The 56,860-nt window shown below is 62.1% G+C and carries 53 protein-coding genes (2 of these 53 only partly in view); 16 read left to right on the top strand and 37 right to left on the bottom strand.

Annotated features, from left to right (window positions below; translation table 11 throughout):
- Both JNB71_RS23820 and JNB71_RS23825 read right to left on the bottom strand, forming a co-directional pair.
- Window positions 1–1,180, bottom strand: partial view of an aldehyde dehydrogenase gene (locus tag JNB71_RS23820; RefSeq protein ID WP_220374249.1) — the 5' portion only. Its footprint begins 320 nt before the window's first position; 1,180 of the gene's 1,500 nt are visible here — the first part of the coding sequence; it begins with the start codon at window positions 1,178–1,180; its stop codon lies off the left edge, out of view.
- 2 nt (window positions 1,181–1,182) lie between these two features.
- On the bottom strand, window positions 1,183–2,325 hold the full coding sequence (locus JNB71_RS23825) for an iron-containing alcohol dehydrogenase (RefSeq protein WP_220374250.1): 1,143 nt from the start codon (window positions 2,323–2,325) through the stop codon (window positions 1,183–1,185).
- 114 nt (window positions 2,326–2,439) lie between these two features.
- On the opposite strand from JNB71_RS23825, the gene JNB71_RS23830 reads away from it, so the two are divergent.
- From JNB71_RS23830 to JNB71_RS23845, 4 genes are all read left to right on the top strand, one after another.
- Window positions 2,440–3,342: a LysR substrate-binding domain-containing protein gene (locus JNB71_RS23830; RefSeq protein WP_220374251.1), complete on the top strand. Its 903-nt coding sequence runs from the start codon at window positions 2,440–2,442 to the stop codon at window positions 3,340–3,342.
- A 282-nt stretch (window positions 3,343–3,624) separates the two neighbouring features.
- Window positions 3,625–3,771 (top strand): hypothetical protein, encoded by a 147-nt coding sequence (locus JNB71_RS23835; RefSeq protein WP_220374252.1) that lies wholly within the window; start codon window positions 3,625–3,627, stop codon window positions 3,769–3,771.
- 66 nt (window positions 3,772–3,837) lie between these two features.
- A complete protein-coding gene (locus tag JNB71_RS23840; RefSeq protein WP_223215970.1) occupies window positions 3,838–4,680 on the top strand; it encodes a DUF6030 family protein in 843 nt (280 codons plus the stop codon).
- A 430-nt stretch (window positions 4,681–5,110) separates the two neighbouring features.
- Entirely contained in the window at window positions 5,111–5,860 is a 750-nt protein-coding gene (locus tag JNB71_RS23845; RefSeq protein ID WP_431029724.1) for a sugar transferase, read from the top strand.
- A gap of 383 nt (window positions 5,861–6,243) precedes the next feature.
- Here JNB71_RS23845 and JNB71_RS23850 read toward each other — a convergent pair whose 3' ends face one another.
- The 8 genes from JNB71_RS23850 to JNB71_RS23885 all read right to left on the bottom strand — a co-directional run bounded on the left by JNB71_RS23850 (window position 6,244) and on the right by JNB71_RS23885 (window position 14,678).
- A complete protein-coding gene (locus JNB71_RS23850) occupies window positions 6,244–7,968 on the bottom strand; it encodes an extracellular solute-binding protein (protein WP_220374254.1) in 1,725 nt (574 codons plus the stop codon).
- A 74-nt stretch (window positions 7,969–8,042) separates the two neighbouring features.
- On the bottom strand, window positions 8,043–8,324 hold the full coding sequence (locus JNB71_RS23855; RefSeq protein WP_220374255.1) for a DUF2160 domain-containing protein: 282 nt from the start codon (window positions 8,322–8,324) through the stop codon (window positions 8,043–8,045).
- Window positions 8,325–8,337: 13 nt separating this feature from the next.
- On the bottom strand, window positions 8,338–9,162 hold the full coding sequence (locus JNB71_RS23860; protein ID WP_220374256.1) for a carbohydrate ABC transporter permease: 825 nt from the start codon (window positions 9,160–9,162) through the stop codon (window positions 8,338–8,340).
- 22 nt (window positions 9,163–9,184) lie between these two features.
- Complete coding sequence (locus JNB71_RS23865; RefSeq protein WP_220374257.1) at window positions 9,185–10,051, bottom strand: carbohydrate ABC transporter permease; 867 nt, start codon at window positions 10,049–10,051, stop codon at window positions 9,185–9,187.
- Between the two features lie 4 nt (window positions 10,052–10,055).
- Window positions 10,056–11,126, bottom strand: coding sequence for an ABC transporter ATP-binding protein (locus JNB71_RS23870; RefSeq protein WP_220374258.1), 1,071 nt, complete (start codon window positions 11,124–11,126; stop codon window positions 10,056–10,058).
- A gap of 10 nt (window positions 11,127–11,136) precedes the next feature.
- Complete coding sequence (locus JNB71_RS23875; RefSeq protein ID WP_220374259.1) at window positions 11,137–12,231, bottom strand: ABC transporter ATP-binding protein; 1,095 nt, start codon at window positions 12,229–12,231, stop codon at window positions 11,137–11,139.
- 46 nt (window positions 12,232–12,277) lie between these two features.
- Window positions 12,278–13,837, bottom strand: coding sequence for a glycerol-3-phosphate dehydrogenase (gene glpD / locus JNB71_RS23880; RefSeq protein ID WP_222857405.1), 1,560 nt, complete (start codon window positions 13,835–13,837; stop codon window positions 12,278–12,280).
- Window positions 13,838–13,913: 76 nt separating this feature from the next.
- Window positions 13,914–14,678, bottom strand: coding sequence for a DeoR/GlpR family DNA-binding transcription regulator (locus tag JNB71_RS23885; RefSeq protein ID WP_018328671.1), 765 nt, complete (start codon window positions 14,676–14,678; stop codon window positions 13,914–13,916).
- A 166-nt stretch (window positions 14,679–14,844) separates the two neighbouring features.
- Here JNB71_RS23885 and JNB71_RS23890 point away from each other — a divergent pair, with 166 nt between their 5' ends.
- The 7 genes from JNB71_RS23890 (at window position 14,845) to JNB71_RS23920 (ending at window position 22,998) form a co-directional block, all read left to right on the top strand.
- Entirely contained in the window at window positions 14,845–15,603 is a 759-nt protein-coding gene (locus tag JNB71_RS23890; protein ID WP_220374261.1) for an SDR family NAD(P)-dependent oxidoreductase, read from the top strand.
- A 40-nt stretch (window positions 15,604–15,643) separates the two neighbouring features.
- The gene (locus tag JNB71_RS23895) at window positions 15,644–16,540 is read left to right on the top strand and encodes a LysR family transcriptional regulator (protein ID WP_220374262.1); all 897 of its coding nucleotides are present in this window, start codon (window positions 15,644–15,646) and stop codon (window positions 16,538–16,540) included.
- Window positions 16,541–16,733: 193 nt separating this feature from the next.
- Window positions 16,734–17,213, top strand: coding sequence for a formate dehydrogenase subunit gamma (locus JNB71_RS23900; RefSeq protein WP_220374263.1), 480 nt, complete (start codon window positions 16,734–16,736; stop codon window positions 17,211–17,213).
- Window positions 17,210–18,766 (top strand): formate dehydrogenase beta subunit, encoded by a 1,557-nt coding sequence (locus JNB71_RS23905; protein WP_220374264.1) that lies wholly within the window; start codon window positions 17,210–17,212, stop codon window positions 18,764–18,766. The genes JNB71_RS23900 and JNB71_RS23905 overlap by 4 nt, the downstream gene beginning before the upstream one ends.
- Before the next feature lie 5 nt (window positions 18,767–18,771).
- Window positions 18,772–21,651: a formate dehydrogenase subunit alpha gene (gene fdhF / locus JNB71_RS23910; RefSeq protein ID WP_220374265.1), complete on the top strand. Its 2,880-nt coding sequence runs from the start codon at window positions 18,772–18,774 to the stop codon at window positions 21,649–21,651.
- Between the two features lie 233 nt (window positions 21,652–21,884).
- Window positions 21,885–22,712, top strand: a complete 828-nt coding sequence (gene fdhD, locus JNB71_RS23915) for a formate dehydrogenase accessory sulfurtransferase FdhD (RefSeq protein ID WP_220374266.1) — start codon at window positions 21,885–21,887, stop codon at window positions 22,710–22,712.
- Window positions 22,702–22,998, top strand: coding sequence for a formate dehydrogenase subunit delta (locus JNB71_RS23920; RefSeq protein WP_220374267.1), 297 nt, complete (start codon window positions 22,702–22,704; stop codon window positions 22,996–22,998). The genes fdhD and JNB71_RS23920 overlap by 11 nt, the downstream gene beginning before the upstream one ends.
- Here JNB71_RS23920 and JNB71_RS23925 read toward each other — a convergent pair.
- Window positions 22,988–23,419 carry an Lrp/AsnC family transcriptional regulator gene (locus tag JNB71_RS23925; RefSeq protein WP_112858791.1) on the bottom strand — a complete coding sequence of 144 codons (432 nt, stop codon included), beginning with the start codon at window positions 23,417–23,419 and terminating at the stop codon, window positions 22,988–22,990. The two genes, JNB71_RS23920 and JNB71_RS23925, sit on opposite strands and share 11 nt — an antisense overlap.
- A gap of 121 nt (window positions 23,420–23,540) precedes the next feature.
- On the opposite strand from JNB71_RS23925, the gene JNB71_RS23930 reads away from it, so the two are divergent.
- Complete coding sequence (locus JNB71_RS23930; protein WP_220374268.1) at window positions 23,541–24,644, top strand: saccharopine dehydrogenase family protein; 1,104 nt, start codon at window positions 23,541–23,543, stop codon at window positions 24,642–24,644.
- Window positions 24,645–24,785: 141 nt separating this feature from the next.
- Here JNB71_RS23930 and JNB71_RS23935 read toward each other — a convergent pair whose 3' ends face one another.
- The 8 genes from JNB71_RS23935 to JNB71_RS23970 all read right to left on the bottom strand — a co-directional run bounded on the left by JNB71_RS23935 (window position 24,786) and on the right by JNB71_RS23970 (window position 34,579).
- On the bottom strand, window positions 24,786–26,213 hold the full coding sequence (locus tag JNB71_RS23935; RefSeq protein WP_220374269.1) for a mannose-1-phosphate guanylyltransferase/mannose-6-phosphate isomerase: 1,428 nt from the start codon (window positions 26,211–26,213) through the stop codon (window positions 24,786–24,788).
- A gap of 231 nt (window positions 26,214–26,444) precedes the next feature.
- Complete coding sequence (locus JNB71_RS23940) at window positions 26,445–26,852, bottom strand: F0F1 ATP synthase subunit epsilon (protein WP_220374270.1); 408 nt, start codon at window positions 26,850–26,852, stop codon at window positions 26,445–26,447.
- A gap of 130 nt (window positions 26,853–26,982) precedes the next feature.
- The gene (atpD, locus tag JNB71_RS23945; RefSeq protein WP_220374271.1) at window positions 26,983–28,512 is read right to left on the bottom strand and encodes a F0F1 ATP synthase subunit beta; all 1,530 of its coding nucleotides are present in this window, start codon (window positions 28,510–28,512) and stop codon (window positions 26,983–26,985) included.
- Between the two features lie 24 nt (window positions 28,513–28,536).
- Window positions 28,537–29,412, bottom strand: coding sequence for a F0F1 ATP synthase subunit gamma (locus tag JNB71_RS23950; RefSeq protein WP_220374272.1), 876 nt, complete (start codon window positions 29,410–29,412; stop codon window positions 28,537–28,539).
- A gap of 28 nt (window positions 29,413–29,440) precedes the next feature.
- Complete coding sequence (gene atpA / locus JNB71_RS23955; protein WP_220374273.1) at window positions 29,441–30,970, bottom strand: F0F1 ATP synthase subunit alpha; 1,530 nt, start codon at window positions 30,968–30,970, stop codon at window positions 29,441–29,443.
- Window positions 30,970–31,536, bottom strand: coding sequence for a F0F1 ATP synthase subunit delta (locus JNB71_RS23960; RefSeq protein WP_220374274.1), 567 nt, complete (start codon window positions 31,534–31,536; stop codon window positions 30,970–30,972). The genes atpA and JNB71_RS23960 overlap by 1 nt, the downstream gene beginning before the upstream one ends.
- Before the next feature lie 261 nt (window positions 31,537–31,797).
- Window positions 31,798–32,184 (bottom strand): DUF4345 domain-containing protein, encoded by a 387-nt coding sequence (locus JNB71_RS23965; protein ID WP_220374275.1) that lies wholly within the window; start codon window positions 32,182–32,184, stop codon window positions 31,798–31,800.
- A 190-nt stretch (window positions 32,185–32,374) separates the two neighbouring features.
- Window positions 32,375–34,579 carry a primosomal protein N' gene (locus tag JNB71_RS23970; RefSeq protein WP_220374276.1) on the bottom strand — a complete coding sequence of 735 codons (2,205 nt, stop codon included), beginning with the start codon at window positions 34,577–34,579 and terminating at the stop codon, window positions 32,375–32,377.
- A gap of 82 nt (window positions 34,580–34,661) precedes the next feature.
- Between JNB71_RS23970 and fsa the strand changes: the two genes are divergently transcribed.
- Window positions 34,662–35,315, top strand: a complete 654-nt coding sequence (gene fsa / locus JNB71_RS23975; protein WP_220374277.1) for a fructose-6-phosphate aldolase — start codon at window positions 34,662–34,664, stop codon at window positions 35,313–35,315.
- Window positions 35,316–35,423: 108 nt separating this feature from the next.
- On the opposite strand, the gene JNB71_RS23980 is transcribed toward fsa, so the two are convergent.
- Entirely contained in the window at window positions 35,424–36,356 is a 933-nt protein-coding gene (locus JNB71_RS23980; protein ID WP_220374278.1) for a GNAT family N-acetyltransferase, read from the bottom strand.
- A 135-nt stretch (window positions 36,357–36,491) separates the two neighbouring features.
- Between JNB71_RS23980 and JNB71_RS23985 the strand changes: the two genes are divergently transcribed.
- Together JNB71_RS23985 and JNB71_RS23990 are read left to right on the top strand one after the other, a co-directional pair.
- The gene (locus JNB71_RS23985; RefSeq protein WP_220374279.1) at window positions 36,492–37,427 is read left to right on the top strand and encodes a tyrosine recombinase XerC; all 936 of its coding nucleotides are present in this window, start codon (window positions 36,492–36,494) and stop codon (window positions 37,425–37,427) included.
- A 97-nt stretch (window positions 37,428–37,524) separates the two neighbouring features.
- Complete coding sequence (locus JNB71_RS23990; protein WP_220374280.1) at window positions 37,525–38,607, top strand: TraB/GumN family protein; 1,083 nt, start codon at window positions 37,525–37,527, stop codon at window positions 38,605–38,607.
- Window positions 38,608–38,711: 104 nt separating this feature from the next.
- Here the strand turns inward: JNB71_RS23990 and JNB71_RS23995 are convergent, their stop codons facing one another.
- Window positions 38,712–39,065 (bottom strand): EF-hand domain-containing protein, encoded by a 354-nt coding sequence (locus tag JNB71_RS23995; RefSeq protein WP_220374281.1) that lies wholly within the window; start codon window positions 39,063–39,065, stop codon window positions 38,712–38,714.
- A gap of 16 nt (window positions 39,066–39,081) precedes the next feature.
- A complete protein-coding gene (locus JNB71_RS24000; RefSeq protein WP_220374282.1) occupies window positions 39,082–39,330 on the bottom strand; it encodes a hypothetical protein in 249 nt (82 codons plus the stop codon).
- 537 nt (window positions 39,331–39,867) lie between these two features.
- On the opposite strand from JNB71_RS24000, the gene ftsZ reads away from it, so the two are divergent.
- Complete coding sequence (gene ftsZ, locus JNB71_RS24005) at window positions 39,868–40,893, top strand: cell division protein FtsZ (RefSeq protein WP_220374283.1); 1,026 nt, start codon at window positions 39,868–39,870, stop codon at window positions 40,891–40,893.
- Window positions 40,894–40,983: 90 nt separating this feature from the next.
- Here the strand turns inward: ftsZ and JNB71_RS24010 are convergent, their stop codons facing one another.
- The 15 genes from JNB71_RS24010 to JNB71_RS24080 form a co-directional block, all read right to left on the bottom strand.
- Window positions 40,984–41,784, bottom strand: coding sequence for an alpha/beta hydrolase (locus JNB71_RS24010; RefSeq protein ID WP_220374284.1), 801 nt, complete (start codon window positions 41,782–41,784; stop codon window positions 40,984–40,986).
- 340 nt (window positions 41,785–42,124) lie between these two features.
- Window positions 42,125–43,531 (bottom strand): dihydrolipoyl dehydrogenase, encoded by a 1,407-nt coding sequence (lpdA, locus tag JNB71_RS24015; protein WP_220374285.1) that lies wholly within the window; start codon window positions 43,529–43,531, stop codon window positions 42,125–42,127.
- A 22-nt stretch (window positions 43,532–43,553) separates the two neighbouring features.
- Window positions 43,554–44,306 carry an SDR family oxidoreductase gene (locus tag JNB71_RS24020; protein ID WP_220374306.1) on the bottom strand — a complete coding sequence of 251 codons (753 nt, stop codon included), beginning with the start codon at window positions 44,304–44,306 and terminating at the stop codon, window positions 43,554–43,556.
- Window positions 44,307–44,308: 2 nt separating this feature from the next.
- A complete protein-coding gene (locus tag JNB71_RS24025) occupies window positions 44,309–44,803 on the bottom strand; it encodes a hypothetical protein (RefSeq protein ID WP_220374286.1) in 495 nt (164 codons plus the stop codon).
- A 2-nt stretch (window positions 44,804–44,805) separates the two neighbouring features.
- Entirely contained in the window at window positions 44,806–45,447 is a 642-nt protein-coding gene (locus JNB71_RS24030) for a LysE family translocator (RefSeq protein ID WP_220374287.1), read from the bottom strand.
- Window positions 45,448–45,488: 41 nt separating this feature from the next.
- Entirely contained in the window at window positions 45,489–45,902 is a 414-nt protein-coding gene (locus tag JNB71_RS24035; RefSeq protein WP_220374288.1) for an MAPEG family protein, read from the bottom strand.
- A 10-nt stretch (window positions 45,903–45,912) separates the two neighbouring features.
- Complete coding sequence (odhB, locus tag JNB71_RS24040) at window positions 45,913–47,151, bottom strand: 2-oxoglutarate dehydrogenase complex dihydrolipoyllysine-residue succinyltransferase (protein WP_220374289.1); 1,239 nt, start codon at window positions 47,149–47,151, stop codon at window positions 45,913–45,915.
- 29 nt (window positions 47,152–47,180) lie between these two features.
- The gene (locus JNB71_RS24045; protein WP_220374290.1) at window positions 47,181–47,498 is read right to left on the bottom strand and encodes a YciI family protein; all 318 of its coding nucleotides are present in this window, start codon (window positions 47,496–47,498) and stop codon (window positions 47,181–47,183) included.
- Window positions 47,499–47,509: 11 nt separating this feature from the next.
- Complete coding sequence (locus JNB71_RS24050) at window positions 47,510–50,506, bottom strand: 2-oxoglutarate dehydrogenase E1 component (protein ID WP_220374291.1); 2,997 nt, start codon at window positions 50,504–50,506, stop codon at window positions 47,510–47,512.
- Between the two features lie 161 nt (window positions 50,507–50,667).
- Complete coding sequence (gene sucD / locus JNB71_RS24055) at window positions 50,668–51,570, bottom strand: succinate--CoA ligase subunit alpha (protein ID WP_220374292.1); 903 nt, start codon at window positions 51,568–51,570, stop codon at window positions 50,668–50,670.
- An 18-nt stretch (window positions 51,571–51,588) separates the two neighbouring features.
- Window positions 51,589–52,782 (bottom strand): ADP-forming succinate--CoA ligase subunit beta, encoded by a 1,194-nt coding sequence (gene sucC / locus JNB71_RS24060; protein ID WP_220374293.1) that lies wholly within the window; start codon window positions 52,780–52,782, stop codon window positions 51,589–51,591.
- 33 nt (window positions 52,783–52,815) lie between these two features.
- A complete protein-coding gene (gene mdh, locus JNB71_RS24065) occupies window positions 52,816–53,778 on the bottom strand; it encodes a malate dehydrogenase (RefSeq protein ID WP_220374294.1) in 963 nt (320 codons plus the stop codon).
- Window positions 53,779–53,972: 194 nt separating this feature from the next.
- The gene (zapE, locus tag JNB71_RS24070) at window positions 53,973–55,085 is read right to left on the bottom strand and encodes a cell division protein ZapE (protein WP_222857411.1); all 1,113 of its coding nucleotides are present in this window, start codon (window positions 55,083–55,085) and stop codon (window positions 53,973–53,975) included.
- A 178-nt stretch (window positions 55,086–55,263) separates the two neighbouring features.
- Entirely contained in the window at window positions 55,264–55,809 is a 546-nt protein-coding gene (locus JNB71_RS24075; protein WP_220374296.1) for a protease inhibitor Inh/omp19 family protein, read from the bottom strand.
- Window positions 55,810–56,239: 430 nt separating this feature from the next.
- On the bottom strand, window positions 56,240–56,860 hold the 3' portion of the coding sequence (locus JNB71_RS24080; protein WP_018328631.1) for a succinate dehydrogenase iron-sulfur subunit. Its footprint extends 159 nt past the window's final position; only the last 621 of its 780 coding nucleotides appear in the window; its start codon lies beyond the right edge, outside the window; its stop codon occupies window positions 56,240–56,242.

The following is a 56,860-nucleotide window of genomic DNA, read 5'->3' on the forward strand; positions in this document are numbered from 1 at the left end:
TGGTCACATCGACGAAGACGCCGGGGGAGACATAATAGCCGCCGGTTTCCGACAGCGTCCGCTCGCCGCCGAAGGCACGCCGCGCACCTTCCTTCTCGCCGACCGCGATCATCGAGAGCACTTTGTTCATGTGCTCTTCCTCGATCAGCGCGCCGATCTGCGCCGACGGCTCGAAGGGGTGGGCGAGCGTGATGTCGCTCCTGGTGACGGCTTCGATTTTGGCGATCAGCGCCTCCTGCACCGAGCGCTCGACAATCAGCCTTGTCGAGGCATGGCAGGTCTCTCCGGAATTGTAGAAACAGCCCCAGGCGACGGCGGTCGCCGCCGCATCGAGATCGGCATCGGCAAACACGACGAGCGGCGACTTGCCGCCAAGCTCGAGCGCCACGCGCTTGACGTTGGATTGCGCGGCATAACCCATGATCAGCTTTCCGACCTCGGTCGAGCCGGTAAAGGCGATCATGTCGACATCCATGTGCAGCGCCAGCGGCTTGCCGGTTTCCTCGCCGTAACCGGTGACGACGTTCAGCACACCCGCCGGAAGACCCGCCTCGAAGCCGAGTTGGGCGAGACGGATGGCCGACAGCGAAGACTGTTCCGCCGGCTTGAGCACGACGGAGTTGCCGGCGGCGATCGCCGGGCCGAGCTTCCAGGCGTCGATGATCATCGGGTAGTTCCAGGGCGTGATGGCGCCGATGACGCCGATCGGCACCTTGCGTACGATGGCGCGCTCGCCCGGCGGGGTCGGTGCGACCTCGTCGTAGAGCTTGTCGATCGTCTCGCCGTAGAACTGGATGCCGTCGGCGCAGAGGCGAACGTCGACTTTCAGCGAGGCCATGACCGGCTTGCCGACATCCAGCGTTTCGAGCAGCGCCAGTTCGTCGCCATGGTCGCGAATCGCCTGGGCCCAGTTCAGCATGATCCTCTTCTTTTCAAGCGGATCCTTCTTCCGCCAGATTCCGCTTTCGAAGGATGCGCGGGCCGCCGCCACTGCGCGGTCGATATCGGCGGCATTGCCCCGTGCAAGCCTGGGGCCGGGCTTGCCGTCCATCGGACGCTTCCGGGTGAAGGTCTCACCGGACGAGGACGGCGACAGTTCGCCATCGATGAAATGGCGGCCTTCCGGCTTCAGGGCCGAGAGCATGTCTTCCCAATAGTCGCGAGTATAATCCTTGGTCATGGTCAGGCGGCCTTCGGAAGGGACATGATGATGGCTGCGAAACGGGCGATGTCCTCGTCGCTGATTTCGCGGATGGTCGAGCGGCGCATCGGCTGGTTTTCCGGCGCCTTCATCTCGGCGGCGAGCGCAGCCGCATCCAGCGCTTCGAACGCATTCGGCAGGGCGCGGACGATGCCGCAGCGGTCCATCAGGCCGGAGACGAAAGCCGGAAGATCCGCCGCCTTGGCAAGACCGCAGGCTTTGGCAGCCGCATTGAGATCGGCGGTATCGGCCTCGACCAGCCAGGCAAGCGTCGCCTCGAAGCCGAGTGCGGTGGCAAGTCCATGGTGGACAGGAGCCAGGCCCGCCAGCGCGTGGCTGATCGTGTGGGCGATTGCGGTGCCGCAATTGTCGATGGCAATCCCGGCATAGCACGAGCCGAGCAACACCTTGCCGCGCGCGTCCAGATTGGCCGGTTCGTTGACGGCTGTTTCCAGCGCCCCGGTGATAAGGCGCAGGGCTTCATGCGCATAGATTTTGCCACCGGCGTGGGTGTTGCGGTTGGTGGCTGCCTCGAAAGCATGGATGAATGCGTCCATGCCGCACCAGGCCGTGAGATTGGCGGGCAGCGTCGCGGTCAGCACCGGGTCAAGCAGCACGAGATCAGCCTTGCTCTCGGCCCCCCAGACCCAGAGCTTCTTGCCCGCTGGCCCGGCGAAGATGTTGGTCGCAGACGTTTCCGATCCGGTGCCTGCCGTCGTCGGCACCATGATCTTCTTCAAAGGGTTCTTGGGCAGCGGATTGACGGCGAGCGCATAATGCATCGCATCCTCGCCGGAGGCAGCACAACAGGCGGCGATCTTGGCAATGTCCAGCGCCGAGCCGCCGCCGATGCCGATTACGACATCCGCGCCCGCGACGGCTTCGGTCGCACGCCGCACATGTGCGATCTTCGGTTCGCCCGCGAAATCGCAGAAGACATGCGCCGCGATGCCTTCGGCCTGCAACTGGGTTGCGATGCGACCGGCAAGCCCCGATTGAGCAAGGAAGCCGTCGATGACGATGGCGGCGGTTTTCGCACCAAACGACGAGGCAGCGGCGCCGATCGTTTCGTGAATATTTTCGCCGAAACGGATTTCGGGAACGAATGAAGTGGAAAAAGCCACGGTGGTGATCCTGCAATGCATGTTTGATGCTGCTTCCAGCCTGCATCACAATCTGATATTTTCAAACACAGGCATTTTTCGGCCATTTTGATAATCTGAAATCATGGAGACGGGATGCTGGACCATATTCCGCTGGAAGCGTTCCGGGTGTTCGACGCTGCCTGCCGGCAGATGAATTTTTCCAAGGCGGGGCGCGAACTCAACATCACCCAGGCCGCCGTCAGTCGCCGCATCAAGGGTCTGGAGGATCATCTCGGTGCGCAACTGTTCACGCGGCGCGGCAAGAACCTGGACCTGACGCCGCAGGGCGCGCGCCTGTTCCAGCGCGTTCGCGCCGCGCTGGACTATCTTGAAGAGAGCCTCGACCCCTTCCGTTCCGTTAAAGGCGGGACGATCGCCATAGCGGCGAGCGGCTCGGTGTCGCATCTCTGGCTCGGCGGCCGCCTGCGCGATTTCGGCAAGGAGAACCCGTCGATCTCGCTCAGGCTGCTGACCTCGGACACGTCGTCGGATCTCGCCGCCGAAACCAATGATCTCGTGATCCTTTATTCGACCGGCGAACATCCGCGCTGGGAACTGACATTAATGATGCCGGAGCGGCTGATGCCCGTTGCGTCGCCGGATTATCTCCACAGCCGTGGCCTTAATGCCGCAACCCTCACCATCGAGCAGATCGCGTCGCTGGATCTCATCGACTACGAACGCTTCAACGCGCACTGGATTTCCTTCCGACAGTGGTTCAGCCGCGTTTCTCCGCCGCTTCGGATGAAGCTGCAGAACCCGCGGTTTTCCTTTTCCACCTATATCATGGCGATCGATGCCGCGCTCCGGGGAGACGGTATTGCGCTTGGCAGCCTCGGTTTGATCGAAGAGCAGCTGGCCGATGGCAGGCTCGTAACGGTCGGCTCGGAGTGTCTTTCCACCGGCTACGGCTATTATCTCGGCCTTCCGAAAGACAGGACGGTCACGCCGGAGGCGCGGCGGCTGCATGTATTCCTGACGGGCTCTAAGGGTTGACCGGCACCGAGCGGCATAGCCACCTCTGCCTATCTGGCAAGACACCGGGCACTCATTTGTCCGATGCAACCGAATCATGCGATGGTCTTGCCCTCTGCAGCCGGGAACCACGTTGAGCCTCTCGCCTCCATCCTCTGAACTTGCGGCCCCGCCAATGCCATGGTCAAATCTGCTGCTTTCATTTTACACCTTGATATGTCTGTTTTTTATCGACAATACGTATCGCGAGGGTGAGGCCGCCGGCGGCGCCTGGGATGCGATGCGTGTTCTCGGATTGTTTTTGTGCCTGCTCTGGCCATGGCTCCTCCTTCACGTGATCATCTCGGCCTGCAGAAACCGGCAGACGGGCTGACGAACGTCCACAATCTCGCCCGCCACGCACGCCAGGATGATCTGGCACGGATCGAAGGCACCGGCGATCGGGCGTGACGCCTGGTGAAACCGCGGAGTTCGGGTTTCGGCATGCAGGAGGAGCAGAAGAGCAGATCTGGAAAGATGTTCTTTCTCGTTGCTGTCGGCCTGATCTTTGCCGGCATCCTGGCGACCGTGCTGCTGGCCAACGGCCAGCGCAACCTCCGCCACCTGCTCGCCTATCTCGGCCATCCCGATCTTCTGGCAACGGACGAGCCGGCGCCGAAACAGGTGAAGGTTATCCGCAGCAAGAGCGTCCGCCTGCCGCCGGCGCGCATGGTTCTGCCGGTCTACGCCTTCAGCGATCTCAAGGCGCCGCAACAGCAGTTCATCCGCCTGATCCAGAGCGACCCGCGCAGCCTGTGCGAACGCCTGAAGGCCGGCGGCTTCGGCGATCTCGGCTGGACGATCAGCAGCGGCAACAAGGACAATTGGGAATGCTCGTCGTCCGTCGATCTTCCGCCAAGAGCCGACAGTATGACACAGTCCTCGATCTTCATCCTTATCAAGGGCGACGGCGAAAACCGCGTCACATCTTTCCGCGTCAAGCTGAACATCGAAGACGCCGCCGATGCCGTCGAGGTTGCCGACCTCGCCGGCAAGGCGGCTACCATCTTCCTGAACCAGGTGCGCTGGGAGAACCCCGGCGAGATCATCCGCAAGATCCACGCGCTCGAAGACTTCGACATCCGCAACTTCGGCAGCCGGATCCAGTTCAAGCGCGAGTTCGGCGAAACGCCGCGCTACAATTTTCTTGCCAACCAGATCAGAAAGCGCGGCCAAAGCACACCCGGCGACATTTTCTTCGACCGGACCAAATGGTTCCTGCTGAGCGGCAGCGACGGCCTGCCGATGATCGATGGCATGATGGCGGGTGAAAGCGCTGATGGGCTGACATTGACGGCCCCGGAAAAGACGGCGCCGTAAGCGGATCTCACCTGTTTGGAAATTTCAACTGGCGCCCTGTTGACGGTTGGCAACAACGGCAGCGCATTAAATATGCCGCACCGCAGCAAGACGTTGAACCGACACCGCAACGACCCCAAAAATGAACCATTTTGGGGCGTTGCGAATTAACCACGCGCAACAACAACGCGCATTCGGAGACTTGTCAAAGACAATCATATTTAATAAACAATTAAAAACAAAAAATACCTTTGCAAAAATACTCTCAAGGGACGGCAACACTCCACAGGCGCCTACGAGAAGAACCTTGCCGCAAGGCAGGAAGCCTTATTGCTTTTTGAAATACGACCGGCGTTTTGCCGGAAACCTGATTTCAGTGACGGCCGCTTCGCGGTGGCCAGCGCGGCCTGCCAATAAATGACAGGAGTTATTTAAAGCCATGACAGAAAAAATGTTGTTGCAACAATCAACTGCTATCGGCGTGGAGGATAGCCTGCTTAGCCGGAATACTTCCGGGCTGTTTGCTGCTCAAACCAAGGAACGGCGCCCGGACGATAACAATTTTTACATCAATCCGGCCAGTGCGCCGAACATGCCTGTCCAACTTGCAATCAAGCGCGTGATCGATATCGGCGGCGCACTCTTCGGTATTCTTGTTCTTTCACCGGTTTTTCTTCTGATTGCCGTCCTGATCAAGCTGGAAAGCAAGGGGCCGGTTTTCTTCAAGCAGTTGCGAACGGGTCTCAACGAAGTGCCGTTCGAAATCCTGAAATTCCGCTCCATGTATACCGCTCTCTGCGACGTCAGCGGCATGCGGCAGACAATCGACAACGATCCCCGCATCACCTCGGTCGGGCGTTTTCTGCGCAGGACCAACCTCGATGAATTGCCGCAATTGTGGAACGTATTGATCGGCGACATGTCGTTGGTCGGACCACGTCCGCACGTGCCCGACATGCTGGCTGCCGGCCGCAACTATGACGAACTGGTGCAGGGCTACGAGTACCGGCACCTGATGCGGCCAGGCCTCACGGGTCTTGCACAGGCCCGCGGGCTGCGCGGCCCCACCGCACATCGCTGGGTGGCGATCCGCCGGATCGTTTGCGACGTGGAATATGTCCGGCATTTCTCGCTGCTCCTGGACATGAAGATCATCGTGCGCACGGTGATCAACGAGCTGAAGGGCGGCACCGGCTTCTGAGGTCCGCAACGCCTCTTGACGGTCCCAATGCAAAGCCGCCGGCGCCAGCTGGCGGTTTTTTGTTATCGCCCTTACGCGTAATTGCGGAAACGATAGAAGGCGGAGCGGTATTTTCATCGTGTCTGGAGCGTCCTTTGCGCGTCATATTTGACGCGCGGCACTGCAGCGCCGCCGCACCATTGGCTGCGGGCGAGATCGTCATTCCCTCCCCCATTGTCAGTTTGATCTGACTGAGCTTGACACCCTGTGACCGCCTGCAATCATCCGTTGCCCTCAAGCCTGCGAGCGCTGGTGATCATGCCTCCGGGAGAATAGCCTCTCCCTGAACGCGAACCGCCCGGGGAGAGCCCGGGCGGCCATGTCGTGGAGAAAAGCCGGCGCGCTTAGTTCGACTGCCAGCTCTTGACCAGTTCGTCGTAGTTGACGGTCTGCGGCTTTTCTTTTTCGTTCTCGATCTTCAGCTGCGGTGCAAGGTTGCCGGCCTTGACGGCTTCCGCGTTCCAGTATTCGAGGTCGTGCTCCTCGGCGAGCTTCGGACCCATTTCACCCTGGATGCCGGCGCGTTCGAGGCGCTGCAGAACCTTTTCCTGTTCGGCGCACAGCGAATCCATGGCTTCCTGGGGCGACTTCGCACCCGAGGATGCATCGCCGATCGCCTGCCACCACAGCTGGGCCAGCTTCGGATAGTCCGGGATGTTGGTGCCGGTCGGCGACCACTGAACGCGGGCGGGCGAACGGTAGAACTCGATCAGACCGCCGAGCTTCGGCGCACGATCCGTGAAGGATTGGTGGCGGATCGAGGACTCGCGGATGAGCGTCAGGCCGACATGGCTCTTCTTGACGTCCACGGTCTTGGAAGTGACGAACTGCGCATAGAGCCATGCGGCCTTGGCGCGGTCATCCGGCGTGGACTTCAGCAGCGTCCAGGAACCCACGTCCTGGTAGCCGAGTTTCATGCCATCCTTCCAGTACACGCCATGCGGGCTCGGAGCGAAGCGCCACTTCGGCGTGCCGTCTTCATTGACGACCGGCAGGCCCGGCTTCACGAAATCGGCGGTAAAGGCCGTATAGGTGAACATCTGCTGGGCGACTTCGCCCTGCGAGGGAACCGGACCCGATTCGGAGAAGGTCATGCCCTGCGCAGCGGCCGGCGCATAGGCCTTCAGCCATTGCAGGTATTTTTCGATCGAATAGACCGCAGCCGGGCCGTTGGTATCGCCGCCGCGGGCGACGCATGAACCGACTGGACGGGAATTCTCATCGACCTTGATGCCCCATTCGTCGACCGGCTTGCCGTTCGGGATGCCCTTGTCGCCGTTGCCAGCCATTGACAGCCAGGCGTCGGTGAAGCGCCAGCCGAGCGACGGGTCCTTCTTGCCGTAGTCCATGTGGCCATAGACCTTCTTGCCGTCGATCTCGCGGCCGGTGAAGAACTCGGCGATGTCCTCATAGGCCGACCAGTTGACCGGCACGCCGAGGTCGTAGCCATACTTCGCCTTGAAATCCGCCTTGTTCTTCTCGTCGTTGAACCAATCGTAGCGGAACCAGTAGAGGTTCGCGAACTGCTGGTCCGGCAACTGGTAGAGCTTGCCGTCAGGCGCGGTGGTGAAGGACGTGCCGATGAAGTCGGCGAGGTCGAGACCGGGATTTGTGACGTCCTTGCCCTCATTCGCCATGAAGTCCGTCAGGCTGCGCGCCTGCTGGTAGCGCCAGTGCGTACCGATGAGGTCGCTGTCGTTGACATAGGCGTCGTAGATGTTTTCGCCCGACTGCATCTGCGTCTGCAGCTTCTCGATCACGTCGCCTTCGCCGATCAGGTCGTGGGTGATCTTGATGCCGGTGATCGCGGTGAAGGCCGGAGCCAGAACCTTGGATTCGTATTCATGCGTAGTGATGGTTTCGGAAACCACCTTGATGTCCATGCCGGCAAAGGGCTTCGCCGCATCGACGAACCATTGCATTTCCGCTTCTTGGGCCGCGCGATCGAGCGACGAGAGGTCGCCGATTTCCTTGTCCAGGAATTGCTTTGCCTCGTCCATGCCCGCAAAAGCGGTTCCGGTGAAGGCCAGCAGCATAGCCGCTGTCGTTGTTAGAAGGTGCCGTCGCATTGTAGTCCTCCCTTAAAGGTTTGCGATTGCAGTTTCGGACTGCCTCCCCGGCAATCCGTTTCAGTAATCTTGCGTCAGACCAGCTTGAAGACGCCGACGGCGTACACGATGGAAAGCGCAAGAGCCCACCACACGTTGGGGCCGATGAGCCCCAGCCATGCGAGATGAATGAACGCTGCACCGAGCAGCGAGACGAACAGCCGGTCACCACGCGTCGTTTCGAAGCGCAGGATGCCGATGCGCGGATTGCCGCCTGGCGAGACGTATTCCCAGACCGCCATGCAGACCAGCAAGGCGAGGATCGTCAGGAAGAAGAGCGCCGTCGGCAGCGTCCATGCCATCCATGAAAAGTCCATGGGTCTTTCCTCCTTACACGCGGCCCAGGGCAAAGCCCTTGGCGATATAGTTTCTGACGAAATAGATGACGATCGCGCCCGGAATGATGGTGAGCACGCCAGCGGCGGCAAGCACGCCCCAGTCCATGCCGGAGGCCGAGACCGTGCGCGTCATGATGGCGGCGATCGGCTTGGCGTTGGTTGTCGTCAGGGTACGGGCGATCAAGAGCTCGACCCAGGAGAACATGAAGCAGAAGAAGGCGGCGACCCCGATTCCACTCGCGATCAGCGGTATGTAGATCCGCAGGAAGAAACGCGGGAAGGAATAGCCGTCGATATAGGCGGTTTCATCGATCTCCTTCGGCACGCCGGACATGAAGCCTTCGAGAATCCACACCGCCAGCGGCACGTTGAACAGGCAGTGCGCGAGCGCCACGGCAATATGCGTGTCGATCAGGCCGAAGGCGGAGTAGAGCTGGAAGAACGGCAGCGCAAAAACTGCCGGCGGCGCCATGCGGTTGGTGAGCAGCCAGAAGAACAGGTGCTTGTCGCCGAGGAAGCGGTAGCGCGAGAAGGCATAGGCCGCCGGTAGCGCCACCGACACCGAGATGATCGTGTTGAGGACCACATAGATGATCGAGTTGATATAGCCGTTGTACCACGACGGATCGGTGAAGATCACGGCATAGTTCCGAAGCGTCGGCGCATGCGGGTAGAGCGAGAAGGTGCCGGTGATCTCGGTGTTCGTCTTGAAGCTCATGTTGACGAGCCAGTAGATCGGCAGGAGCAGGAACAGGATGTAGAGGGTCGGCACGATCCAGGAGAGGTTGCGACCGGATATCTGGGTAGCGGTTGTCATTTGTCTTTCCTCCCTGCGGCCATTACTTCTGCGCATCGCTGGTGGTCATCACGGTGTAGAAGATCCATGAGAGCAACAGGATGATCAGGAAATAGATGATCGAGAGTGCTGCTGCCGGACCTAGGTCGAACTGGCCGACGGCCATCTTGACGAGGTCGATCGACAGGAAGGTCGTGGCGTTGCCTGGACCGCCGCCGGTGACGACGAAGGGCTCGGTGTAGATCATGAAACTATCCATGAAGCGCAGCAGGAAGGCGATCAAAAGAACGCGCTTCATCTTCGGCAGCTGGATGTAGCGGAACACCGACCAGCGCGACGCACCGTCGATCTTGGCCGCCTGGTAATAGGCATCCGGGATCGAGACGAGGCCGGCATAGCACAAGAGCACGACGAGGCTCGTCCAGTGCCAGATGTCCATGACGATCAGCGTCACCCAGGCGTCGAAGACGTTGTTGACGTAGTTGTAGTTGATGCCGAGTGCTGCCAGCGCATAGCCGAGCAGACCGATGTCGACGCGTCCGAACACTTGCCAGATGGTGCCCACGACGTTCCACGGAATGAGCAGCGGCAGCGCCATCAACACGAGGCAGACCGGCACGCCCAGACCCTTCTTCGGCATGTTGAGGGCAATCAGGATACCGAGCGGGATCTCGATCGTCAGGATGATGCCCGAGAAGATCAGGTTGCGGATGAGCGCATCCCAGAAGCGGTCGGATTCGAGCACGTCGGTAAACCAGTCGGTGCCCGCCCAGAAGAACTCGTTGTTGCCGAAAGTATCCTGAACCGAGTAGTTGACCACCGTCATCAGCGGGATGACCGCCGAGAAGGCGACCAAAACCAGCACCGGCAGGACCATGAACCAGGCCTTGTTGTTCCAGGTCTTTTCCATCGTCTCAGGCCTCCCCGCCGACGCGCCAGGAATCGGCGTAGATATTGATGGCAGTGGGATCGAAGGTGACGCGCGGTTCAGCCGGTATCTCGCCGTCCTCGTGCACGACGATGGCTATCGGCCGGTTTGAGAAGGAGGCACGGACGATCTTCTGGCGGCCGATATCCTCGACCTTGGAAATCGTCACCGGCATGCCCTCGCGGCCGAGCCGGACGAATTCCGGCCGGATGCCGAGTTCCGTCTTGGCGCCGGCGGTGATCTTCGGTGCAAAGGACAACGCGACCTTCTGGCCGTCGAGATCGACGGATGAGCCGTCGATCTTCGCCGGCAGCACGTTCATGCCCGGGGAGCCGATGAAATAGCCGACGAAGGTGTGCTTCGGCTTCTCGAAAAGCTCGGCCGGCGTGCCGATCTGGACGATTTCGCCGTCATACATGACGACGACCTTGTCGGCGAAGGTAAGTGCTTCGGTCTGGTCGTGGGTGACATAGACCATGGTGAAGCCAAACTGCTTATGCAGCCGCTTCAACTGCGAGCGCAGCACCCATTTCATATGCGGATCAATGACGGTCAGCGGTTCGTCGAACAGGATGGCGCTGACATCGGAGCGCACCAGGCCGCGACCCAGCGAGATCTTCTGCTTCTGGTCGGCGGTCAGCCCCTGCGCCTTCTTCTTCGCCCGGTCTGCAAGGCCGATCATTTCGAGGATTTCATTGACGCGTCGGTCGACCTCGCCTTCCGGAACATGGCGATTGCGCAGCGGGAAGGCCAGGTTGTCGTAGACCGTCATCGTGTCGTAGATGACCGGGAACTGGAACACCTGCGCGATGTTGCGGTCCTGCGTCGACAGGTAGGTGACATCCCGGCCGTCGAACAGGATCTTTCCTTCCGATGGCTGCAGCAGCCCGGAAATAATGTTAAGCAGCGTAGTCTTGCCGCAGCCGGACGGGCCGAGCAGCGCATAGGCACCACCGTCGTTCCATTCGTGATGAACTTCCTTCAGCGAATAGTCCGAAGGCGATTTCGGGCTGGCGCCGTAGGCGTGGCGGATATGATCGAGATTGATGCGTGCCATGGTGTCCTCCTCACGCCGCCCGAAAGGCGGAACCGCCGGCATGACCGCCGATCGCATGCCCGTCTGTCCCGAAGGCCATCAGATGGCGCGTGTCGACGAACAGCTCGATCGCGGTGTCCGGCTCGATGTCGTGGATGCCGTGTTCGAGCATGACCCAGCGCGAACCGGCGCAATCGACGTGGATAAAACTTTCCGAGCCGGCGATTTCCGAAATGATGATCCGCGCCTTCAGCACCGCTGCGGTGTCGTGCGGACGGGCGAGTGAGAGGTGGTGCGGATGGAAGGCAACCGTGCAGGGGCCGTCGGCAATGCCGGACAGATGTGCCGGCACCGGCAGCACGGTGATGCCTTCGCGATCGAAAGTATTGCCGGATTTCTCCAGATCGATGGTGTTGAGGGGCGGATCGGCAAAGGTCTTTGCGGTGATGATGTCCGCCGGCCTGCGATAGACCGAAATAGTCGATCCGAACTGGCTGACGCGACCCTCGTTGAGCGTCGCCGTGTTGCCGCCAAGAAGCAGCGCTTCCTGTGGTTCCGTCGTCGCATAGACGAAGATCGAACCGGACGCGGCAAACAGCTTCGGCAGTTCCTCACGCAATTCTTCGCGCAGCTTGTAGTCGAGGTTGGCGAGGGGCTCGTCAAGCAGCACGAGGCTGGCGTTCTTGACGATGGCGCGGGCAAGGGCCGTGCGCTGCTGCTGGCCGCCGGACAGGTTGAGCGGCGTGCGCTCCAGATAGGGCGTCAGCTTCATCAGTTCGGCCGCCTTGCGAACCTCGCGATCGATCGTTCCAGCATCCTTGCCGGAAATGCGCATCGGTGAGGCGATATTCTCATAGACCGTCATCGCCGGGTAATTGATGAACTGCTGGTAGACCATGGCGACCGAGCGATCCTGCACGCGCACGCCTGTCACGTCCTTTCCGTCGAAGGTGATGGTGCCGGTCGTCGGCTTGTCCAGACCGGCCATCAACCGCATCAGCGACGTCTTGCCGGAGAGCGTCGGGCCCAACAGCACATTGAGCGAGCCCCGCTCCAGGACAAGATCGGTCGGGTGGATGTGCGTATCCGCTCCGACGACCTTGGTTATGTTTTTCAGTTCCAGCATTCTCAGGCTTCCTCCCAGCCGTCGGCAGCGCCATGCCGGCGCTTCCTCAGGCAACTTTGCGGATAGTCTCCCGCATGTATTCCTCCAACCCGGCGGCTTCCGCCTGGGTCAATTTCAATCCAAGCTTGGTGCGGCGCCACAACACGTCCTCGGCGCGGCGCGCCCACTCCTGGCTAATCAGCCACTGCACCTCGACCTCATAGAGATCGGCGCCGAAATGTCGCCCGAGGCCCTCGGCCCTGTCGATCTCGCCGAGCAGGCTTACGGCCAGCGTGCCATACAGCCGAACCAGCCGGCGCGCATGGCGCTCGGCCAGAAAGGGGTAGCGGTTCTTCAGCTTTGCGACTTCGGCCTCGTAACCGGTAGCCGGGAAATTGCCACCCGGCAGCACGCTGTTCGCCGTCCACGGAGCACCCTTGGCGCCGATCGCACCGGCGATTTTTTCCAGCGCATGTTCGCTGAGCCGGCGATAGGTCGTCAGCTTGCCGCCGAAGACGTTGAGCAGCGGCGCGTCGCCATTGTTGGCATCGATCTTCAGCACATAGTCCCGCGTAGCCTCCTGCGCCTTCGAGGCGCCGTCATCGTAGAGCGGGCGAACGCCGGAATAGGTCCAGACGACATCGGCGGGTTTGACCGGTTCGGAGAAATACTCGCTCGCCGCATTGCAGAGATAGTTGATCTCGCCGTCGGTGATCTGGATGTTTTTCGGGTCGCCGGTGAAATCGCTGTCGGTCGTGCCAATCAGCGTGAAATCGGTCTCATAAGGAATTGCGAAGATGATCCGGTTGTCCGGATTCTGGAAGAAATAGGCACGCAGATCGTCGAACTTCTTCTTCACGACAATATGGCTGCCCTGAACCAGGCGGACATTGTGGACCTTGTTCTTGCCGACCGCATTGGACAGAACCACATCGACCCATGGGCCGGCGGCGTTGATCAGCATGCGCGCCTTGAAGGTGTTGACGACGCCGCTCGCATCATTCTCGACATCGACCGACCAGAGGCCGCCCTCGCGCCGGGCAGAGACCACGCGGCTGCGGGTCATGATGCGGGCACCCTTTTGCGCGGCGTCGCGGGCGTTCAGAACCACGAGACGGGCATCGTCGACCCAGCCGTCGGAATATTCGAATGCCTTGGTGAACAGCGCCTTCAGCGGCTTGGCGGCCGGATCGCGGCGCATGTCCAGCGTGCGGGTGGCGGGAAGCAGCTTGCGGCCGCCGATATGGTCGTACAGGAAGAGGCCGAGCCGGATGAGCCAGGCCGGCCGGATACCGCCCTTGTGGAAGGGCAGGACAAAGCGCATCGGCCAGATGATGTGCGGGGCCATCGCCCAGAGCACTTCGCGCTCCATCAGCGATTCACGCACCAGCCTGAACTCATAATGTTCAAGATAGCGCAGTCCGCCATGAATGAGCTTGGTGGCGCGCGAGGATGTGCCGGAAGCGAAATCGTCCATTTCAGCGAGCGCAACCGAATAACCACGGCCGACAGCATCCCTTGCGATGCCGCACCCGTTGATGCCGCCACCGATGACGAAGATGTCGAACACGTCCTGCGCAGGCACTGCTTCCCTCCCATATTTCGCATTGCACAATATTGAGCACATGCGAAAGTGAAAACACTTAAAACGAAATTCGTACGAATGTCAAACGAATGTTTAGGGAAAGCCCGCCGCGCGGAAACTAGCGTGCCGTCTCGATCAGCCGGACGTCCTGCTCCTGGCAGATGGTCCGCACGTTTTCGACCGGACAGATGTCGGTGATGAAGGTGTGAACCTGGGTTATATGGCCGATTCGCACCGGAGCGGTGCGCTCGAACTTGGTCGAATCGGAAACGAGGATGACATGGCGGGCATTGGCGATGATCGCCTGCGCCACTTTCACTTCGCGATAATCGAAATCGAGAAGCGCGCCGTCGTGATCGATCGCCGACGCGCCGATGACGGCGTAGTCCACCTTGAACTGCCGGATGAAATCGACGGCCGCCTCGCCGACGATGCCGCCATCGGCACCGCGCACCACACCCCCGGCAATAACCACCTCGATCGACGGGAAAACCCGCAACCTATTGGCAACATTGATGTTATTTGTGATGACCATCAACTCGGTGTGATCAAGAAGCGCTTCGCCGACGGCCTCGGTTGTCGTACCGATATTGATGAACAGCGAGGAATTGTTGGGGATCATTGCCGCCGCCGCCTGGCCGATCGCCTGCTTCTCGAGCGCTGCAATCGACCGGCGGGCTTCGTATTTCACATTCTCGTTGCCGCGCGGGAAGATCGCTCCGCCATGAATGCGCGTCAGCACGCGCCCGTCGCAAAGATCGTTCAGATCCTTGCGGATGGTCTGCGGGGTCACCGAAAAACGCGCGGCGAGCTCATCGACGAGAACCCGGCCCTCCGTTTTGGCAAGATCGAGGATTTCCGACTGCCGGCCCGTCAGATACATGAATATTCCTCCCCTGTCGTTTTCGTTTTCTTTCATAATATGCAAAAACGAAAGGCGACGCAATTTCATTAACGCGATAAGCGCTCGAAATGAACCTGCATGCACTTGCGCGTTGCAATTCAAGCCGGGATGCGACAGCCTGTCGTCGCCGAGGAGGAAGTACGGAATGTTTCATCCATCGCTGTTCAAGGGCATGAACGTCGTCGTCACCGGCGCCGGGCGCGGGATCGGCCTGGAGGTGGCGCGGCAGTTTCTCGATTGTGGTGCGACCGTCTATCTGCACGGCGGACGCGTGGCACGCGAGCCGCTGCCCGACTTTCTCGAGGCAGCCCTGACTGACGGCCGGGCGTTTCTGTCCTATGCCGATTTCTCCACCGCCGGCGGCGTCGAGCTGCTTGCATCAAGCATCGCCTCGCGATTCCAGGCGATCGACGTGCTGGTCAACAATGCCGGCACCATGGTCGGCCGGTTTTCAGCCGACGAACTGACGGACGAACACTATGAGACGGTGGTGCAACTGAACCAGACCTCCGTCGTCCAGACCACCCGCGCCCTGCTGCCGCTTCTCAGGCGCGGCACGCACCCGGCCATCGTCAACACCGTTTCGATCTCGGCGCTGACCGGCGGCAGCGCCGGCTCATCGATCTATTCGGCGACCAAGGCTTTCGTCTCTACCTATTCCAAAGCGCTTGCCCGCGAGCTGGCGCCCGGCATCCGGGTCAATTGCGTTTCGCCGGGCACGATCAGCACCGACTTCCACGAGCGCTATTCCTCGCCCGAGAAACTGGAAGCGACGCGCAAGACCATCCCGCTGCAGCGGCTTGGCACGGCGGAAGATTGCGCGCCCGCCTATCTCTTTCTCGCGTCGAACGCGCTCTCCGGCTATATCACGGGCCAGGTTCTCGAGGTGAACGGCGGCAGTTGATCTGCTGAGAGCCGACGAGACGACAGTCGGGAGGATTGGCGTGATCGACAAGCTGGAATTCTTCATTGCCCTTGCCCAGGAGAGGCATTTCGGCCGTGCCGCCGAACAATGCGGTATCACCCAGCCGACGCTCTCTGCCGCGATCAAGCAGCTGGAAGATCAGCTCGGCGTCATGCTGGTCAATCGCGGCTCGCGCTACCAGAGCCTGACGCCGGAAGGCCAGCGCGTGCTGGAATGGGCCCGCCGCATCGTCGGCGATTCGCGCACCATGCACGAGGAGATGCGCGCAGCCCGGCGCGGCCTCGTCGGCCACATCAGGCTGGCGGCGGTGCCAACGACGCTTGCCATGGTGCCGCGCATCACCGCTCCCTTCCAGGAAAAACATCCGGAAGTGACCTTCTCGATTCTTTCCACGACATCGCTCAAGATCCTCGGATTGCTGGAAAATCTCGAGATCGACGCCGGCCTGACCTATCTCGAGAACGAGCCGCTCGGACGCGTCACCAGCGTGCCGCTGCAGGTGGAGCGCTATCATCTCGTCACCGCCGCCGGAACCGAACTGGCGGATCGCGAAAGCGTGACCTGGAAGGAAATCGGCGGCATTCGGCTTTGTCTATTGACCGCCGATATGCAGAACCGACGCATCATCAACCAGCATTTCGCCGAAGCCGGCGTCACCGTCGCGCCGACGCTCGAATCAAACTCGATGATCGTGCTTTTTTCGCACGTGCGCACCGGCCACTGGTCCAGCATCATGCCCTACAACGTCGGGAAATCATTCGGGTTTCACGATGAAATCCGCCTGATCCCGATTGTCGAGCCGGATGCGCAGCACACCGTCGGACTGGTGGCGACGCACCGCGAGCCCTTCACCCCGCTCGTCTCCGCGCTTTTGCATGAAGCCCGCATTTTGGCCGAGGCGCAAACCTTTCGATAGAAAATATCTATCGCCCAACGAAACAGGCATATTGACCCCTTCCGTCGCTGCTGCAAAGCTCATTTCCTGCGCGAAGCGCGATTGCGGCTTTTGCCCTGACCGGCCGGATGTTCTTGGAGGAGCGCCGATCAAAATGGTCTCGGCAGTCCCTCATCGCCAAGCGAAACTCGTTTCAGTTCGGGAGGTCTGAACGTTGAACCTGCATCTATCAAGCCGCGATATCGGCATCAGAACGCTGGATATCGTCAGCGAGATGAAGTCGCTCGAAGGGCCGCTTCTGCCGATTCTGCACGAAATCCAGGCCGAGTTCGGCTATGTGCCGCAGGAGGCCCTGCCGATCATTGCGCGCGAGCTCAACCTGTCGCGTGCCGAGGTGCACGGCGTCGTCACCTTCTATCATGACTATCGCGACCACCCGGCAGGCCGGCATGTCTTGAAACTCTGTCGCGCCGAAGCCTGCCAGTCGATGGGCGGCGACCAGCTTGCCGAACGGGTCAAGACCCTGCTTGGCATCGATTTCCACCAGACGACGCTCGATGGAGCGGTAACGCTCGAACCCGTCTACTGTCTCGGGCTCTGTTCCGCAGCACCCGCCGCAATGCTTGACGGCGAGATGCATGGCCGGCTCGATGCGGATGCGGTGGATGGCCTCGTTGCGGAGGTCCGCGCATGACCGTCAGGATTTACGTTCCCAGGGATGCGGCGGCGCTGGCGCTTGGCGCCGAACGTGTTGCCAAGGTGCTCGCAAGCGAAATCGAAGCACGCGGCCTCGACGCCACCATCGTGCGCAACGGATCGCGCGGCCTGCACTGGCTGGAGCCGATGGTCGAGGTCGAGACGGCGCAAGGCCGGATCGCCTACGGCCCGGTCAAGTCATCCGATGTCGCCGGCCTGCTCGATGCCGGACTGGTCGAAGGTGGCAATCATGCGCTCTGCCTCGGAAAGACCGAGGAACTGCCGTTCCTGAAAAGCCAGACGCGACTGACCTTTGCCCGCTGCGGCATCATCGATCCGCTGTCGCTTGCCGACTACCGGGCGCATGACGGGTTGAAGGGGCTGGAACGGGCCGTCACCCTGGCGCCGGCCGATATCGTCGCCCATGTGACCGAGAGCGGCCTGCGCGGACGCGGCGGTGCAGGCTTCCCGACCGGCATCAAGTGGAAGACGGTGCTCGAGACGCCGGGCGTGCGCAAATACATCGTCTGCAATGCCGATGAGGGCGACAGCGGTACCTTTGCCGACCGCATGATCATGGAAGGCGACCCCTTCGTGCTGATCGAGGGCATGGCGATCGCCGGCATCGCGACCGGTGCGACCAAGGGCTTCGTCTATATCCGCTCGGAATATCCGCACGCCATCGCGACGATGACGCAAGCGGTGGAGATCGCCCATAAGGCGGGGGTACTCGGGACTTCGGTGCTCGGTTCGCCGCACGCCTTCGATATCGAAATTCGCGCCGGCGCCGGCGCCTATGTCTGCGGCGAGGAAACGGCGCTTCTGAACTCGCTCGAAGGCAAGCGCGGCATCGTGCGCGCCAAACCGCCGCTGCCCGCCCACAAGGGCCTGTTCGACTGTCCGACCGTCATCAACAACGTCATCTCGCTCGCCTCGGTGCCGATCATCATGGACAAGGGGCCGAGCTACTACAAGGACTTCGGCATGGGCCGCTCGCGCGGCACAATCCCGATCCAGATCGCCGGCAATGTCCGGCATCGCGGGCTTTACGAGGCAGCCTTCGGCCTGACGCTGGGTCAGATCGTCGACGACATCGGCGGCGGCACGGCCTCGGGTCGGCCGGTGAAGGCCGTGCAGGTCGGCGGCCCCCTCGGTGCCTATTTCCCGCGCGCACTGTTCGACACGCCCTTCGACTACGAAGCCTTCGCGGCAAAAGACGGGCTGATCGGCCACGCCGGCATCGTCGTATTCGACGACACGGCCGACATGCTGAAACAGGCGCGTTTCGCCATGGAATTCTGTGCGGTGGAAAGCTGCGGCAAGTGCACGCCGTGCCGCATCGGCTCGACCCGCGGCGTCGAGGTGGCCGACAAGATCGCCCAGGGAATCGAACCGGAAAAGAACCGCGAACTGCTCGCCGATCTCTGCAACACGATGAAATTCGGCTCGCTCTGCGCGCTGGGCGGCTTCACGCCCTATCCAGTGATGAGCGCGATGACCCATTTTCCGGACGATTTTTCGCCGGCTCCTCTTGTCGAAGCTGCGGAGTAATTCCCATGTCCCTCATTTCTGAAATCGACTTCGGCACTCCCGCTTCCCGCTCGGAAAAGATGGTGACCCTGACCATCGACGGCAACGAGATCACTGTGCCCGAGGGCACCTCGATCATGCGCGCTTCGATGGAGGCCGGCATCGAGGTGCCGAAACTCTGCGCCAGCGACATGATGGACGCCTTCGGCTCCTGCCGGCTCTGTCTCGTGGAAATCGAAGGCCGGGCCGGCATGCCAGCCTCGTGCACGACGCCGGTGGCGCCCGGGATAAAGGTCTCCACCCAAACCCCGCGACTGAAGGATGTCCGCCGCGGCGTCATGGAACTCTACATTTCAGACCATCCGCTTGATTGCCTGACCTGTGCCGCCAATGGCGATTGCGAGTTGCAGGACATGGCCGGAGCGGTCGGCTTGCGCGACGTGCGCTATGGCTATGACGGCGAAAACCACGTCAAGGCGCGCAATGACGGCGCGATCAACATCAAATGGTCGCCGAAGGACGAATCCAACCCCTATTTCACCTTCGATCCGGCGAAATGCATCGTCTGTTCGCGTTGCGTGCGCGCCTGCGAAGAGGTTCAGGGCACGTTTGCGCTGACGATCGAGGGACGCGGATTCGACAGCCGGGTTTCGGCCGGCATGCATGAAAATTTCCTCGAATCGGAATGCGTCTCCTGCGGCGCCTGCGTGCAGGCCTGCCCGACGGCGACGCTGACGGAAAAATCAGTGATCGAGATCGGCCAGCCGGAGCATTCGGTCGTCACCACCTGCGCCTATTGCGGCGTCGGCTGCTCGTTCAAGGCGGAGATGCGCGGCGAGGAACTGGTGCGCATGGTGCCGTGGAAGGACGGCCAGGCCAATCGCGGCCATTCCTGCGTCAAGGGCCGCTTCGCCTATGGCTATTCGACCCACAAGGAGCGCATCCTCAACCCGATGATCCGCGAGAAGATCACCGATCCCTGGCGCGAAGTCAGCTGGGAAGAGGCCCTTGCCCATACGGCCGCCGAGTTCCGCCGCATCCAGTATCAGCACGGCCGCGATTCGGTCGGCGGCATTACCTCGTCGCGCTGCACCAACGAGGAAACCTATCTCGTCCAGAAGCTGGTGCGCGCCGGCTTCGGCAACAACAATGTCGATACCTGTGCCCGCGTCTGCCATTCGCCGACCGGCTACGGTCTCGGCGCAACCTTCGGTACCTCTGCCGGCACACAGAACTTCGATTCGGTCGAACACACCGACGTCGTCATCATCATCGGCGCCAATCCGACTGATGGTCATCCGGTCTTCGCCTCGCGGCTGAAGAAGCGCCTGCGCCAGGGTGCCAAGCTGATCGTCATCGACCCGCGCCGTATCGACATGGTATCCTCGCCGCATGTCAGGGCGTCGCATCATCTGCCGCTGCGCCCCGGCACCAATGTCGCCGTCGTCACCTCGCTGGCGCATGTCATCGTCACCGAGGGCCTCTACGACGAGAAATTCATCCGCGAGCGCTGCGACTGGTCGGAATTCGAGGACTGGGCGGCCTTCGTCGCCGAGCCGCATCACAGCCCGGAAGAAGTCGAAAAACTCTCCGGTGTGCCCGCCGAGGAAATCCGCGGCGCCGCCCGGCTGTTTGCCACCGGCGGCAACGGCTCGATCTATTACGGTCTCGGCGTCACCGAACACAGCCAGGGCTCGACGACGGTCATGGCGATCGCCAACCTGGCCATGGCGACCGGCAACATCGGCCGCCCCGGCGTCGGCGTGAACCCGCTGCGCGGCCAGAACAACGTCCAGGGTTCCTGCGACATGGGCTCCTTCCCGCATGAACTGCCGGGCTACCGCCACGTGTCCGACGATGTGACCCGTGACATCTTCGAAAAGCTCTGGGGCGTGACGATCTCGAACGAGCCGGGCCTGCGCATCCCCAACATGCTGGACGCTGCCGTCGACGGCTCCTTCAAGGGCATCTACATCCAGGGCGAGGATATCCTCCAGTCCGACCCGGATACCAAGCACGTCTCGGCTGGTCTCGCCGCGATGGAATGCGTCGTCGTGCAGGACCTGTTCCTCAACGAGACGGCCAACTACGCGCATGTCTTCCTGCCCGGCTCGACCTTCCTCGAGAAGGACGGCACCTTCACCAATGCCGAGCGCCGCATCAACCGTGTGCGCAAGGTGATGACGCCGCGCAACGGCTATGCCGACTGGGAAGTGACCCAGAAGCTGGCGCAGGCGATGGGCCTCAACTGGAACTACAGCCATCCGTCGCAGATCATGGACGAAATCGCCGCGACGACGCCGAGTTTTGCCATGGTCTCCTACGACTATCTGGAAAAGATGGGTTCGGTGCAGTGGCCCTGCAACGAGAAGGCACCACTCGGCTCCCCGATCATGCACGTCAACGGTTTCGTCCGCGGCAAGGGCAAGTTCATCCGCACGGAATATGTGGCGACCGACGAGAAGACCGGTCCGCGCTTTCCGCTGCTGCTCACCACCGGCCGCATCCTGTCCCAGTACAATGTCGGCGCCCAGACGCGGCGCACGGACAATGTCGTCTGGCACGAGGAGGACCGGCTGGAAATCCACCCCAACGATGCCGAGATGCGCGGCGTGCGCGACGGCGACTGGGTGAAGCTGATGAGCCGCTCCGGCGATACGACGCTTCGGGCCCTGATCACCGAGCGCGTCGCCCCCGGCGTCGTCTACACCACCTTCCACCATCCTACGACGCAGGCGAACGTCATCACCACCGACTTCTCCGACTGGGCAACCAACTGTCCCGAATATAAGGTGACGGCGGTGCAGGTCTCGCCCTCGAACGGTCCGTCGCAATGGCAGGTCGACTACGACGAACAGGCCCGCCAGTCGCGCCGGATCGCCGGCAAGATGGAGGCTGCGGAGTAATTTCCGATGTTCGAGTTTGCCGTGCTCACGCCCCTCGGCCCTGTCGGGCAGTTCCACCTTAAAGGGGGAGATTGGCTGTGCGCGCCCACAGCGCCCTCTGCATTGCACCTGGAACTTTCTAGGAATGCGAATGTAAACAGAGCCCGCGGAAGCATCCGCATATTCCAATCTCCCCCCTTGAGGGGGAGATGTCACGCAGTGACAGAGGGGGGTGCCGTGCACTCCGTCGCAGCATGACCCCGTTCAAACTCACGCAAAAGGTCCGCGAAACCGCCCGCCGCAATGGAAAGCTCGGTGCCGGCAGCCGTGTCGTGCCTGAGGAAACCCCGATCGCCTTTTCCTATGGCGGTTCGACCCATGCCGTGATGATGGCGACACCCGGCGATTTCGAGGACTTCGCCGTCGGCTTCAGCCTGACGGAGGGCATCATTGACGATCCCGCAGCGATCGAGTCGATCGAAGCGGTGGCAGACGAGAAGGGCATCGATCTGCAGATCGTCCTGAAAGACGAGCAGAACGACGCACTCACCGCCCGCCGCCGCCATATGGCCGGGCCGGTCGGCTGCGGGCTCTGCGGCATCGAATCGATCGAGCAGGCGGTGCGCAAGACACCGTCGGTGACGGGTTCGCCGCTACGCCTTACGCAACAACAGATCGTCGAGGCTGTGGCGCTCTTGAACGGCCAGCAGCCGCTGCATTTCGAGACGCGGGCCGTGCATGGGGCCGGCTTCTATGTGCCCGGCAAGGGACTGATCGCCGTGCGCGAGGATGTCGGCCGGCACAATGCGCTCGACAAGCTGGTGGGGGCAGCGGCGCGGGCCGGCCATTCCGGCGCAAGCGGCGCCGTCATCGTCACCAGCCGGGTTTCCGTCGAGATGGTACAGAAGACCGCCATCATCGGCAGCCCCTTCATCATCGCCATTTCCGCCCCGACGGCGCTTGCCATCCGAACCGCAGACGAAGCCGGGATGACGCTGATCGCGCTGGTGCGCGGCGCCGAGTTCGAGATTTTCACCCATTCAGACCGTATCCAGTCCGGAGCCATCGCCGATGTCGCTTGATCACACCAATGCCAAACTCGTGCGGATGGCGAACCAGATCGCCACCTTCTTTAAGTCGCAGCCGGAGGCCGAGCGCGTCCACGGCGTTGCCACGCATATCAACAAGTTCTGGGAACCGCGCATGCGCAAGGCGTTCTTCGAGCTTGTCGAACGCGGCGATGCAGGCTTTGACCCCATCGTGATCGCAGCCGCCGATATCATCAAACGCCCTGGCAGCCCTTCTGCGGCCGCCGAGACGCCGGAGCATGTCGATCTCGCCATGCAGCAGGCCGGCTTCAGCGATTGATTCGCGTCGACAGGATGATTGACGACAGGGTCTTCTCGACACCGTCGATCTCGCCGATCCGGTCGATAACCAGATCGAGTTCACTGATCGAGGAGGCGGCAATGATGGCGATCAGATCGAAGCTGCCGCTGACTGAATGCAATGTCCGCACGTCCTCGATGGCATGAAGCTCCTGCGTCACCCGCGCCAGCGCCTTCGGCGCCAACGTGATCAGCACATGCGCCTTGACGAGCCCCTTCTCGAAATCCTCCGATAGCCGCACGCCATAGCCGGCGATCACCCCATCCCGCTCCAGCCGCTCGATCTTCGCCTGCACCGTGGTACGCGAGAGGCCAAGCTTGCGAGCGAGCAGCGCCGTGGCCATGCGGGCGTTTTCGCTGAGCAGCGAGAGAAGCTGCCTGTCCTTGTCGGCCAACGTCATTATGTACATCCTCAATGGCGATATGCCGATTATTGTACGGCATTTCTATCATATCAGCGCTTCATATCAACAGTCGAAACTTCGATAATCGCAGCAGACAGATTCAGTTGGGGGACCCGCCATGAAAAACATCGTCGTCATCGGAGCCGGCAAGATCGGCTCGACCATCGCCAGGCTTCTTGCCCATTCCGGCGATTACCACGTCACGCTCGCCGACCGCAGCGCCGAGCAGCTTTTCCAGATCGAAAGGCACGAGGCGATCACCACCACCGAGATCGACATTGACGACGGCAACGCGCTGGTCGGCCTGCTTGCCGGCAAGTTCGCGGTTCTCAGCGCCGCTCCGTTCCATCTGACGATCGCGATCGCCGAAGCCGCCTCCAAGGCCGGCGTCCACTATCTCGACCTCACCGAAGACGTCGAATCGACCCGCCGGGTGAAGGCCATCGCCGCAACTGCAAGCACCGCCTTCATCCCGCAATGCGGCCTGGCGCCGGGTTTCATCTCGATCGTCGCCAATGATCTTGCCCATCATTTCGACACGCTCGACAGCGTGCGCATGCGCGTCGGCGCGCTGCCGCAATACCCCTCCAACGCCCTCAACTATAACCTGACCTGGAGCACGGACGGCGTCATCAACGAATATATCGAGCCCTGCGAGGCGATCGTCGAAGGCCAGCTGATCGAAGTTCCGGCGCTGGAGGAACGCGAGGAGTTTTCGCTGGACGGCGTCACCTACGAGGCTTTCAACACCTCCGGCGGCCTCGGCACGCTGTGCGAGAGCCTCAAGGGCAAGGTGCGAACGCTCAACTACCGCACCATCCGCTATCCCGGCCATGCCGCGATCATGAAGGCGCTGCTCAACGATCTCGGCCTGCGCCACCGCCGCGACGTGCTGAAGGATATATTCGAGAACGCCCTGCCCTCTACCATGCAGGACGTCGTCATCATCTTCGTCACCGTCGCAGGCCGCAAGGATGGCCGCCTCGTGCAGGAAACCTACGCCAACAAGGTCTACAGCGCCGTCGTCGCGGGCCGCATGATGAGCGCCATCCAGATCACCACGGCCTGCAGCATCTGCGCCGTGCTGGACATGCTGGCCAAGGGCGAACTGCCTTCGAAGGGCTTCATCCGCCAGGAGGAAATCGGCCTCGACGCATTCCTCAAGAGCCGTTTCGGCCATTACTACGAGCAGAAGGCTTATGCGGACAAAATGGCAGGCTGACCGGCAGGGCGCCATTGACAAGACCATGGACCGCAGCGCCCGGGATTGAAAAATCCCGGGCGTTTTCGTGTTCATCATTCAGGACATTTGCACGCTTGAAAGGAGCTTGCGTGGCGTCGAGGCCGCATGTGCGCCGAAATCCTAGGTCCGGCCGAATTCGTCGGCCAGCCGGACAGTATCATCGTCCTTGAGATAGGAACCGGTCTGCACCTCAATCAGTTCCAGCGGGATCTTGCCGGGATTGGTCAGCCGGTGCACGACGCCCTGCGGGATATAGACCGACTCGTTTTCGTGTAGCAGGCGGGTCTCGCTGCCGATGGTGATTTCCGCCGTGCCGCGCACGACGATCCAGTGCTCCGAGCGATGGTGATGCTTCTGCAGCGAGATCTTGCGGCCGGGCGTGACATGGAGCCGCTTCACCTCGAAGCGTTCGCCGCTCAGCACCGAGGAGACGTCACCCCAGGGGCGATAGGAGGTCGGGTGGGTTTCCGTCAACGGCCGCGTCTTGGCCGACATGGCGAGCTTCTTGACGATCTTGCCGACGTCCTGGCTGTCCTTGAGGTGCCCGACATAGACGGCGTCCTCGCTGGCGATAACGGCGACATCCTCCAGCCCATGCACGGCGAGATGAATATCCCGCGACAGGACGAGAGAGTTGCGCGTGTTGCTCACCGAAGCATTTTCGCCAACGACATTACCCTGTTTGTCCTTTTCGCCGATGGCCCAGACGGAGTCCCAGCTGCCAAGGTCGGACCAGCTGAAGGACGATGGAACGACGGCCGCATCGGCAGTATTTTCAAACACCGCATAGTCCACCGAAATGTCCGGCGCCTGCGAGAAGGCCGCCTCATCAAGCCGGTCGAAGTCGAGATCGTGCTTCCTATCCTGGAAAGCCCGCAGCGCCGCTTCGTGAACGGCCGGCGCATAGCGCAGGATTTCCGCGAGGAACCGGCCGACGGGCAGCATGAACATGCCGGAGTTCCAGAGATAGCGGCCGCTCGCCAGCAGTTCCTCGGCGCGTTCACGGTTCGGCTTCTCGACGAAGCGGGCAACGGTCTTTGCGCCCGTGGCGAGATCGGCGCCCGTTTCGATGTAACCGTAACCGGTCGCGGGTTCGGTCGGCCGGATGCCGAATGTCACAAGCTTGCCGGCCCTGGCGGTCTCCCGCGCGATGCGGATGCAATCGAAATAGTGGTCGCCGGCGTCGATCTCGTGATCCGACGCGAGAACCTGCATGATCGCGTCATCGCCATATTCACGCTGGACGGCAAAAGCGGCCGCGGCAAGTGCCGGCGCCGTATTGCGGGCGATCGGCTCCAAAAGGATGCTCGACAGCGGCGCTTCGAGCGCTCGTGCCTGCTCGGCAACCATGAAGCGGAACTCGGCATTGGTGACGACGACAGCCGGCGTGTACCGCCGCGGATCAGACACCCGCTGCAAGGTCTTCTGGAACAGCGAATGGTCGCCGAGAAACTGGAGAAACTGTTTTGGCGCCGCCGATCGCGACAGCGGCCACAGCCGCGTTCCCTTGCCACCGGCCATGATGACCGGCACGATCTTCGAAGGCATTCGTATCCTCTTGTCCCTTGTCGGGCGGCCCGCCCGAAATACAAAAATGTCTGCGACGGCGCAGCCTACCGGAAAACGATTGTTAGTGAAACCATCTCGCAAATGCGGGAATGTAGAAGCAAAGCTTTAGCGCGGCAGCGGCCGTCCGGAAATGAATATGTCGTGTCAATCGAATTGGTGGCTATTAGAAAACCCCGCCGGAGCGGGGTTGGAAAGTCATTCATCAGCCTTTCAGAAGGCGACGAGAATGCCGTTCAACTGGGTGAGCTCGGTCAGGAACGTCTCGGCCCTCGTACGCTGTTCGTCACCATGCGCAATACCTTCGAGTTCGTTCTTGGCGGCCTCGATGCGCTTCTCGATCAACGTGCGATCGACCTCCTCGACAGGAACGGCCGATTCGGCAAGCAGCGTGCAACCCGTCGGCAGGATGTCGGCGAAACCGCCGAATACGACGTAACGGCTGACCGTGCCGTCAGCGGCCTTCACGGTCACGACACCCGGCTTCACCGTCGTCATCGTGGGGGCGTGATTGGCCATGACGGTCATCTCGCCTTCCGTTGCCGGAATGACGACTTCGCTGACGCGCTCGGACAGCAGCAGGCGTTCCGGAGAGACGAGTTCGAAATTGAAATCAGCCATGATCATTCGCTTCTTTTCGAGCTACCGGCCAAAATCTGCCAGTAGAGAATTCCGTTCGGCACAGCCGGACTTATCCAGCCGCAGCGATTGAGGATCGGGGCGAGCCTTGGTCCGCCCCGATCGAAACGCATCAAGCGGCTTCGGCTGCCAGCTTCTTGGCCTTTTCGATTGCTTCCTCGATGGAGCCGACCATGTAGAAGGCGGCCTCCGGGAGATGGTCGTAGTCGCCGTTGACCAGGCCCTTGAACCCCTTGATCGTGTCTTCGAGGGCAACCAGCTTGCCCGGCGAACCGGTAAAGACTTCCGCGACGAAGAACGGCTGCGACAGGAAGCGCTCGATCTTGCGGGCGCGGGCGACGGCCAGCTTGTCTTCTTCCGACAGTTCGTCCATGCCCAGGATGGCGATGATGTCCTGGAGCGACTTGTAGCGCTGCAGGGTCGTCTGCACCTTGCGCGACACCTCATAGTGCTCTTCGCCGACAACCATCGGGTCGAGCATGCGCGAGGTCGAGTCGAGCGGGTCAACGGCCGGGTAGATACCCTTTTCGGCGATCGAGCGCGACAGAACGGTCGTGGCATCGAGGTGGGCGAACGAGGTTGCCGGCGCCGGGTCGGTCAAGTCGTCGGCCGGAACGTAGATGGCCTGAACCGAGGTGATCGAGCCCTTGGTCGTGGTGGTGATGCGTTCCTGCATCTGACCCATGTCGGTGGCAAGCGTCGGCTGATAGCCCACGGCCGAAGGAATACGACCGAGAAGCGCCGACACTTCGGAACCTGCTTGGGTGAAGCGGAAGATGTTGTCGACGAAGAACAGAACGTCCTGGCCCTTGTCGCGGAAATCTTCAGCGATCGTCAGACCGGTCAGGGCGACGCGAGCGCGGGCACCCGGCGGTTCGTTCATCTGACCGTAAACGAGGGCAGCCTTCGAGCCTTCGCCGCCGCCATGCTTGTTGACGCCGGATTCGATCATTTCGTGGTAGAGGTCGTTGCCTTCGCGGGTACGTTCACCCACGCCTGCGAACACCGAGTAACCACCATGCGCCTTGGCGACGTTGTTGATCAGTTCCATGATGAGAACGGTCTTGCCGACGCCGGCGCCGCCGAACAGGCCGATCTTGCCGCCCTTTGCGTAAGGAGCCAGAAGATCGACGACCTTGATGCCGGTGACGAGAATCTGCGCTTCCGTCGACTGCTCGACATAGGCCGGAGCGTCCTGGTGGATGGCGCGGCGGCCGGAGGTGACGAGCGGACCGGCTTCATCAACCGGCTCACCGATGACGTTCATGATGCGGCCGAGCGTCTCATCGCCAACCGGAACGGTGATCGCAGCACCGGTGTCGACGACCGGCTGACCGCGAACCAGACCTTCGGTCGAGTCCATGGCGATCGTGCGGACAGCGTTTTCGCCGAGGTGCTGGGCAACTTCGAGAACAAGGCGGCTGCCGTTGTTGTCGGTTTCCAGCGCGTTCAGAATTGCCGGCAGCTGACCTTCTTCGAAGGCAACGTCGACAACGGCGCCGATGACCTGCGTCACCTTGCCGGTTGCGCCGGCGACCACAGCCGACGTGGTTGCAGCAGCAGCCTTGACAGTTGCCGTCTTGCGCGGGGCAGCCGGCTTCTTAGCCGCTGCTGTATCTGTGGGGGTAGCTGCCTTAGCCATAATCCTTACCCTCTTTCCGTAACCTTAGAGCGCTTCCGCGCCCGAAATGATTTCAATGAGTTCCTTGGTGATCTGAGCCTGACGCTGACGGTTGTAGGAAAGCGTCAGCTTGTTGATCATTTCACCGGCATTGCGCGTGGCGTTGTCCATCGCGCTCATCTTGGCACCCATTTCGCCGGCAACATTTTCGAGCAGAGCCCGGAAAACCTGCACCGAAATGTTGCGCGGAATGAGATCGCTGAGGATCTCGCCCGCGTCGGGCTCGTATTCGTAGATTGCGCCGGTATCGGCGACCGCTTCCGCCGGGGCCGCAGCCGGGATCAGCTGCAACGTCGTCGGAACCTGGCTGATGACCGACTTGAACTCCGAATAGAACAGAGTGCAGACATCGAACTCGTCCTTTTCGAACAGGCCGATGATCTTCTTGCCGATCTGGTCGGCGTTCTCGAAGCCGATCTTCTTGACTTCACGCAGGTCGACACGGTCGATGATCAGCGAGGCGAATTCGCGACGCAGGATATCGAAGCCCTTCTTGCCGACGCAGATGATCTTCACCGCCTTGCCCTCGGCAAGCAGGTTGCGCACGTGGTCACGAGCGAAGCGGGCGATTTGGCTGTTGAAGCCGCCGCAAAGACCGCGTTCCGCCGTGCAGACCACCAGCAGGTGCGTCTCGTCGCGGCCGTTGCCGGTCATCAGGCGCGGCGCGCTGTCGTCCGATCCGACAGCCTGAGCGATGTTCGAGAGAACCGCGCTCATCCGCTGCGAGTAAGGCCGGGCAGCCTCGGCCGCCTCCTGGGCACGCCGAAGCTTCGCCGCGGCGACCATTTTCATCGCCTTGGTGATCTTCTGCGTCGCCTTGACGGAGGCGATCCTGTTTTTCAGATCCTTAAGTGAAGGCATCCGTTATTCCGTCCTTAATGGAACCCGATCAGGCGAAGGATTTTGCGAAGGCGTCGAGAGCAGCCTTGAGCTTGCCCTTGGTGTCGTCGCTGATGGCCTTTTCCGTGCGGATCGTATCGAGAATGCCCTTGCCCTCGGAGCGCATGTGCGAAAGCAGCCCCTGTTCGAAGGCGCCAACCTTGTTGACGGCGATCTTGTCGAGGTAGCCGTTGACGCCGGCGAAGATCACCGCGACCTGCTCTTCCGTCTTCAGCGGCGAGAACTGCGGCTGCTTCAGGAGTTCGGTCAGGCGAGCACCGCGGTTCAGCAGGCGCTGCGTTGCAGCGTCGAGGTCCGAACCGAACTGGGCGAAGGCGGCCATTTCGCGATACTGGGCGAGTTCGCCCTTGATCGAGCCGGCAACCTGCTTCATCGCCTTGACCTGGGCGGCCGAACCGACGCGGGAAACCGACAGACCGACGTTCACGGCCGGGCGGATACCCTGGTAGAACAGGTCGGTTTCAAGGAAGATCTGGCCGTCGGTGATCGAAATCACGTTGGTCGGAATGAACGCCGAAACGTCGTTACCCTGGGTTTCGATGACCGGCAGAGCCGTCAGCGAACCAGCGCCCTTGTCGTCCGACAGCTTTGCAGCGCGCTCGAGAAGGCGGGAGTGCAGGTAGAAAACGTCGCCCGGATAGGCTTCGCGACCCGGAGGACGACGCAGAAGAAGCGACATCTGACGATAGGCGACGGCCTGCTTGGAAAGGTCGTCGTAACCGATCAGCGCGTGCATGCCGTTGTCGCGGAAATACTCGCCCATGGCAGCGCCGGCGAACGGTGCGAGATACTGCATCGGAGCAGGATCGGAGGCCGTCGCAGCAATAATGATCGAGTACTTCAGGGCGCCACGCTCTTCGAGCACCTTGACGAACTGAGCAACCGTCGAACGCTTCTGGCCGATGGCGACGTAGACGCAGTACAGCTTTTCCGCTTCCGGGCCGTTGTCGTGAATGGCCTTCTGGTTCAGGATCGTGTCCAGAATGATGGCGGTCTTGCCGGTCTGGCGGTCGCCGATGACGAGCTCGCGCTGGCCGCGGCCAACCGGGATCAGCGCGTCGATGGCCTTGAGACCGGTCGACATCGGCTCGTGCACCGACTTGCGCGGGATAATGCCCGGAGCCTTGACGTCGACGCGCGAGCGCTGCTTGGCATTGATCGGACCCTTGCCGTCGATCGGATTGCCGAGCGCGTCCACGACGCGGCCGAGCAGTTCCGGACCAACCGGAACGTCAACGATGGCGCCGGTCCGCTTGACGGTGTCGCCCTCCTTGATTTCGCGGTCGGCGCCGAAAATAACGACACCGACGTTGTCGGCTTCCAGGTTCAGCGCCATGCCGCGAATTCCGCCTGGGAATTCAACCATCTCGCCGGCCTGGACATTGTCCAGACCGTAGACGCGGGCAATACCGTCACCGACGGAAAGCACCTGACCGACTTCGGAGACGACTGCCTCCTGGCCGAAGTTTTTGATTTGATCTTTCAGAATTGCGGAAATTTCCGCGGCGCGGATATCCATCAGCCGACCTCTTTCAGTGCAAGCTTAAGGCTCGAGAGCTTTGTGCGAAGGGAAGTGTCAATCTGGCGGGACCCGACCTTGACGATCAAACCACCGAGAATAGACGGATCGACGGTGACGTTGACCGCCACGTCTTTGCCGGTGACGCCCTTGAGCGCCGCCTTCAATTCAGTTTGCTGCTCTGTCGTGAGCGCGTGCGCCGAAGTCACCTCAGCGGAAACCTCGCCCCGATGACGGGCGGCGATTTCGCGATACGACTTGACGATGCCGGGAACCGCGAACAGGCGGCGATTGCGCGCAACGACTTTCAGGAAATTGCCCACCAGACCCGTAATGCCGGCCTTCGCGACGATCGCGGAAATGGCCTTGAACTGGTCGTCGGCAGAAAAGACCGGGCTGACGATGAGGCGCTTCAGATCGGCACTGTCATCGATCATGCGCTGGAATGCGTCCAGATCAGACCCGACGCTCTCCACCGCTCCCGCTTCAAGCGCGAGATCGAAAAGCGAAGACGCGTACCTTTCTGCAACACCGGAAATAAGCTGGGATGTGTCTGCCACGGGCACAAACTTCTCTTATTTTACTCCAGGGCGATGTCTGCGGAAAAACCGTAAACCCAACGCCTTGAATCTGTTGCGGTATTTTGAGGAATGCGCAAGCCGGGCGGCCTGCTTCCCCCACAAGTCGCGGTTCGTCTAGCATAGGATATCTGGACTCGCAACACGCGAACGGTAGGAATGCGTGATAAGTCTGCATCGTTTGGCCGAATTTCGTCGAAAATGGGGTATGCGCTGGCGAAGTCGCTGTGTGCCCGCCGCAAAACGTCCTCAGACGAGGCCGAAGACATAGGCCAAGGGCAAGGCCGCGAGCACGATTTGAACGCTCAGGAACAACCAGTTCATGACGGTATTGCCGCCGTCCGAAAGCATCGACAGGATGCGGCCGAAAGCGGCGAGAGCGAAGGCGGCACCGAGCGCCAGATACACCATCGGCTGGGCGAGAAGGAGGGCGGCGATGCCGAGGCCAAGATGAAAGCCACCCATGGTCGACCGTGCCTCGGCATAGCCGCCGCGCCGGCCCTCACGCAAATCGATACCGACGGCCCGGTAGGCGAGACCGGGCGCAAAGAGAAAGACGACCCCGATCAACGCCGTGACCACGGCCGCGCAGAACGCCAGGAATTCCCCTGTTTCCGCCGGAATGTAGAACTCCATGGTGCGCCCCTCGCCTGCTCGCTCAGCCGAATCGCTTATCGCACAGACGGATTCTTCCGAAAAGACGATCATGATTGGGCATGCGCCCCACATCGCACATCTATCTGGAACCCAGCGTGTTGTCCTTTGTTGGCGTCAATCTGCGAAGCAGCGGTAATGCCTGGAAGGGAGACCGGCCGATACCGTCGCCTCACAGAAAACTCTGCGGGTCGATATCGAGCTGGACGCTGACGGAGCCGCGCACTTTCGGACCGCACGCCATCATCGTCTTCACGAAGGCCTGCATGTCGCTGTTGCGGCGCCCGTGCACCAGAAGCCGGAAGCGGTGACGGCCGCGGATCAGCGCCAGTGGCGCCTCGGCCGGCCCGAGGATGCTGATGCCGCTGACGCGGGGTGCGGCCTGCCGCAAGCCGCGTGCGTGCGCCTCCGCATCGGCGCGGTTATCGGCCGAGACGATGACGGAGGCCAGCCGGCCGAATGGCGGCAACAGCGCCTTTTCGCGCTCGTTGATCTCCCGTTCGTAAAACGCTTCCGAATCACCCGACACGATCGCCTGCATCACCGGATGCTGCGGCTGGTAAGTCTGCAAGAGGCCGAGGCTCTTCAGGCCGGTGCGCCCCGCCCGCCCCGTCACCTGGCTGAGCAGCTGGAACGTTCGCTCGGCTGCCCGCGGGTCGCCATTGGCAAGGCCGATATCGGCGTCGACGACGCCGACGAAGGTCATCATTGGGAAATTATGGCCCTTGGCGACGAGCTGCGTGCCGACGATGATATCCGCTTCGCCACGGGCAATGGCCTCCAGTTCCAGCCGTAGTCGCTTGACGCCCATCAGGTCGGAGGAAAGCACGATGGTGCGGGCATCGGGGAAATGCCGGTCGACCTCTTCGGCGATGCGCTCGACGCCGGGACCGCAGGCAACCAGATGATCAAAGGTGCCGCATTCCGGGCAGCTCTCCGGCGTCCTTTGCGCATAGCCGCAATGATGGCACTGGATCTGCTCACGGAACCGGTGCTCGACCAGCCAACTCGAGCAATCGGGACACTGGAAGCGATGGCCGCAGACGCGGCAGAGCGTCAGCGGCGCATAGCCGCGGCGATTGAGGAACAGGAGCGCCTGCTCGCCGCGCCCGACGGCCTTGCCGATCTGGTTCAACAGTACCGGCGACAGGAAGCCGCCGCGCTCGGGCGGATGCCGGCGCATGTCGACGACGCCGAGATCGGGGAGTGCCGCGTCGCCGAAGCGCGTCGGCAGGTGGATCGGCCTGTAGCGGCCGAGATCGCCGTTCACCCGGCTCTCGACCGAAGGCGTCGCCGAGACGAGCACGATCGGAAAATCGCCGATGCGGGCGCGCACGACGGCCATGTCGCGCGCATTGTAGAACACGCGGTCTTCCTGCTTGTAGGCCGGATCATGCTCCTCGTCGACGATGATGAGGCCGAGATTCTCGAACGGCAGGAACAGCGCGGAGCGGGCGCCGGCGACAACGCGCACGCCTCCCTCCGTCACCTGCCGCCAGACCTTTTCGCGGGTGCGCGGCGCGAGATCGGAGTGCCACTCGGCGGGCTTCGAGCCGAAGCGGTCCTGGAAGCGCTCGAGGAAGCTCGCCGTCAGCGCGATTTCGGGCAAAAGGATCAAGACCTGCTTGCCCGCCCTCAGCGTCGCCGCGATTGCTTCGAAATAGACCTCGGTTTTGCCGGAGCCGGTGATGCCGTCGATCAGCGAGACGGAAAAACCGCCTGCCGCAACACTCTCCAACAGGTCCTGCGCCGCCCGTTTCTGCGGTCCTTCGAGACGAGGCTCGACATAGTCCGGGTCGGGCACAGCCACGACCGGCGGCGGCGCCATGAAGACCGTCTCGAACACGCCCTGCGCCAGGAGCCCGTCGATCACGCTCGATGAGGTTCCCGCCGCATGGGCAAGGCCCGAGCGGGTCCAGGCAAAGCCGTTATCGGCAGCGGCGATTACCCGCTCCCGCGCTGTCGTCATCCGTTCGGGCCGCGTGTCAGTAAGCCGCAACCCCTCGATCATCGGCTCCGGATCGAAGGCGGCCGGCGCGCGCAGCGCCATGCGGGCGACGAGACCGGGTGGCGAGACGGTATAGGTTGCGACCCAGTCGATGAAAGCGCGCATGTCTTTGCCGAGCGGCGGGCAGTCGAACACCCGTGTAAGGGCCTTGAGCTTCTTCGGGTCGATGCCGCCGTCATCCGTGCCGTCCCAGACGACGCCCATGACCTGGCGCGGTCCGAGCGGCACCTGCACGATCGAACCTGGTTCGACGGCCATTCCTTCCGGCACCGTATAGGAGTATGCTTTCGGAGCGGGCATCGGCACCAGCACGGGCACGACCCGGCGGGCGAACAGGCCGTCAAACAAATCGGTCGAATCTTCGGTCATCGGCCGTGACCTTGCCTGCGGATTGCGTTAAAGAAAACCCCCGAAGCACCAAGCAGCCCGCGCATCCCAAGGGAGAATACCCATGAAGTTTTTTGTCGATACAGCCGATGTGAACGAAATCCGGGAGTTGAACGACCTCGGGCTCGTCGATGGCGTGACGACCAATCCGTCGCTGATCCTGAAGTCCGGCCGCAACATCCTGGAAGTCACCAAGGAAATCTGCGGCATCGTCGAAGGCCCGGTTTCGGCTGAAGTCGCGGCGACCGATTACGAATCGATGATGAAGGAAGCTGCCGTCATTTCGAAGATCGCCGACAACATCTGCATCAAGCTGCCGCTGACGCTCGATGGCCTGAAGGCCTGCAAGAACCTGACCTCCGACGGTCACCAGACGAACGTGACGCTGTGCTTCTCGGCCAACCAGGCGCTGCTCGCCGCCAAGGCCGGCGCCACCTTCGTGTCACCCTTCGTCGGTCGGCTTGACGACATCGCCTTCGACGGCATGGACCTTATCCGCGAAATCCGCCAGATCTTCGACAATTACGGCTACGAGACCGAAATCCTCGCCGCCTCGATGCGCACGGTCAACCACGTCAAGGAAGCAGCCCTCATCGGCGCCGACGTGATCACCGCACCGCCGGCAACGCTAAAGGCGCTGGTCAAGCACCCGCTGACCGACAGAGGCCTCGAAGCCTTCCTCGCCGACTGGGCCAAGACCGGCCAGAAGATCGCCTGATTGGTTCAGGGCGTTGAATGACCTCGAAGCCTCGCGAACCGATCGCGGGGCTTTTTTGTGGGGAATGGAAATTACTTAAGGAATTATGCAGCAGTTTTACGGTGCTAGCTAATCGTCCCTTGCGATGGGCTCCGGCGAAGGAACAGCCTTGAACACCGCATCGCCATCCCGCGCCAGACCAAACACCGTGTGGCTCTCCAGCGCGCGCGTCACCTGGGCCGGATCGCCGTCCAGCGCATCAGGCCCGATGAGGTGGCCGATGGTGAAATCGAAGATGTTGCCCTTCTTGTTCAAAAGCTCGTGGAAAACCGTCATGTCGCGCAGTTCGGTCGACCACTTGGCCAGCCAGTAGAACAGGCCGGAATTGCGCGCCGCCATGTGCACCGGCAGGATCGGCAGATTGTATTTGCGGGCAAAGCCGACGGCCGACGTCTTCCACGGGCGCTCGTTGAGCCGACCGTCCGCCCAATAGGCGATGCGGCCGGACGGAAAGAGCACGGTCGCCTTGCCTTCCGCGATCGCCCGGTTGGTGACCTGCAGCGTTTCGCGCGCCTTCAGCTTGGTCTTGTAGTCGTCGCGCCATTCCACCGGAATGACCATCTCGACAAGGCGCGGATTGACCCGGATGGCATCGCGATTGGCGAAGAACATCATGTCGGACCGGCGCTCTTTCAGAAGGTCGAAGACGGCGACGCCGTCGGCAATGCCGGTCGGATGGTTGCTGACCAGCAGGAAGCCGCCGGTTTGGGGAATGCGCTCGGCATTGCGAACACGGATATCGAGCGCGAGGACATCGCTCAGATACTGAAAGGCATGAAAGCCCGGCAGGTTGGCGACATTGTCGGCGAACTCGATGGCCTTGCGATAATTCAGGACCGTATAGAGAAACGGCCGCATCACCGGCCAGAGCGGATGCCTGACGATGCGCTCACCACGCTCGGCAATCAGCCTGTCGACGATATGCCCCGGCTGGCCCTGGGAAACCAGCGCGATCGTCTCTGCAAAATACGTGAAACCGCTCGCCGAATCGCGTGTTGCCATCGTCTTCCCGCCTCGTCTGCGTTCAGCTATCGCAGGTGAATATGATCCGGACGTGACAGTTTCCAAGGGTCATTAGGAAAAACATAACGGCATCCGGGGCAAACTCGCCACGACCGAATGGCGGGGAAGACGAGTATGAACGAACTGCTGATTATCGGCCATCCGGAACTGATGGCGGAGCGCCAGCTGTGGCTGGCGGCGCTCAGCCGGGAACGGCGGCTATCGGAAAAGACCGTCGTCGCCTATGAGCGCGACACGCGGCAGTTCCTGCACTTCCTCACCGGCCACCTGAGCGGCCCGGTCCGCTTGAGCGATATCCACGCGCTGCGTCCCGGCGACCTGCGCGGTTTCCTTGCGGCCCGCAGAAAGGAGGGAGCCGGTGCACGAACGCTCGGTCGCGGGCTTGCCGGGCTGCGCTCCTTCCTTAGGCATCTGGAGAAGAAGGGCCTCGCCAACGCCGCCGGCGCAGCGGCCGTCCGCTCGCCGAAACAGCCGAAATCCTTGCCCAAGCCGCTGACGGACAAGGACGCATTGACCGTCGTCACCCATGAGGCGCAGCTTGCCGAGGAACCCTGGATTGCCAGCCGCAACGCCGCCGTCCTCACCTTGCTTTACGGGTGCGGTTTGCGCATCTCCGAAGCGCTCGACCTGACGCCCTCCGATTTTGCCGGCACGCCGACGGCGCTGCGCATCCATGGCAAGGGGGGCAAGACGCGTGTGGTGCCGCTGATCGCGGCCGCGGCCGAAGCCGTGCGGGCCTATGAAAAACTCTGCCCCTATCACCTTGTTGACGACGGCCCGCTGTTTCGCGGCGCCAAGGGCGGCAAGCTGCAGGCGGCGATCGTCCAGCGCGAAATGCAGCGGTTGCGCGGCGCGCTCGGTCTGCCGGATACTGCAACGCCGCATGCGCTGCGCCACTCCTTCGCCACGCATCTTCTGACCGGCGGCGGCGACTTGCGGACCATCCAGGAACTGCTCGGCCATGCCAGCCTGTCGACCACCCAGGTCTATACCGGCGTCGATTCCGCCCGACTCCTGGAAATCTACGACCGCGCGCATCCGCGCGCCTGAATTTCGCCCTCGTCGAAGCGTTAACCAGCTTTGTTAAACACGCGTGAGGCTTGCCAGGTTAGGCTGGTGTGATGAACCGCCACACACAGGATCGATAATGTTTCAGCATCTGGCAAAGCCGGCCCGCGCCGTGGCAAGGGAACTGGGCGACACGGTTCTCACGCTCGTCGCGACGCTGCATGTGCTGTGTGCTCTCAGCCTGATTGTCACGCTTCTCTCCCTCTCGCCGGCCCATGCGGCTGAGGACGCCTGCGGCGGCAGGAACCTGATCGCCGAGATGCGCGCCTCCGATCCCGCGCGGTTTGCCGCTCTTGAAAGGCTGGCCGCGGCCGTGCCGAACGGCAAGGGTCTGTTCTGGAAGATCGAGAAGCCGGGTGTCGGGCCGTCCTATCTGCTGGGCACCATGCATGTCACCGATCCGCGCGTGCTTGCCATGCCCAGGGGTGCCAGCGAGGCGTATGAAACCGCAAAGACCGTGGTCGTGGAATCCGACGAGATCGTCGACGAGCGAAAGGCGGCGGCAGCGCTCCTGATGCAGCCGGAACTGACGATGTTTACCGACGGCAAGTCGATCAAGGACTTTCTAAGGGCCGAGGAACAGGAAAAGCTGACGGCAGGATTGAAGGAGCGCGGCATTCCCTTGACCTTGGTGGCGAAGATGAAGCCCTGGATGATCGCCAGCTTCGTCGCCCTTCCCGCCTGCGAGATGAGCCGCAAGGCGGCCGGCGCCTCGTTCCTCGACAAGAAACTGGCGGAGGATGCCTTGAAACAGGGCAAGAGCCTGAAAGGTCTGGAAACGCTGGTGGAGCAACTGAAGGCCATGGACGCGCTGCCGGTGCAATTTCATCTCGAAGCGCTGATGGAGACGCTTGATCTCGGCGACACCGTCGCCGACGTGATGGAGACGACGACGGAACTCTATCTGACCGGCGATACCGGCATGGTCATGCCGCTGATGAAGGCCGTTTCGGAGGAGAAGTCACCTGGCAACAGCACCGATTACGCCGATTTCGAGCAGCGCATCGTCATCGACCGCAACAAGACCATGGCCGCCCGCGCGAGGCCGATCCTCGACGAGGGCAACGTCTTCATGGCGGTTGGTGCGCTGCACCTGCCGGGGGATGAGGGCGTGATCGAATTGTTGCGCAAGGACGGTTTCAGCATCACCGCGGTCAATTGAAGCCAGAGCCAGCGGCCGGCAGCGGCGCACAACCCTGCAGTCCCGACTGATGCCCCGGCAGATCCGACAGCGGAAATGCCGGGGTATCGAACAGCAACCCAAACTTATTGCAGACTGCCGTCCCCGCTGCGATCTGCGGCGGTGAAATCCGTCATGACCCGATCCATGAATTCGCTCTGGCCAACGACACCGTCGCGATTGGCATCGCTGAGGGAGAACTGCTGGGTGGTCAACACCTTCGCCACTTCCGCGGACTGCAAGCTGCCATCCTTGTTCTTGTCCAGGCTCGTGAACGCGGTCGCCATGAAGGCCTGATACTCCGAGCGTTCGACGGTACCGTTGGAATTGCTGTCAAGCTTGTCCTTTTGCCCCTGATACATGGACACCGGCTGATCCTGCGCGGCGACAAACGTTGGCTGGCACAGCAGCAATATGGCGATCATGGCTCTTTTTTTCATGGCCGAACCCGCCCCCTTACGCGCATGTCAGGCGGTTGCCGAGCAGGCCGCCGAGGCCGATGCCACCTCCGATCGCGGCGATCTGGCCGGTTCCGGAGCCGATGGTGCTTCCAATCAGGCCGCCGACGATCGCGCCGCCGACCGTTCCCGCAACGCAGCCGAATTCGGCGTTGCGATCGACGACAGCCTGGGATGTCGGTGCAGACTGGCAGGCGGACAGCGCCAAGCACCCTGCAAGGGTGACAGTTACAGTACGTTTGCTCATTTCTTCCTCCACAGTTTCCATCACGATCGCGACTGGATCGGTGGATTTGCTGGCCTGCTGCCCGGATAAAATAAGCTTTCGCCTCCTCGGCGGGAAAGGCGCCTGTGTAAGGTCAATAAATGGCTCGCCAGAAGGTATTCAACATCAGGGCGGCAAGAGCTTGACGAATTCACACACCGTACGGCATCGGGCCTCGCTGGAGACCCGGTACCGATACTACAACTGGGCATGCATGATGACAACTCTGCGCGTCTGCCGACGGTCCCGACGGCGTCGCGGATTGCCGCTCGATCCTGCGCGCGTGGAACCGGGCGCGCTCGATAGTGGGGACCCCTCACGCAAAATCGTTGCAAATCCGTCCATCGTCGTCAAAGCAAGGCACCACACACTTGCACCCGCGCCGTCTCTCTGCCTTTTTGCGAAGATAACCTGCGGCGGCCTGATTCGCGCCCGCTCCGCTTCGCATTCTTGTTGCAGCTTCCGGAACGCGCTTCCATACGTGCCGGGGCAGCGACTACGTTCCAAGGAGATGACGAGATGTCAGAGATCAAGAAACCCGTGATTTCGGAGATGAGACCTAAGATCACCGTCATCGGCGTCGGCGGCGGCGGCGGCAACGCCATCAACAACATGATCGCCGAAGGCCTGCAGGGCGCCGACTTCGTTGCCGCCAACACGGATGCGCAGGCGCTCACCATGTCGAAGGCGCCGCGGCTGATCCAGCTTGGGGCGCAGGTGACCGAAGGCCTCGGTGCCGGATCGCTGCCGGACGTCGGACGCGCCGCGGCGGAGGAATCGATCGACGAGATCATGGATCACCTTGGCGGCACCCATATGTGCTTCGTCACCGCTGGCATGGGCGGCGGCACCGGAACGGGTGCTGCGCCGGTGATCGCCGCCGCTGCCCGCAAGGCCGGCATCCTCACCGTCGGCGTCGTCACAAAGCCGTTCAGCTTCGAAGGCAAGCGGCGCATGCAGGCAGCCGAGGAAGGCATCGAACGGCTTCGCGAAGCGGCCGACACCGTGATCGTCATCCCCAACCAGAACCTCTTCCGTATCGCCGATGCGAAGACCACCTTTGCCGATGCCTTCGTCATCGCCGACCGGGTTCTCTACTCCGGTGTCGGCTGCATCACCGACCTGATTGTCAAGGAAGGCCTGATCAACCTCGACTTCGCTGACGTCAAATCGGTGATGAAGGGCATGGGCCGGGCAATGATGGGAACCGGCGAAGCGATCGGCGACGGTCGCGCCTCCAAGGCCGCCGAGGCGGCGATCGCCAATCCGCTCTTGAGCGAAGTCTCGATGAAGGGCGCCAGGGGCGTGCTGATCTCGATTTCCGGCGGCTCCGATATGACGCTGTTCGAAGTGGATGAGGCAGCGACCCGCATCCGCGAGGAGGTCTACGAGGACGCCGACATCGTCGTCGGCGCAATCTTCGACAAGGAACTGGACGGCGTCTTCCGCGTTTCGGTCGTCGCCACGGGCCTCGATCAGCACGCCCCGGGCAGCGAGGTTCCGGCCGGCGCAACGCAGCCGGTGCAGGCGCGGACACTGCAGTAGGCCAAAGAGGCTACCTAGCGGGCGGCGAGTTTCCCGCCGCCCGCTCGCCACGTGATCGCGCTGCTCACCAAGCTCCGGCTCGGCAGCGGTTCATTTCAACGCCTCCACGAAGCGGATGACGTCGGCAACCGTCCGGTCATTCCAGATATCATTGTGACCCGAGTCGTCGTCGATCAGCATTTGCTTGGGTTCGGGGGCGATGCGGTACAAGGCCTCGCCCGAAGACAGGGGGATGCTGGCGTCACGCCGACCATGGATGAACAGCTTTGGTTGGCTCACCTTCGCTATCTTGAGGTCCGAGCGGAACGGATCCTTGATGAGAAGCGCGACCGGAAAGAACGGATAGTGCGACTGCGCGAGCGACAGGACCGACAGGTATGCGGACACGAGAACCACGCCGATGGCCGGCCTCTGCGCGGCCGTGTTCACGGCGATGCCGGTGCCCAGCGAGCGGCCAAGCACAACGATCTCGCTTTTGGAGCGTGCTGAAAGCCAGTCGAACGCCGCGATCCCGTCGGCCAGCAGCGCCTCCTCACTCGGAGAGCCGGTCGATCCCTGATAGCCGCGATAGGAAGTCGCCAGCAACCCGATGCCTCGCGCGGCCAGCGCCTGCGCGAGAAAGCCGTAGCTGCCGACACGATCGCCGTTCCCGAAAAAGAGCAGAACGCTCGGCTTGCCGGTTGTGCCATGGCTATAGAGTCCATGAAGCATTTCTCCGTCGGGCGTCTTGATGGAGACCTTCTCGCCCCACTCTGCGTGCTCTGAGGCAGGTGCCGCGCTTGTGCCGGGAAAGAGGAGGGCGCGTTGCGAAAGATACACCAGGCCAACCAGCGACATATAGGCGAAGGCCGCCGTCAGCGGCAGGATCAGCAGGAGTTTTGCGGCGCTCATGCGGCATGTTCACCGGAAGGTTCGTCAGAGTCCACATCTATTCCACCGCAAACCCGCCTGCCTGACATGGCGGACTTGCGCGCCCGGCACCGTCAAGCGGAAGCGGCGAGCGCATGGAGTTGTGGGGCCACCCTCTTGCTCGCGATCCCGCTGAGCGGGAGATGTCACAAAGTGACCGTCGGGGTATTTTTGACGCCGCCGTGTATTGTGTTCCCGCTCACAAAAACGCTTTTTGTTTTTTCGCATTCCCGACAACGCCGTAACGGCTCGAAGCCGCAGCGATGGCAGGCGCCCGCCGGACAGGTGCAAGGGGCCGATTGTCACGGCCCCTTGCAGTTCATTACATATGGATCGGCTTTGCGAAGGTTGCCAGTGCCGCTTCCTTGACCGCTTCCGACATGGTCGGGTGGGCGTGGCAGGTGCGGCCGAGATCTTCCGAGGAGCCGCCGAATTCCATCAGCACCGCGATCTCGTGGATCATCTCGCCGGCGCCGAAGCCGACGATATGGCCGCCGAGCACGCGGTCGGTGGCCTGATCGGCGAGGATCTTGACGAAGCCGTCGGTGGCCAGCATGGCGCGGGCGCGGCCGTTGGCGGTGAACGGGAACTTGCCGACCTTATAGGCGATGCCCGCCGCCTTCAGCTCTTCCTCGGTCTTGCCGACGGAGGCGACTTCCGGCTGGGTGTAGACGACGCTCGGTATGACGTCGTAGTTCACGTGGCCTGCCTGGCCGGCGATGATCTCGGCAACGGCGACACCCTCGTCTTCCGCCTTGTGGGCGAGCATCGGACCGCGCACGACGTCGCCGATCGCATAGATGCCGGGAATGCTGGTCTGGAAATGGTTGTTGATCTCGACGCGGCCGCGCGTGTCCATGACGACGCCGGCCTTGGCGAGGCCGAGACCCTCGGTGAACGGCTTGCGGCCGGTGGCGATCAGCACGACCTCTGCATCGACGGTCGCGGCATCGCCGCCCTTGACCGGCTCGTAGGTCACCTTGGCGCCGGAACCCGTCTTTTCCACGCCCGTCACCTTGGCGCCGAGCTTGATATCGATGCCCTGCTTGGCGAGCATCCGCTGGAACTGCTTGGCGACTTCGCCGTCCATGCCGCCGAGTATGGTGTCGAGATATTCGACCACGGTCACCTTGGCGCCGAGGCGCGACCAGACCGAGCCGAGCTCGAGGCCGATGACGCCGCCGCCGACGACCACCATGGTGGCGGGAACCTTTTCCAGCGCGATACCGCCGGTCGAGGAGATGATGACCTTCTCGTCGATCTCGACCTCAACGCCCGGAATGCCGGCAACATCCGAGCCGGTGGCGATGACGATGTTCTTCGTCTCGATCACCTGCTCCTCGCCCGCGTCGTTGGTCACCGAAACCTTGCCTTCACCAAGCACCTTGCCGGTGCCCTGGAAGGCATCGATCTTGTTCTTCTTGAACAGGAATGCGACGCCGTCAACGTTCGCTTTCACCGTCGCATCCTTGTGGGCGAGCATCTTCTCAAGGTTCAGCTTCGGAGCGCCAACCTCGACGCCGAGAGCGTCGATGCCATGGGCGGTATGGTGAAAGACCTCCGAGGCATGCAGCAGGGCCTTCGAGGGAATGCAGCCGACATTGAGGCAGGTACCGCCATAGGTGGCGCGCTTTTCGATGACGCCGACCTTCAGGCCGAGCTGGGCTGCCTTGATGGCGCAGACATAGCCGCCAGGTCCGGTGCCGATAACGATGAGATCATATGCCATGAATGGTCCTTCCTGAGAGCGGCTATCGTCCGCCGCTGACGTTGAGAATGGCGCCCGTTACATAGGACGACGAAGGGGAGATGAGGTAGAGAACGGCGTCGGCGACCTCTTGCGCGGTGCCCGGCCGTTTCAGGGGAACGCTTGGCGAGATTTCGCGGGCGCGATCCGGAAGACCGCCCGAGGCGTGTAGCTCCGTATCGATGATGCCGGGACGAACCGCATTGACGCGGATGCCGTCCGAGGCGACTTCGCGCGACAGCCCGATGGTGAAACTATCGATCGCGCCCTTGGACGCGGCATAGTCGACATACTGTCCGGCCGAGCCAAGCACTGCGGCCATCGAGGAAATGTTGACGATCACGCCGCCCTTGCCGCCGTGACGCACCGACATGCGCCGCACGGCAGCGGCCGCGCAGAGGATCGAGCCGGAGACGTTGACGCGAAGCATGCGGTCGAGCCGCTCCGGCTTGATCTCGTCGATACGGGCCGGCATGCCGACGATGCCGGCATTGTTGACGAGACCGTCGAGGCGGCCGAAGGCCTTGTCCACCGCGTCAAAGATCGCCGCGACGCCGGCTTCGCTGCCGACATCGCCTTCGACCGCGACGGCCTTGCCGCCAGCCTGCGTAATCGCGGTGACGACGGCATCTGCGGCCGGTCGGTTCGAGGCGTAGTTGACGGCAACGGCCCAGCCCTGTTCTGCCGCCGAGCGGCAGATGGCTGCCCCGATACCGCGGCTGCCGCCGGTCACCAGAAGGACGGGTTGATCGCTGATCTTCATTGGACGCATCCCTTCAAAGCCAGAACATCCCAGGGCGCGACGGTCGCCTTGCCCCAGATGGACGAGTTGCGGACAGCGGGACCGAAATCAGGCAACAGCAATTGCGCCGCCGCCTGCGACCCCTCCTCGGGCAGGGAGCCGACCTTGCCGTCGGCACTGATGGAATAGATGACGCCTTCCCAGACGGTGCAGGCGGCGATCTCCTCACCGGTGACGTCGCCTTGCGGGCAGTTGTTCATGATCATGCCGTTCGGCCGGACGGGTTCGCCCGAGTGCATGACGACGCCGTCGAGCACCAGATCGGTCTTTTCCACCTTGACCTTGAAATGATTGCTGGTCACGGCGCTGGCCGAGCCCACCGGTTCGAAAACCAACTCATAGGCGCCGTCCGCATCGCCATAGACCGCCTGCTCCTGCAGGCAATCGGCGGCTACTGCCGGCATTGCCGCCAGCAGTGCGCTCAGGACCGATGCGGGAGCGGCAAGGCGCATGCTCAGGATGCCTTTTCCGTGGCGAGCTTCAGGCCAAGGGCGATGAAGACGAGGCCACTGACGCGATCGATCCACTGGCTGGCGCGCGAGAAGGCGGCGCGCATCTTTGGCGTCGTCATGAACAGGCTGACGCCGACGAACCAGAGGACGAGGCTGCTTGCCATGACGAGACCATAGCCGAACTTCACCGCGATCGGCGTATGGGCGCTGACCACCGTCGAGAAGATCGACAGGAAGAAGAACACCGGCTTCGGGTTCAGCGCATTGGCGGCAAATCCGAGACCGAAGGCTTTCAGCGCCGACTGACGCTGTCCATTCGCATCCACGCCGTCTGCCTGCACCGTGATCTCCGTCCTGCCGGCCCTGAGTGCCTTGACACCGATATAGAGCAGGTAGGCGACACCGCACCATTTGACGATGTTGAACAGGTAGATCGACTGCGAGATGATCAGCCCAAGCCCGAGGATCGTATAGGTCACATGGAACATCAGCGCGGTGCCGATGCCGAAGGACGTGATGATCGCCGCGCGGCGGCCGTGAACGAGCGACTGGCGCATGACCATGGCGAGATCGGCGCCGGGCGAGACGATGGCGAAGGAGAAGATCGCCATCAGCGACACGAGTTCGAGGAGATAGGGATGCACGGCACGTCTCCGGTTATCGCTGTCGGGTGTCCGCTTTCCTGTCAGAAAACGAGCGCCGATACCATGATGAGGAGCCCGGCGAGCGAGCCAAGCCAGATGAGCGAGCGGACATAGGAAACGCCCGCCAGATAAAGCGGAATATAGGCAATCCTGAAGGCAAACCAAAGCCAGGCGCCGGTCAGGCCCCAGCCGGTCGGGTCGCCGGCGATGGCAAGGGCAAGCGCCAGTCCCACGAACGCCGGATAGGTCTCCTGGAAATTGCCGGATGCCCGCTCGGCGCGTCCGGCCAGCTTGCCGGACGGCTTCCTTTCGTCATCCCGCGGACCGGCATTCCATGCCGCTCCGAGTTCGAATGTGGACATCATGCCCTGGAGGCTGACATGGAAGACGAGCAGCATGACGCTCCAGGCGAGGAGCGAAATAAATGGCGATGCCGCCAGCGCTGCCGCGTCCATTGGGCGCTCCTTACAGATCCAGAACCAGACGTTCCGGATCTTCCAGGCTTTCCTTGACGCGCACCAGGAAGGTCACGGCCTCCTTGCCGTCGACCATCCGGTGATCGTAGGAGAGCGCCAGGTACATCATCGGACGGATGACGATCTGGCCGCCGACGACGACCGGGCGCTCCTGGATCTTGTGCATGCCGAGAATGCCGGACTGCGGCGCGTTGAGGATCGGCGAGGACATCAGCGAGCCGTAGACGCCGCCATTGGTGATCGTGAAGGTGCCGCCCTGCATGTCTGCCATGGAAAGCGAGCCGTCACGCGCAGCCTTGGCAAGACGGCCGAGATCCTTTTCGATTTCGGCGATCGACATCTGGTCGGCATCGCGGATGACCGGAACGACCAGGCCCTTGTCGGTGCCGACGGCCATGCCGATGTGGCAGAAGTTCTTGTAGATGATGTCGGTGCCGTCGATCTCGGCGTTGACGGCCGGGATTTCCTTCAGCGCATGCGTCACCGCCTTGGTGAAGAAGCCCATGAAGCCGAGCTTGACGCCGTGCTTCTTTTCAAAAAGGTCCTTGTAGCGGTTGCGCAGTTCCATGACGGCGGACATGTCCACCTCGTTATAGGTGGTGAGCATGGCCGCCGTGTTCTGGGCGTCCTTCAGGCGCTTGGCGATGGTCTGGCGCAGGCGGGTCATCTTGACGCGCTCTTCGCGCGGTGCGTCTTCGGCCGGCGACGGAGCGCGGGTCACGATCTTGACCGGCTCGGAAGCCGCCGGCGCCGAAATTCCCTTGGCGACGGCCGCGATGACATCGCCTTTCAGCACCTGGCCGCGCTTGCCGGAGCCATCGACCTGATCGGCGCTGAGGTTGTTTTCGGCAAGCATCTTGGCGGCGGCCGGAGCAGCCGGCATGGCAGACGCGGCCTGCGGGGCAGCAGCTGCAATCGGGGCAGCGGCGGCGGCAGCCGGAGCGGCGACCTTCTTTTCAGCCGCGGGCGCGGCCACAGCGGTGCCGGCGGCGCCGTTGGCGATCTGGCCGAGCAGGGCGCCGAGACCAACGGTTTCACCGGCGTTGGCGACGATTTCGGAAAGCGTGCCTGCGGCCGGCGCCGGAACCTCGATGGTCACCTTGTCGGTTTCGAGCTCGAGCAGCGGTTCATCGGCTTTGACGGTGTCGCCCACCTTCTTGAACCATGTGCCGACGGTCGCTTCGCTGACGGACTCTCCGAGGGTAGGAACGCGGATTTCTGTGGCCATTTTCAGATCCTGACTTTGATCGTTATCGGTTATGCGGCAGGTGCGGCGACGTGCCGGAGAATGAGTTTGGGTATCGCGGCAATTTCGAACCGGAAGCCGAGGCTGGCGGCGATGACCGGGTCGCCGTCGGCAAGCGCCTGGGCGGCATTCCCGTCGGGAACTTCCACCAGCGCCATGCCCCAGGCACCGTCCTTGGCAAAGACGGGACCGACCGCAATCGCCCGTCCCGCATCGGCTTGCGCCCGCCAATAGGCGGCGTGACGCTCCATCGCGGCCATTTCCTCAGGCGTTGCGTCCTGAGGAAACGTGCTGCGGGGTGGCACTAGTTTCAGATGAAAATAGGCCATGGAGCGCTACCTCAACCGCCGAGCGCGTCTTCTAGGAAGGCGGCGAGCTGTGCGAGGTGCTTGGACATCAGGCCCGTCGCCGGAGAGGCGGCGGCCGGACGGCCGGTGTAGCGGACGCGCTGGTACTTCGCATCGATATGGGCAAGCACCCATTCCAGATACGGGTCGATGAACGACCAGGCGCCCATGTTCTTCGGCTCTTCCTGACACCAGACCATTTCCGCATTGCGGAAGCGCGAGAGCTCATTGATGAGCGCCTTGGCCGGGAACGGATAGAGCTGCTCGACGCGCAGCAGATAGACATCGTCGATACCGCGCTTCTCGCGCTCTTCCAGCAGGTCATAATAGACCTTGCCGGTGCAGAGAACGACGCGACGGATCTTGGCGTCCTTCTGCAGCTTGATCGGGCCGTCCTTGATGACTTCGGCGTCGTCCCAGAGCAGGCGATGGAACGAGCTTTCGCCAGCCATTTCCGACAGCGAAGAGACGGCGCGCTTGTGGCGCAGCAGCGACTTCGGCGTCATCATGATCAGCGGCTTGCGGAAATCGCGCTTCACCTGACGGCGCAGGATGTGGAAGTAGTTCGCCGGTGTCGTGACGTTGGCGACCTGCATGTTGTCTTCGGCGCACATCTGCAGCCAGCGCTCGAGGCGAGCCGAGGAGTGTTCCGGACCCTGGCCTTCGTAGCCATGCGGCAGCAGGCAGACGAGACCGGACATGCGCAGCCACTTGCGTTCGCCCGACGAGATGAACTGGTCGAAGACGACCTGCGCGCCGTTGGCGAAGTCACCGAACTGGGCTTCCCACAGCGTCAGGGCATTCGGACGGGCGAGCGAATAGCCGTATTCGAAGCCGAGGACCGCCTCTTCCGAGAGCATCGAGTTGATGACCTCGTAGCGCGCCTGGGTCGGCGACAGATTGGCAAGCGGGATATAGCGTTCTTCAGTCTCCTGGTCGTAGAGGACCGAATGGCGCTGCGAGAAGGTGCCGCGCTCGCAATCCTGGCCCGACAGGCGGATCTTCGTGCCTTCGATGGCGAGCGTGCCGAAGGCCAGCGCTTCCGCCATCGCCCAGTCGATGCCTTCGCCGGTCTGGATCATGTTGGCGCGGCTGTCCATGAAGCGCTGGACGGTCTTGTGAACGTTGAAGCCTGCTGGCACTTCGGCCAGCTTGCGGCCGACATCCTTCAGCGTCTTCATCGGCACCGAGGTCTTGCCGCGGCGCTGTTCGTCCTGGTTGTCGGCGGCGCGCAGGCCCGACCAGACACCGTCCAGCCAGTCGGCCTTGTTCGGCTTGTAGGCCTGTCCCGCCTCGAATTCCTGCTCCAGATGGGCGCGCCAGTCGGCCCGCATCTTCTCGAGCTCGCCTTCGGTGATCAGGCCCTCGGCGATCAGGCGTTCGCCATAGAGCTGGACGACCGTCTTGTGGGCGCGGATGACCTTGTACATCTTCGGCTGCGTGAACGACGGCTCGTCGCCTTCGTTATGGCCGAAGCGGCGATAGCAGAACATGTCGATGACGACAGGCTTGTGGAACTTCATCCGGAATTCGGTGGCGATCTTGGCCGCGTAAGTGACCGCTTCCGGATCGTCGCCGTTGACATGGAAGATCGGCGCCTCGATCATCTTTGCCACATCCGACGGATAGGGCGACGAGCGCGAGAAGGCCGGATTGGTGGTGAAGCCGATCTGGTTGTTGATGATGAAGTGCACGGTGCCGGCGACGCGATGGCCGCGCAGGCCGGACAGCCCGAGGATTTCAGCCGTCACGCCCTGGCCGGCGAAGGCGGCATCGCCGTGCAGCAAGAGCGGCATGACCTGCGCACGCTCCGACAGGGGAATGATGTCGCCCTCGAAGACCTTCGCCATCTGGTCCTGCTTGGCACGGGCCTTGCCCATGACGACCGGGTTGACGATTTCCAGATGCGACGGGTTCGCCGTCAGCGACAGGTGAACCTTGTTGCCGTCGAACTCGCGGTCGGAAGAAGCACCCAGATGGTACTTCACGTCGCCCGAACCCTCGACATCGTCAGGTGCTGCAGAACCGCCCTTGAACTCGTGGAACACGGCGCGGTGCGGCTTGCCCATGACGTTGGTGAGCACGTTCAGACGGCCGCGATGGGCCATGCCGAGGATGATTTCCTTGAGGCCGAGCTGGCCGCCGCGCTTGATGATCTGCTCCAGCGCCGGGATCAGCGATTCGCCGCCGTCGAGGCCGAACCGCTTGGTGCCCTTGTACCTGACGTCGATGAACTGCTCGAAGCCCTCCGCCTCGACCAGCTTCTGCAGGATCGCCTTCTTGCCTTCTGCGGTGAACTCGACGCCCTTGTCGGGACCTTCGATGCGCTCCTGGACCCAGCCTTTGATTTCCGGATCGGAAATATGCATGAACTCGACGCCGAGCGTCGAACAATAGGTGCGCTCGAGGATTTCGAGCATCTCGCGGATGGTCGCATATTCGAGGCCAAGCACGTTGTCGAGGAAGATGCGGCGATCATAGTCGCTCTCCTCGAAGCCGTAGGACTTCGGCGACAATTCGTTATAGTCCTCGACGGGAGCTGCAATGCCGAGCGGATCGAGCTTGGCGTGCAGATGGCCGCGCATGCGATAGGCGCGGATCATCATGATGGCGCGAACGCTGTCGCGGGTCTGCTGGTGGACATCGGCGGCACTCGGAGCAACGCCGGTGACGACAGCCTGTTCCTCGGCCTTGGCCTTCACCTTCTTTTCGATGACCTTCTCGACCGTCCCCCAGTCGCCATCGAGCGCCGAGACCAGCTCGCCATTGGCGACGATCGGCCAGTTCGGCTTCTTCCAGGAGGCGCCCTTGGCCGCCTTGATCACGTCGTCAGGCTGGTCCTGCAGCGCCTTGAAGAACGACTGCCACTCGCCGGAGACCGACGACGGATCGCTTTCGTAGCGCGCATAAAGCTGCTCGATATAGCTGGCATTCGCTCCGTCGAGGAACGAGGTCAGCAGAAATTGCTCGTTGGCTTCTTGCCTTGCCATGGTGCTTCGCGGACCTGTCCGTCCGCCTCCTGACTTGTTAACTCTTGCCGGCTTTCGGTCCCGGTCGACCTTTTTGGCATCGGCGCGGCGGCGCCGTTGCCTTCTTCCGTTGAGGGTAGCCGGGCCGGCACCAACCACCTGCCCGGTCTCACCGCGCTGTCTCAGCCCTTGAGGACTTCGACCAGCGTCTTGCCGAGACGCGCCGGCGACGGCGACACGCGAATGCCCGCCTGCTCCATCGCTGCGATCTTGGATTCCGCATCGCCCTTGCCGCCGGAAACCACGGCGCCGGCGTGACCCATGGTGCGGCCCTTCGGCGCTGTGCGGCCGGCAATGAAACCGGCCATCGGCTTCTTGCGGCCCTTCTTGGCCTCGTCGATCAGGAACTGTGCTGCGTCTTCCTCGGCCGAGCCGCCGATTTCGCCGATCATGATGATCGACTTGGTCTCGTCGTCGGCGAGGAACATCTCCAGCACGTCAATGAACTCGGTACCCTTGACCGGATCGCCGCCGATGCCGACGGCCGTGGTCTGGCCGAGACCTTCGTTGGAGGTCTGGAACACGGCTTCATAGGTGAGCGTGCCCGAACGGGAAACGATACCGACCGAACCCTTGCGGAAGATCGAGCCCGGCATGATGCCGATCTTGCATTCTTCCGGCGTCAGGATACCCGGGCAATTCGGGCCGAGCAGACGGGACTTGGAACGGTCGAGGCGAGCCTTGACGCGAACCATATCCATGACCGGAATACCTTCGGTAATGCAGGTGATAAACGGGATTTCCGCGTCGATCGCCTCGATGATCGCGTCCGCGGCACCTGCCGGCGGAACGTAGATGACGGTCGCGTCGGCGCCGGTCTTTTCCTTGCCTTCGGCAACGGTCGCGAAGATCGGCAGGCTTTCGCCCTTCGAGCCGGTCCAGGTTTCGCCACCCTTCTTCGGATGGATACCGCCGACCATCTGGGTGCCGTAGTAAGCAAGCGCCTGTTCGGTGTGGAACGTGCCGGTCTTGCCGGTCAAGCCCTGTACGAGGACCTTGGTGTCTTTATTGACGAGAATGGACATACTTTCCGGTCCTTCAAATTAGCCGTTGATCGCCGCGACGATCTTCTTCGCCGCGTCGTCCAAGTCGTCAGCCGCGGTAATCGCGAGACCGGACTCGTTCAGGATCTTCTTGCCGAGTTCGACATTGGTGCCTTCGAGGCGCACGACGAGCGGAACCTTGAGGCCGACTTCCTGCACGGCGGCGACAACGCCTTCAGCGATGACGTCGCACTTCATGATGCCGCCGAAGATGTTGACGAGGATGCCCTCGACCTTGGGATCTGCCGTGATGATCTTGAAGGCAGCCGCGACCTTCTCCTTGCCGGCGCCGCCGCCGACGTCGCAGAAGTTGGCCGGCTCCTTGCCGTAGAGCTTGATGATGTCCATCGTCGCCATGGCGAGACCGGCGCCATTGACCATGCAGCCGATATTGCCGTCGAGGGCGACATAGGCGAGGTCCCACTTGGAGGCTTCGATTTCCTTGGCGTCTTCCTCGGTCTCGTCGCGCAGCGCCTTGATGTCGTCGTGACGGAAGATCGCATTGCCGTCGAACGACACCTTGGCGTCGAGAACGCGCACGCGGCCGTTCTTCATGACGATCAGCGGGTTGATCTCGAGCAGGCTCATGTCCTTCTCGACGAAGGCCTTGTAGAGGATCGGGAAAAGCTTTTCCGCATCGGCCTTGGCTTCGCCTTCGAGCTTGAGGGCCGAGGTCAGGGCGCTCAGATTGTCGGCGGTGACGCCGGCGAGCGGGTCGATGGCGATGGTCTGGATCTTCTCGGGCGTGTCATGGGCAACAGCCTCGATGTCCATGCCGCCCTCGGTCGAGACGACGAAGGCAACGCGGCCGACGGAGCGGTCGACCAGCAGCGAGCAATAGAGTTCGCGGTCGATATCGGCGCCGTCCTCGATGTAGAGACGGTTGACCTGCTTGCCGGCTTCGCCGGTCTGCGCGGTCACCAGCGTGTTGCCGAGCATTTCCTTGGCGTGGGCCTTGGCTTCCTCGATCGAGAAGGCCAGGCGCACACCGCCCTTGGCTTCCGGACCGAGTTCCTTGAACTTGCCCTTGCCGCGGCCACCCGCATGGATCTGGCTCTTGACGACATAGAGCGGGCCGGGAAGCGACTTCGCAGCCGCTTCGGCTTCGTCGGCGGAGAAGATGGCGACACCTTCCGCGACCGGTGCGCCAAAGCTCTTCAGCAGGGCCTTGGCCTGATATTCATGAATGTTCATGGGGAAATTTCCTGTTTAAGCCGGCGGGGCGAATTACTTCAGGCTGGGCGCAATGGTGATGCAGGCTTCGCAAAGACCGGCAACGGCGGCGACTGACTTTTCGAAGGCTTCCTGCTCGGCCTTGTTGAACTCGACTTCGATGATGCGCTCGACGCCGCCGGCACCGATGATCGTCGGAACGCCGACATACATGTCCTTGACGCCGTACTGGCCGGTGAGGTGGGCGGCACAGGGCAGAACGCGCTTCTTGTCCTTCAGGAAGGACTCGGCCATTTCGATCGCCGAGGCTGCCGGGGCGTAATATGCCGAACCGGTCTTGAGCAGGCCGACGATTTCGGCGCCGCCGTCACGGGTCCGCTGGATGATTTCCTCCAGCCGCTCCTTGGTGACCCAGCCCATCTTCACGAGATCGGTCAGCGGAATGCCGGCGACGGTCGAGTAGCGGGCGAGCGGCACCATCGTATCGCCATGGCCGCCGAGAACGAAGGCGGTGACGTCCTGGACGGAAACATTGAATTCCTGGGAGAGGAACAGGCGGAAACGCGAGCTATCGAGCACGCCGGCCATGCCGACGACCATGTTCTTCGGCAGGCCGGAGAACTTCTGCAGCGCCCAGACCATCGCGTCGAGCGGGTTGGTGATGCAGATGACGAAGGCGTTCGGGGCATATTTCTTGATGCCGGCACCGACCTGTTCCATGACCTTGAGGTTGATGCCGAGCAAGTCGTCGCGGCTCATGCCGGGCTTGCGGGCAACGCCGGCGGTGACGATGCAGACGTCGGCACCTTCGATGGCCGAATAATCGCTGGCGCCGGTCAGATTGGCGTTGAAGCCTTCGACGGGCGAGGACTGGGCGATATCGAGGCCCTTGCCCTGCGGGATGCCGTCAGCGATGTCGAACAGGACGATGTCGCCGAGTTCTTTCAGGCTGGCGAGATGCGCCAGCGTGCCACCAATCATTCCAGAACCAATAAGTGCGATCTTGTTGCGCGCCATGAAAGTGCTTCCTTTGCGATCCAAATCTGACAAGGCCTGACGTGGCGCCTGAGACGCGAGCTGGGCAAACCTTTCGGCGCAAGGAATTAACCTTCCAGATCTGAAATATCAACCCATACTTTTGAGTGGAACGATTTCAATCGGTTAGATCATAAAGTTCTTACGTAAACGTAAGAATTTTCGTCGTGATATCGTCACGAAGTCACTGTTTCCGCACGATGATTTCGCGCATATTCCTCGCTCTGCATCTCGATCAGCCGCGAGACCGTACGGTCGAATTCGAAGCCCTCGGTGCCCTTTTTGGCCGTCAGCAGATCGATCGGCGCGGAAGCCGCCGTGGCAAAAAGGCGGGCGCCGTGATCGTAGATCGTATCGACCAGCATGATGAAGCGCTTGGTCTCGTTGCGGCGCTCAGGCGTAAGATGCGGGATGTGATCGATGAAGATCGTCCGGTAGTGCGAGAGGATGGCGAGATAATCGGCTGCACCCAGCGGCCGCTCGCACAGGTCCGAAAAGGAAAACCGGGCGCACCCGTTGGCCGCAGCCGGAACCTTGATGGTCCTGCCCTTGCGCGCAACCTCGGCAGCCGCGACCGACAGCCCCGCGGTTGCATGGATCCAGGCCCGGTCGAGCGCGGCGTCGGCCTGCGGCCCCAGCGGCGCCAGCCAGACCGGCAGGCCCTCCATCTTCGCCAGACGATAATCCGTCCCGACGTCCAGCGGCACGATCTCGGTATGGGTCTTCAACAGATCGACGAACGGCAGGAACAACCCGCGATTCAGGCCGTCCATGTAGAGATTGCCCGGCTCGACATTCGACGTGGCGACGAGAACGCAGCCCTTGGCGAAAAGCTCGCTGAACAGCCGCGACAGGATCATCGCATCGGCGATATCGGTGACGGAGAACTCGTCGAAGCAGAGCAGCCGCGCCTCGGCGAAAATCTCCGAGGCGACCGGCGGCATCGGGTCGGCCTGGCGCGTTTCGCCGTTCTTCAGCTTCTGCCGGTGCTTGAAGATGCGCTCGTGTACATCGGCCATGAATTCGTGGAAATGCGCCCGGCGCTTGCGCTGGATCGGCACCGTTTCGAAGAACAGGTCCATCAGCATCGTCTTGCCGCGGCCGACGCCGCCGTAGAGATAGAGCCCCTTCAGCGGCGGATGCTCATGCTTGCGCGAGGCAAACAGCCAGCCGAGCGCATTCGACTTGCGCTGCGCCCGGTTGCCGGCAAGCTCCATCAGCAGATGATCGAAGCGCCGGGCGATGCCAAGCTGGGCCGGATCGCGCCGCACCGCGCCTTCGGCTATCATGGCCTCGAGTTTTCGCGAAATACTGTCTTCGGGATTTGGCACGCGCGTAACCGATTGAAGCACTTCCAGGAAAGGTTCGACCGTCCGGAAATGCGGGGAACGAAGAGCGTTTTCGCAACTCGGAGGAAGGCGAAAACGCGTCCAGACAAAAAAGCCCGGCGTCTGCCGGGCTTGTTGATTAGCGGCTGAGGCTGACCGGCTGGCCGCTATTGGTCGAGCCGTCGAACCGCGCATCGGCGGTCTTGAACAGACGGGCCAGCGGATTGCCGTTGCGGTCCTTGAGCACGACCTGCTTGCCGGCCACTTCCCACGAGCCCATCTGCGTCAGTTCGCCGGCGCAACCGCGCGTGCCGCCGCGCGAGCCGCTGCCGAGATTGGTGAGCGTCAGGAACATGTCGCAGGAGCTGCCGCCATTGGCGACGCGCCAGTTGCCCACCATCGATTCCTTGGTCACGTCGAGCGCATTGGCGGCCGCAGCAGCGTCAGCCCCAGCCGGCTGCACGCCGCCGACCGCTGCGGTGCCGCTGACCGGCGCTGCGGGGAACTGTGACGTGTCTGTGGTTGCCGGAGCGTCGAGCTGGCCGGAGGACACGGTCGGCACGGGCTGTGCCTGCAACGGCGCCGGCGATGTGCTGTTGCCGCCGAAATCGCTCATGGACGTTCTCTGACATCCAGAAAGCGTCAGTGCCACGGCCAGTCCCGCCACCGCATGTATTGTCCGCATATTCCTGCTCCCGCTCATCTCCGGCACCGCGTTATCGACTGACATATAGTCGGAATTACCTTAAAACCATCCTTCAATTCAAGAGAACGGCAATTCTTTGACGCCTGTGGCATGATTGAAACGGTCGATCCGGCTGCGCCGTGAGGTTGTCGGATGCTGTCAAGGCACTATTGCCGCTTGAATTTTCCCGCAGGGTGAGCTCCACCACGACGCAAAGGGTAACCGCGACACCGCCTCTGCCCCTCACCCTAACCCTCTCCCCCCCAAGCGGGGAGAGGGGACGCGCCCTCTTCGGCTTCTGGAGAATGGCGATCGGTGCGGCATGTCTCCTTCTCCCCGTCAAAACGGGGAGAAGGTGCCCGGCAGGGCGGATGAGGGGCCGTAGCCACGACGTCAAGCGGCTCGGTTCTGGTGCTATCGCACCCGAGGATCAAACGCGCCGCTCGACCATCATCTTCTTGATTTCGCCGATCGCCTTGGCCGGGTTCAGGCCCTTGGGACAGGTCTGGGCGCAGTTCATGATCGTGTGGCAGCGATAGAGACGGAAAGGGTCTTCGAGATTGTCAAGGCGCTCGCCCTTGGCCTCGTCTCTGCTATCGATCAGCCAGCGATAGGCCTGCAAGAGCACCGCCGGGCCGAGATAGCGGTCGCCGTTCCACCAGTAGCTCGGACAGGAAGTCGAGCAGCATGCACAGAGGATGCATTCGTAGAGGCCGTCGAGCTTCTGGCGGTCCTCGTGGCTCTGCTTCCATTCCTTCGCCGGCGTCGCGGAAACCGTCTTGAGCCAGGGCTCGATCGAGCGGTGCTGGGCGTAGAAGTTGGTGAGATCCGGCACCAGGTCCTTGACGACAGGCAGATGCGGCAGCGGATAGACCTTTACCGTTCCCTTCACCTCGTCCATGCCCTTGGTGCAGGCGAGCGTATTGGTGCCGTCGATGTTCATCGCGCAGGATCCGCAGATGCCTTCGCGGCAGGAGCGGCGCAGCGTCAGCGTCGGGTCGATCTTGTTCTTGATGTAGAGCAGCGCGTCGAGCACCATCGGGCCGCAATC

The organism is Rhizobium herbae, from assembly GCF_019511375.1.
Lineage (GTDB): Bacteria > Pseudomonadota > Alphaproteobacteria > Rhizobiales > Rhizobiaceae > Pararhizobium > Pararhizobium herbae_A.

Excerpts from the sequence above, each read along its gene's own strand:
- JNB71_RS23830 (WP_220374251.1), top strand. The coding sequence starts at position 2,440 with ATGCTGGACCATATTCCGCTGGAAGCGTTCCGGGTGTTCGACGCTGCC.
- JNB71_RS23840 (WP_223215970.1), top strand. The coding sequence starts at position 3,838 with ATGTTCTTTCTCGTTGCTGTCGGCCTGATCTTTGCCGGCATCCTGGCG.
- JNB71_RS23845 (WP_431029724.1), top strand. The coding sequence starts at position 5,111 with ATGTTGTTGCAACAATCAACTGCTATCGGCGTGGAGGATAGCCTGCTT.
- JNB71_RS23850 (WP_220374254.1), bottom strand. The coding sequence starts at position 7,968 with ATGCGACGGCACCTTCTAACAACGACAGCGGCTATGCTGCTGGCCTTC.
- JNB71_RS23855 (WP_220374255.1), bottom strand. The coding sequence starts at position 8,324 with ATGGACTTTTCATGGATGGCATGGACGCTGCCGACGGCGCTCTTCTTC.
- JNB71_RS23860 (WP_220374256.1), bottom strand. The coding sequence starts at position 9,162 with ATGACAACCGCTACCCAGATATCCGGTCGCAACCTCTCCTGGATCGTG.
- JNB71_RS23865 (WP_220374257.1), bottom strand. The coding sequence starts at position 10,051 with ATGGAAAAGACCTGGAACAACAAGGCCTGGTTCATGGTCCTGCCGGTG.
- JNB71_RS23870 (WP_220374258.1), bottom strand. The coding sequence starts at position 11,126 with ATGGCACGCATCAATCTCGATCATATCCGCCACGCCTACGGCGCCAGC.
- JNB71_RS23875 (WP_220374259.1), bottom strand. The coding sequence starts at position 12,231 with ATGCTGGAACTGAAAAACATAACCAAGGTCGTCGGAGCGGATACGCAC.
- glpD (WP_222857405.1), bottom strand. The coding sequence starts at position 13,837 with ATGTGCTCAATATTGTGCAATGCGAAATATGGGAGGGAAGCAGTGCCT.
- JNB71_RS23885 (WP_018328671.1), bottom strand. The coding sequence starts at position 14,678 with ATGTATCTGACGGGCCGGCAGTCGGAAATCCTCGATCTTGCCAAAACG.
- JNB71_RS23890 (WP_220374261.1), top strand. The coding sequence starts at position 14,845 with ATGTTTCATCCATCGCTGTTCAAGGGCATGAACGTCGTCGTCACCGGC.
- JNB71_RS23905 (WP_220374264.1), top strand. The coding sequence starts at position 17,210 with ATGACCGTCAGGATTTACGTTCCCAGGGATGCGGCGGCGCTGGCGCTT.
- fdhF (WP_220374265.1), top strand. The coding sequence starts at position 18,772 with ATGTCCCTCATTTCTGAAATCGACTTCGGCACTCCCGCTTCCCGCTCG.
- fdhD (WP_220374266.1), top strand. The coding sequence starts at position 21,885 with ATGACCCCGTTCAAACTCACGCAAAAGGTCCGCGAAACCGCCCGCCGC.
- JNB71_RS23920 (WP_220374267.1), top strand. The coding sequence starts at position 22,702 with ATGTCGCTTGATCACACCAATGCCAAACTCGTGCGGATGGCGAACCAG.
- JNB71_RS23925 (WP_112858791.1), bottom strand. The coding sequence starts at position 23,419 with ATGACGTTGGCCGACAAGGACAGGCAGCTTCTCTCGCTGCTCAGCGAA.
- JNB71_RS23930 (WP_220374268.1), top strand. The coding sequence starts at position 23,541 with ATGAAAAACATCGTCGTCATCGGAGCCGGCAAGATCGGCTCGACCATC.
- JNB71_RS23935 (WP_220374269.1), bottom strand. The coding sequence starts at position 26,213 with ATGCCTTCGAAGATCGTGCCGGTCATCATGGCCGGTGGCAAGGGAACG.
- JNB71_RS23940 (WP_220374270.1), bottom strand. The coding sequence starts at position 26,852 with ATGGCTGATTTCAATTTCGAACTCGTCTCTCCGGAACGCCTGCTGCTG.
- atpD (WP_220374271.1), bottom strand. The coding sequence starts at position 28,512 with ATGGCTAAGGCAGCTACCCCCACAGATACAGCAGCGGCTAAGAAGCCG.
- JNB71_RS23950 (WP_220374272.1), bottom strand. The coding sequence starts at position 29,412 with ATGCCTTCACTTAAGGATCTGAAAAACAGGATCGCCTCCGTCAAGGCG.
- atpA (WP_220374273.1), bottom strand. The coding sequence starts at position 30,970 with ATGGATATCCGCGCCGCGGAAATTTCCGCAATTCTGAAAGATCAAATC.
- JNB71_RS23965 (WP_220374275.1), bottom strand. The coding sequence starts at position 32,184 with ATGGAGTTCTACATTCCGGCGGAAACAGGGGAATTCCTGGCGTTCTGC.
- JNB71_RS23970 (WP_220374276.1), bottom strand. The coding sequence starts at position 34,579 with ATGACCGAAGATTCGACCGATTTGTTTGACGGCCTGTTCGCCCGCCGG.
- fsa (WP_220374277.1), top strand. The coding sequence starts at position 34,662 with ATGAAGTTTTTTGTCGATACAGCCGATGTGAACGAAATCCGGGAGTTG.
- JNB71_RS23980 (WP_220374278.1), bottom strand. The coding sequence starts at position 36,356 with ATGGCAACACGCGATTCGGCGAGCGGTTTCACGTATTTTGCAGAGACG.
- JNB71_RS23985 (WP_220374279.1), top strand. The coding sequence starts at position 36,492 with ATGAACGAACTGCTGATTATCGGCCATCCGGAACTGATGGCGGAGCGC.
- JNB71_RS23990 (WP_220374280.1), top strand. The coding sequence starts at position 37,525 with ATGTTTCAGCATCTGGCAAAGCCGGCCCGCGCCGTGGCAAGGGAACTG.
- JNB71_RS23995 (WP_220374281.1), bottom strand. The coding sequence starts at position 39,065 with ATGAAAAAAAGAGCCATGATCGCCATATTGCTGCTGTGCCAGCCAACG.
- JNB71_RS24000 (WP_220374282.1), bottom strand. The coding sequence starts at position 39,330 with ATGAGCAAACGTACTGTAACTGTCACCCTTGCAGGGTGCTTGGCGCTG.
- ftsZ (WP_220374283.1), top strand. The coding sequence starts at position 39,868 with ATGTCAGAGATCAAGAAACCCGTGATTTCGGAGATGAGACCTAAGATC.
- JNB71_RS24010 (WP_220374284.1), bottom strand. The coding sequence starts at position 41,784 with ATGAGCGCCGCAAAACTCCTGCTGATCCTGCCGCTGACGGCGGCCTTC.
- lpdA (WP_220374285.1), bottom strand. The coding sequence starts at position 43,531 with ATGGCATATGATCTCATCGTTATCGGCACCGGACCTGGCGGCTATGTC.
- JNB71_RS24025 (WP_220374286.1), bottom strand. The coding sequence starts at position 44,803 with ATGCGCCTTGCCGCTCCCGCATCGGTCCTGAGCGCACTGCTGGCGGCA.
- JNB71_RS24035 (WP_220374288.1), bottom strand. The coding sequence starts at position 45,902 with ATGGACGCGGCAGCGCTGGCGGCATCGCCATTTATTTCGCTCCTCGCC.
- odhB (WP_220374289.1), bottom strand. The coding sequence starts at position 47,151 with ATGGCCACAGAAATCCGCGTTCCTACCCTCGGAGAGTCCGTCAGCGAA.
- JNB71_RS24045 (WP_220374290.1), bottom strand. The coding sequence starts at position 47,498 with ATGGCCTATTTTCATCTGAAACTAGTGCCACCCCGCAGCACGTTTCCT.
- JNB71_RS24050 (WP_220374291.1), bottom strand. The coding sequence starts at position 50,506 with ATGGCAAGGCAAGAAGCCAACGAGCAATTTCTGCTGACCTCGTTCCTC.
- sucD (WP_220374292.1), bottom strand. The coding sequence starts at position 51,570 with ATGTCCATTCTCGTCAATAAAGACACCAAGGTCCTCGTACAGGGCTTG.
- sucC (WP_220374293.1), bottom strand. The coding sequence starts at position 52,782 with ATGAACATTCATGAATATCAGGCCAAGGCCCTGCTGAAGAGCTTTGGC.
- mdh (WP_220374294.1), bottom strand. The coding sequence starts at position 53,778 with ATGGCGCGCAACAAGATCGCACTTATTGGTTCTGGAATGATTGGTGGC.
- zapE (WP_222857411.1), bottom strand. The coding sequence starts at position 55,085 with ATGATAGCCGAAGGCGCGGTGCGGCGCGATCCGGCCCAGCTTGGCATC.
- JNB71_RS24075 (WP_220374296.1), bottom strand. The coding sequence starts at position 55,809 with ATGCGGACAATACATGCGGTGGCGGGACTGGCCGTGGCACTGACGCTT.